Origin of the sequence: Lentimicrobium sp. L6, assembly GCF_013166655.1 — a bacterium.
Lineage (GTDB): Bacteria > Bacteroidota > Bacteroidia > Bacteroidales > UBA12170 > UBA12170.
On record NZ_JABKCA010000046.1, the window covers coordinates 1 to 45,999 of the forward strand.

Annotated in this window: 39 protein-coding genes and 1 riboswitch; of the genes, 24 read left to right on the top strand and 15 right to left on the bottom strand. The window is 33.9% G+C overall.

What is annotated here, in order from left to right:
• Positions 1-106: 106 nt before the first annotated feature.
• From HNS38_RS12280 to HNS38_RS12300, 5 genes are all read right to left on the bottom strand, one after another.
• Entirely contained in the window at positions 107-556 is a 450-nt protein-coding gene (locus tag HNS38_RS12280) for a YdeI family protein (protein ID WP_253939377.1), read from the bottom strand.
• Positions 557-717: 161 nt separating this feature from the next.
• The gene (locus HNS38_RS12285; RefSeq protein ID WP_172279801.1) at positions 718-1,272 is read right to left on the bottom strand and encodes a hypothetical protein; all 555 of its coding nucleotides are present in this window, start codon (positions 1,270-1,272) and stop codon (positions 718-720) included.
• 202 nt (positions 1,273-1,474) lie between these two features.
• Positions 1,475-2,260, bottom strand: coding sequence for a prolyl oligopeptidase family serine peptidase (locus HNS38_RS12290; RefSeq protein WP_172279803.1), 786 nt, complete (start codon positions 2,258-2,260; stop codon positions 1,475-1,477).
• Between the two features lie 62 nt (positions 2,261-2,322).
• Positions 2,323-3,264, bottom strand: a complete 942-nt coding sequence (gene pip, locus HNS38_RS12295) for a prolyl aminopeptidase (RefSeq protein WP_172279805.1) — start codon at positions 3,262-3,264, stop codon at positions 2,323-2,325.
• Between the two features lie 297 nt (positions 3,265-3,561).
• Positions 3,562-4,377, bottom strand: coding sequence for a hypothetical protein (locus HNS38_RS12300; protein ID WP_172279807.1), 816 nt, complete (start codon positions 4,375-4,377; stop codon positions 3,562-3,564).
• 277 nt (positions 4,378-4,654) lie between these two features.
• Between HNS38_RS12300 and HNS38_RS12305 the strand changes: the two genes are divergently transcribed.
• The 16 genes from HNS38_RS12305 (at position 4,655) to HNS38_RS12380 (ending at position 22,421) form a co-directional block, all read left to right on the top strand.
• Positions 4,655-6,142 (top strand): DUF5723 family protein, encoded by a 1,488-nt coding sequence (locus HNS38_RS12305; protein WP_172279809.1) that lies wholly within the window; start codon positions 4,655-4,657, stop codon positions 6,140-6,142.
• Positions 6,143-6,317: 175 nt separating this feature from the next.
• A complete protein-coding gene (locus tag HNS38_RS12310) occupies positions 6,318-6,869 on the top strand; it encodes a DUF4251 domain-containing protein (protein ID WP_172279811.1) in 552 nt (183 codons plus the stop codon).
• 157 nt (positions 6,870-7,026) lie between these two features.
• Positions 7,027-7,226: riboswitch (cobalamin riboswitch) on the top strand.
• Between the two features lie 103 nt (positions 7,227-7,329).
• Positions 7,330-8,598, top strand: coding sequence for a T9SS type A sorting domain-containing protein (locus HNS38_RS12315; protein WP_172279813.1), 1,269 nt, complete (start codon positions 7,330-7,332; stop codon positions 8,596-8,598).
• 187 nt (positions 8,599-8,785) lie between these two features.
• Positions 8,786-9,088, top strand: a complete 303-nt coding sequence (locus HNS38_RS12320) for a hypothetical protein (RefSeq protein WP_172279815.1) — start codon at positions 8,786-8,788, stop codon at positions 9,086-9,088.
• Between the two features lie 8 nt (positions 9,089-9,096).
• Positions 9,097-9,462 carry a response regulator gene (locus HNS38_RS12325; RefSeq protein WP_172279817.1) on the top strand — a complete coding sequence of 122 codons (366 nt, stop codon included), beginning with the start codon at positions 9,097-9,099 and terminating at the stop codon, positions 9,460-9,462.
• A 16-nt stretch (positions 9,463-9,478) separates the two neighbouring features.
• Positions 9,479-11,653, top strand: a complete 2,175-nt coding sequence (locus HNS38_RS12330; RefSeq protein ID WP_172279819.1) for a chemotaxis protein CheA — start codon at positions 9,479-9,481, stop codon at positions 11,651-11,653.
• A 4-nt stretch (positions 11,654-11,657) separates the two neighbouring features.
• Positions 11,658-12,101, top strand: a complete 444-nt coding sequence (locus tag HNS38_RS12335) for a chemotaxis protein CheW (RefSeq protein ID WP_172279821.1) — start codon at positions 11,658-11,660, stop codon at positions 12,099-12,101.
• A gap of 27 nt (positions 12,102-12,128) precedes the next feature.
• Positions 12,129-13,787, top strand: a complete 1,659-nt coding sequence (locus HNS38_RS12340; protein WP_172279823.1) for a methyl-accepting chemotaxis protein — start codon at positions 12,129-12,131, stop codon at positions 13,785-13,787.
• 42 nt (positions 13,788-13,829) lie between these two features.
• A complete protein-coding gene (locus HNS38_RS12345; protein ID WP_172279896.1) occupies positions 13,830-14,651 on the top strand; it encodes a protein-glutamate O-methyltransferase CheR in 822 nt (273 codons plus the stop codon).
• Between the two features lies 1 nt (position 14,652).
• On the top strand, positions 14,653-15,504 hold the full coding sequence (locus HNS38_RS12350; protein ID WP_172279825.1) for a sensor histidine kinase KdpD: 852 nt from the start codon (positions 14,653-14,655) through the stop codon (positions 15,502-15,504).
• Positions 15,504-15,974 carry a chemotaxis protein CheD gene (locus HNS38_RS12355; protein ID WP_172279827.1) on the top strand — a complete coding sequence of 157 codons (471 nt, stop codon included), beginning with the start codon at positions 15,504-15,506 and terminating at the stop codon, positions 15,972-15,974. Before HNS38_RS12350 ends, HNS38_RS12355 begins: the two co-directional genes overlap by 1 nt.
• Before the next feature lies 1 nt (position 15,975).
• The gene (locus tag HNS38_RS12360) at positions 15,976-17,043 is read left to right on the top strand and encodes a chemotaxis response regulator protein-glutamate methylesterase (protein WP_172279829.1); all 1,068 of its coding nucleotides are present in this window, start codon (positions 15,976-15,978) and stop codon (positions 17,041-17,043) included.
• Complete coding sequence (locus HNS38_RS12365) at positions 17,043-18,572, top strand: response regulator (protein WP_172279831.1); 1,530 nt, start codon at positions 17,043-17,045, stop codon at positions 18,570-18,572. Before HNS38_RS12360 ends, HNS38_RS12365 begins: the two co-directional genes overlap by 1 nt.
• 205 nt (positions 18,573-18,777) lie before the next feature.
• Positions 18,778-20,778, top strand: coding sequence for a tetratricopeptide repeat protein (locus HNS38_RS12370; RefSeq protein WP_172279833.1), 2,001 nt, complete (start codon positions 18,778-18,780; stop codon positions 20,776-20,778).
• A 4-nt stretch (positions 20,779-20,782) separates the two neighbouring features.
• Complete coding sequence (locus tag HNS38_RS12375; RefSeq protein WP_172279835.1) at positions 20,783-21,406, top strand: nitroreductase family protein; 624 nt, start codon at positions 20,783-20,785, stop codon at positions 21,404-21,406.
• Between the two features lie 10 nt (positions 21,407-21,416).
• Positions 21,417-22,421 carry a M28 family peptidase gene (locus HNS38_RS12380; RefSeq protein ID WP_172279837.1) on the top strand — a complete coding sequence of 335 codons (1,005 nt, stop codon included), beginning with the start codon at positions 21,417-21,419 and terminating at the stop codon, positions 22,419-22,421.
• A 120-nt stretch (positions 22,422-22,541) separates the two neighbouring features.
• Here the strand turns inward: HNS38_RS12380 and HNS38_RS12385 are convergent, their stop codons facing one another.
• Positions 22,542-23,882 carry a PhoH family protein gene (locus tag HNS38_RS12385; RefSeq protein ID WP_172279839.1) on the bottom strand — a complete coding sequence of 447 codons (1,341 nt, stop codon included), beginning with the start codon at positions 23,880-23,882 and terminating at the stop codon, positions 22,542-22,544.
• 663 nt (positions 23,883-24,545) lie between these two features.
• On the opposite strand from HNS38_RS12385, the gene HNS38_RS12390 reads away from it, so the two are divergent.
• From HNS38_RS12390 to HNS38_RS12400, 3 genes are all read left to right on the top strand, one after another.
• Positions 24,546-24,908, top strand: coding sequence for a VF530 family DNA-binding protein (locus HNS38_RS12390; protein WP_172279841.1), 363 nt, complete (start codon positions 24,546-24,548; stop codon positions 24,906-24,908).
• A 252-nt stretch (positions 24,909-25,160) separates the two neighbouring features.
• Complete coding sequence (locus tag HNS38_RS12395) at positions 25,161-25,787, top strand: class I SAM-dependent methyltransferase (RefSeq protein WP_172279843.1); 627 nt, start codon at positions 25,161-25,163, stop codon at positions 25,785-25,787.
• A 93-nt stretch (positions 25,788-25,880) separates the two neighbouring features.
• Complete coding sequence (locus HNS38_RS12400; protein ID WP_216663712.1) at positions 25,881-26,594, top strand: pseudouridine synthase; 714 nt, start codon at positions 25,881-25,883, stop codon at positions 26,592-26,594.
• Between the two features lie 94 nt (positions 26,595-26,688).
• Here HNS38_RS12400 and HNS38_RS12405 read toward each other — a convergent pair whose 3' ends face one another.
• From HNS38_RS12405 to HNS38_RS12435, 7 genes are all read right to left on the bottom strand, one after another.
• Positions 26,689-29,487, bottom strand: a complete 2,799-nt coding sequence (locus tag HNS38_RS12405) for a T9SS-dependent choice-of-anchor J family protein (protein ID WP_172279845.1) — start codon at positions 29,485-29,487, stop codon at positions 26,689-26,691.
• Between the two features lie 376 nt (positions 29,488-29,863).
• Positions 29,864-30,403 (bottom strand): peroxiredoxin, encoded by a 540-nt coding sequence (locus HNS38_RS12410; protein WP_172279847.1) that lies wholly within the window; start codon positions 30,401-30,403, stop codon positions 29,864-29,866.
• 21 nt (positions 30,404-30,424) lie between these two features.
• Positions 30,425-31,852: a TlpA family protein disulfide reductase gene (locus tag HNS38_RS12415; protein ID WP_172279849.1), complete on the bottom strand. Its 1,428-nt coding sequence runs from the start codon at positions 31,850-31,852 to the stop codon at positions 30,425-30,427.
• Positions 31,853-31,865: 13 nt separating this feature from the next.
• Positions 31,866-32,477: a DUF1684 domain-containing protein gene (locus HNS38_RS12420; protein ID WP_172279851.1), complete on the bottom strand. Its 612-nt coding sequence runs from the start codon at positions 32,475-32,477 to the stop codon at positions 31,866-31,868.
• A 92-nt stretch (positions 32,478-32,569) separates the two neighbouring features.
• Positions 32,570-33,127: a PepSY-associated TM helix domain-containing protein gene (locus HNS38_RS12425; protein ID WP_172279853.1), complete on the bottom strand. Its 558-nt coding sequence runs from the start codon at positions 33,125-33,127 to the stop codon at positions 32,570-32,572.
• A 78-nt stretch (positions 33,128-33,205) separates the two neighbouring features.
• Positions 33,206-33,817, bottom strand: coding sequence for a hypothetical protein (locus HNS38_RS12430; RefSeq protein WP_172279855.1), 612 nt, complete (start codon positions 33,815-33,817; stop codon positions 33,206-33,208).
• Between the two features lie 173 nt (positions 33,818-33,990).
• Entirely contained in the window at positions 33,991-34,629 is a 639-nt protein-coding gene (locus HNS38_RS12435; protein WP_172279857.1) for an HAD family hydrolase, read from the bottom strand.
• A 186-nt stretch (positions 34,630-34,815) separates the two neighbouring features.
• Here HNS38_RS12435 and HNS38_RS12440 point away from each other — a divergent pair, with 186 nt between their 5' ends.
• Positions 34,816-38,583 carry a DEAD/DEAH box helicase gene (locus tag HNS38_RS12440; protein WP_172279860.1) on the top strand — a complete coding sequence of 1,256 codons (3,768 nt, stop codon included), beginning with the start codon at positions 34,816-34,818 and terminating at the stop codon, positions 38,581-38,583.
• Between the two features lie 63 nt (positions 38,584-38,646).
• Here the strand turns inward: HNS38_RS12440 and HNS38_RS12445 are convergent, their stop codons facing one another.
• Entirely contained in the window at positions 38,647-39,429 is a 783-nt protein-coding gene (locus HNS38_RS12445; protein ID WP_172279862.1) for an aminotransferase class IV, read from the bottom strand.
• Positions 39,430-39,701: 272 nt separating this feature from the next.
• On the opposite strand from HNS38_RS12445, the gene hydE reads away from it, so the two are divergent.
• The 4 genes from hydE (at position 39,702) to HNS38_RS12465 (ending at position 45,240) form a co-directional block, all read left to right on the top strand.
• Positions 39,702-40,790: a [FeFe] hydrogenase H-cluster radical SAM maturase HydE gene (gene hydE, locus HNS38_RS12450; RefSeq protein WP_172279882.1), complete on the top strand. Its 1,089-nt coding sequence runs from the start codon at positions 39,702-39,704 to the stop codon at positions 40,788-40,790.
• Positions 40,791-40,909: 119 nt separating this feature from the next.
• A complete protein-coding gene (gene ispD / locus HNS38_RS12455; protein WP_172279884.1) occupies positions 40,910-41,590 on the top strand; it encodes a 2-C-methyl-D-erythritol 4-phosphate cytidylyltransferase in 681 nt (226 codons plus the stop codon).
• 86 nt (positions 41,591-41,676) lie between these two features.
• Positions 41,677-43,575: a sigma-54-dependent Fis family transcriptional regulator gene (locus tag HNS38_RS12460; protein ID WP_172279886.1), complete on the top strand. Its 1,899-nt coding sequence runs from the start codon at positions 41,677-41,679 to the stop codon at positions 43,573-43,575.
• A 501-nt stretch (positions 43,576-44,076) separates the two neighbouring features.
• Positions 44,077-45,240 carry an iron-containing alcohol dehydrogenase gene (locus tag HNS38_RS12465; protein ID WP_172279888.1) on the top strand — a complete coding sequence of 388 codons (1,164 nt, stop codon included), beginning with the start codon at positions 44,077-44,079 and terminating at the stop codon, positions 45,238-45,240.
• 67 nt (positions 45,241-45,307) lie between these two features.
• On the opposite strand, the gene HNS38_RS12470 is transcribed toward HNS38_RS12465, so the two are convergent.
• The gene (locus HNS38_RS12470) at positions 45,308-45,721 is read right to left on the bottom strand and encodes a hypothetical protein (protein ID WP_172279890.1); all 414 of its coding nucleotides are present in this window, start codon (positions 45,719-45,721) and stop codon (positions 45,308-45,310) included.
• Between the last annotated feature and the right edge of the window lie 278 nt (positions 45,722-45,999).

Sequence of the window (45,999 nt, forward strand, 5' to 3'; positions counted from 1 at the left end):
TTGACAAATATTTTTGCGTAAAAATCAATTCCCCCAGAATTTCAACTTGACCCGAAGTTATTCAATCGTTTATCAAATTCATCAGGCCTTTTCTGACACTGTCAATTTATGCAATTCTGATTCGCTTATATGGTTCTGAAAGAATCTGATAATTCTTCCAAACCATCTTATCTACTTTTAACTTTTTTATGATGTCTTCCGGAAATACGAATTCCTGTTGAATTATTTCTAAAACCTTATTCCTAACGGAGTCGTGAATCAAATGGTTTTCAAAAAGCCATTTTAAACGTTCAACATTTGGTTGTGAGAAAGACGAATACTTTCGTCTTTTACAAAATCTTTGAATAGTAGTCTCATCATTTAGTGATTTAACCGTGCTGTCAATCCATCCAAAGCAAAGCACTTCTTCAACCGCATCATTATACAAAATTCGTATCTTGCCTGTCTTCTTTAATGGATATTCCAACCAAATATCATCTTCGACCTCAAAATTTGTTTTGAGCCAATTTCTCCATTCTTTTCTGTCAATAAAGTATTTTGTTGATATATCGTTCATTTATTTAATTGCTGCCAAGGGCTGTTTTCATCTAAAAACCAACGAAAATCCGAAATTCTGACCAAATATAAGGCCTTTTATTTTGTCATTCATTAATTCTCTTTCGTATCTAGCTTATCCAAAACACGACGCGTACCAAAACCTACTACTATGCATTTTTTTTATTTTGTCATAGCATACACTTGACATGGTTTTCCTGTCGAAGTATTTTTAATATCGATCTTAATTTTGATCTTGGTTATTAATTCTGCAATAGACTGGTTCATAAAAATATTTTCAACAACAAAGCAGCCATTAGCCTCACATTTCTTATCGAATTTTATATGCTCATTGCCATGATTTCCAATGCCACAAGCATCTATTAAAATAAATCTTGGCTTTAAAGACAAAATAAAATCAAGAACCTTTTCTGATAGAAAGGTATTTACTTCACCGTATTCTTTTGTGCCATATCCAAATTTATTCAAGACATTTGTATAGAGAATAAAAGCTTTACCTTCCATATCCATTTTTTCCAATTCATTTATTTCAGGCATATGCTTAAAACACTTAATTAATTCCACTTCTAATTCATATACAGATTCACTGGGTGAGGCTGTATAACAATCAATATGTGTACCAATATGTCCTAAAGCATTTACAGAATCCGATTGTGTTTTCGCCCATAAATATGACGGATGCTCACTAGATAGTTCTAAACTTAATTTATGTATCAATACTTTTTCTTTTTAATTGCCCACAAAATTCAAATTCTTTTTGCGGGCGTATTAATATATCCAGTTGGCATTAGCGGAGTAAAATCTTCTTCAGCTGTACAAAATACCAACCATTATTACAATTCATTATTCCCTAGTTTTATTCTTTCAAAATGAATTAAACAAAAACAAAAATGCATGGAGAACACAGTATTATGATGCCTTACTGCTTTTTCTTCTGTCGAAACAACCACTCTATCATTAAAGGATCGCTATAAGCCGCAATCCATGAGAAATGCCCTACTTCAGGATAATAAGTAAGTCCGGGATGCGCACCAACATCTATCAAGGCCTGCAGCATATCCACAGAATACTGAGGATCAACCGAAGTATCCTCAGCTCCATGAAAAATCCAGATTGGAATATCTTTAATTAGAGGAGCGGTGGTCGGGTCTCCTCCGCCACAAACGGGAACTGCTGCAGCAAATAAATCAGGGTATCGAGCCATGGCATCAAAAGTACCTAAACCTCCCATTGATAATCCTGTAATATAGATGCGTCTTGTGTCTACGGAATAGTCTTTTATAAGTTGTTCGATGAGTTGAACAAGTAATTCCATAGGCTTGGTTGGGATATCTTGCATTTGGATGCTGCCACTTGTTTCATCAAAAAGAAAGTTGGCCCAGCTTTCACCTGAAGGACATTGAGGAGCCACCACAAATGAACTATGCATTTTCATTTGTTCACTAGTGGCAAAATTCTTCACTCCCCATTTTAATTGTGCCTCGTTATCGTTTCCCCGCTCACCAGATCCATGAAGAAAAACCACCAAAGGAAGCTCGCGCATGGTATTATAATCTGGAAATAGAAATCTATAATTCAGTGTATCTTGTCCACTAACAAACTTCTCTAAACTAAAAAGTGAAGGCTGAGCGTAGCCAGTAAAAGAGTTAAATAAAAGAATTTGTGCTACGATAAATACCCATATTATTAAGGAAGACGTTTTCATGCTTTCTGGTTTTGAAAATGTTCAATTTTATTAAAACTCACCTCATGTAAATAGCTTTAATATTAAGCTTTTTTAGTAGTTGTAGTAATTCTTTTCAATTCACTGATAAGGTTTTTTTTAGTTTCTATATCAGAAGAAGAATGCCCTGCATTAGTTATATTCAATTTGGAATTATTTAATTTGGAATGCAATCGAAATGCTTGTGTTGGTGGACAAATAAAATCGTATCGTCCTTGTACTATGGAAGTTTTAATATGGGCAATTTTATCAATATTATCCATGATATAATCTTCAGGAATGAAGCAGTTATTTTTAATATAATAAGCCTCGAGTATGGCCATAGATTTAAATGATAAGGTATTTAAGGAATCCTTAGGATCTGCTATTTTATTGATGGTATAAAAAGACATCTCATAATAAGCCCATTCGTAAGCATATTTATCACTCCTCTCTTTATTGTTCGATAGCATTTGTTCCAAATAGTAATTCACCGGATTTTCTCCTTCGGGTACTAATTTGGCAAACCGGTCCCAAACATCTGGAAAGAATTCCTTTATTCCCCCATTTATATAATGATCCAATGCATATTTATTGGCTAGCCATATTCCTCTCAACACCAAACCCAATACTCGTTCGGGAGAATGGATGGCATAAACCAATGCCAGTGTACTTCCCCAAGAACCACCAAAAACATAGACCTTATCAAAACCCAAATCATCCAGTATTGTATTTATATCTCCAATGAGGTCTTGTGTAGTATTGTTCTCAACGGAGCCAAATGGTTTACTTCTAGACGTTCCTCTCTGATCGAAAAAAATAACATTATACCTTTTTTTATTAAAGAATTTCTTGTCTTTATCTGAAAAACCAGCTCCAGGTCCACCGTGCAAAAAAAGCACAGGAATTCCTTTGGGATTTCCATATAACTCAAAATACAAGGAGTGATTATTAGAAATTTCTAGATAGCCTTGTTTGTATGCTTGATCATTTTTTTGTGTTGTCATAGTTTAAGATTATAATATTTGATTTTATTTGAGTGATTATATCCACCAAAAGTATTATATTTCTTGTAAGAGTCTATTAACTCTTAGTACCAGAAGTATCCACATCATCAATTCAGATACAACATGGAACTTTTGTAAATTTAATAAAATATTTTATGTGATAAAAAGGTAATAAAATACCTTTACGTATTCTCTAATATCAGTACTAATTCATAATCCTATTCTTTATTTGAATTTTATTTATTTTCAGAAACCAGAAAGAAAGTATAACAATCAATCTAATTATAATAAGTCAGACTACAAATCATCTATTAAAAGCTTAGCTGCGGCCACGGTCACAGAAACTTGATAATAAAAGCCTAAGTTTATTCCTGTTTTAATAGAACTGGTAAAATAATCTAAATATAATTCATCATTATTAAAGGGTAAACATAAATATTTGAGCTTGTTTTCGTCTTTTTTTAGTTTTTCACAAATAGTTAGAATAGCTTTTACCTCTTGACTTTTAACATCAACTAGCAACCTATAATCATATTGATATACCTGCTCAAATGTAGTTTTCATGAAAGGTAATAACTCATAACCATCTAAAACCTTATTTTTTTTTACTACTGAATATTCTTCAGTGAGAAAAGCATATTCAGTTTCATTTGTCTTTATTACACTTGATGTAAAACTAAAAACATTTGGTATCTTACTGCGAAGAAGACGGATTGAAGTATTAAAAAGGATACTTGATTTTGAGTATCTTAAATTTTGTACATCTTCAGCAAATTCATTCATAAGTTCCTCATTATTTATTGGCATACATAGGTACTGAACCTTATGTCTTTTATTATCTTTCCCTTTAATTATTATTAAGACTGCTTTTACTTTCTGAGTATTAACTTTTTTAAACAATTGGAATTCGCAAGAGTACTCATCATTATTTGCTATTTTGTTTGGATATATCTTATAACCATCTAACATTCCAAAGTTATTTTCTTCATTATACTTTTTTGTAAGAAACTCATATTCTTCATTTGTTGTTTTAATTGAACTTTCTTTTTTAACACTTTGGGCAAAAGAAATAATAGATATGAGCAATAAAATGATTGTATTTATATTCTTCATTAATGATAATGGCTTATGCTTGTTGGTTTTAAATGTTTGCTAAATTCGAATACAAAAGTGTATTTCAAATTTAACTCTATCCAGCAAAATTAACTATTCAGTTCAGTTACTCAAAATATATACTAATAAATATACATGTTAAATCTTACCAAATAATTCCACTTCATGCTCTCACAAACCAAAAAAATCACTAACTTTAATTGCTTTATTAATATTTAGAATACTAATTTTCAATTATTTCGGTTTTAAATGAAGTACAATTATTGGAAAGATTTTAATGCGAAAAGGACTTATCATCATATTAATCAGTTGGGTTTTCATAAACCAAGCTTCCACACAAGAAATGGCAGGCTTGGTTCATTCTAATCATGCTGGTACCGATGTGCTATTTTATAACCCAGCAGGCATGCATCATCAAAAAGATTGGCTTTCGATACATTTGATTACTGCCGATATTTTTCTTTCCAATGATTATCTATATTTGTCCAAAGAGGAATTCAAATTCTTTGACCTCATTTCCGGCAACTTAGATATACCAATGCATCCCACAGGATATAGTAATGGTGAAAGGCCATTTTACATCTACGATAAAACGGCGAAAACAAGACTCGATTTCGATATTAAAATACAAGGCCCTTCAGCCATGTATGTCAAAAACCAGCATGCCTTTGGTATATTTACAGCGGCTAAAAGCTTTATGCATATCAGAAATATTACTAAAGAACTCGGAAAAACCATTTACTATGGTTTTGGTTACGGGCCTCAACATGATGAAGCTTATAATATTAAGAGTTTTAATACCAGCTATATTGGATATGGAGAAGTTGGTATTAGTTATGCGTATCAACTCAATCAACTTTTATTTAACAATTGGAATTTTGGGATTAGTATAAAAAGATTATTTGGTGTGGGTGGAACCTATTTTCATGCCGCAAGCTCAGAATATAATGTGGTAAATGATACTACTCTCGATATTTATTCTCTAGATGCGAATCTGGGTTTTGCCTTCCCCTCTGATTATGATACGGATGAATTTCCATCAGGGGCTCTAATAAACGGGAAAGGCTGGGCTTTTGATTTAGGTGTAGAATATCAGGCGTTACTAGACAGGCAAGGCAAAACGCAAACGACAAGAACCTGTGGGCAAAGACATTACGATTATAAATACAGAATCGGGGTGAGTTTAATGGATATTGGATATATTAGTTTTAAAAATAATGCCCAGCTTCACGAATATGCAAATACAGACTATACCTGGGAAAACATAGATACTTCCAAATACGAAAATTGGAATGCATTTATTCAAGACATCAGCTATCGTTTTTATGGAGATCCGAATGCCACCTTAAAAGATACCAAATTTAAAATGTGGCTCCCCTCCTCTTTAAACATCAATGCAGATTATAATTTCGAAAATGGAATATATGCCAATGCTAGCTTTGTATATAATTTTCCTTTTAATGGTAATTATATGCGAAAACCAACCATAATTTCATTGACTCCGCGCTATGAGAAGCCTAATATAGAAGTAAGCTTACCCCTAAGTCTTTATCAATGGAAATATCCGAGAGTTGGCTTGGCAGTTCGCTTGTACTATTTCACCATTGGTAGTGATTATTTCACCTCCTTAATGGGTTGGCACGATTTCAATGGAATGGATTTATACTTTTCTATTAAAGTAAACATAGGCAAAGGAAGCTGCGAGAAAAGAAATAAAATTAATCCTTGTGGTGACGCATTTAATAAGTTCCCTTGGTCGAAATAAAATTATTGAGAGCTCTGAATTTGAAACTTAAGGGTTATTTTTTATTGTGTCTTTGAAATGGAATAAGTCAACAGTGAACAACTAAAAGTTAATAGTTGTAGAACTATTAGCTACTAGTTATTAACTTCAGACTGTAAACTAAAATTCCCTACTTTTATAAACTAAATAATCTATCATGAAAAAATTCATATCAATACTCATTATTTTGGCTTTTTGTTTTCAAGTAAATGCTCAAGAAACCAAATCAAAAAAAGAAATTAGAGCTGAGAAAAAAGCTCAAGAAAAAGCTGAACAAGATGAACATAGGTTGGTTCAGGAACAATGGGTTCTGGATACAACTTTTGTATTGGAAGCTCAAAGAGTAACAAATAAGATTGGGGAGGTTTTTCAATTAAACTCCACTATCAATTTTGTATATGTGAATAATGGGAAAGCTACTATCCAATTAGGTTTTGATCAGTTAGTGGGTTGGAATGGTGTAGGTGGTATGACCATAAGTGGAAGAATCACTAAATATGAAATAGAGGATGAAAAGAAAAACAAACCCATCTTCATCAGAATGAGCATACAAGGCTCCACAGGAATGCAAGACCTCACCATTTGGATCAGCAGCAATGGAAACGGAGAAGCCACCATAGTAGATATGAGAGGGAATAGAATTCAATTCTCTGGTGATATTGTTTCTGTAGATAAAACTCGCACTTTTAAAGGCATGGAACTTTACTAAATGAATCGTTAACAGTGAGAGCTAGCAGCAAATAATTGTTGCAAATAAGTGATAGGTTTATATAAACTATTATCTATTAATGAATAACTATCATTTTCGTTATCCTTACCTAAATAAAATTTTAATTTTAACAATATCCTTCCAAATATTTATATAATTTCGCAGCCATGTTGACGGTTCTCTCCAAAGATTTCTGAGGAGGGTGAAAAGGGAATCCTGTTTAATTCAGGAGCTGTTCCCGCAGCTGTAAGTCTATAACATTTGAGACTCTTAATGCCATTGTATCTTTTATAGATATGAGAAGGCCACTCAAAATAAAGACAAGCCAGAAGACCTGCCCAAAACACGAATTTCAAAGCTTTCGGGATAAAAGCTGTAGATCGATGGACCTTCCATTTTTCTTCAATCGTTCCTGTGAGTTTTGAGGAATAAATTTTATTTATCCTTAAAACAATTTAAAATGAAAAAAAATTACTTTTTGGCTCTATTATTACAAGCATTTGTAATATTAGGAATAGGGCAATCTGTCAACCAAATCGTGGTGGGCAATGGCGGAATTTATAATAATGACGCCGACCATGTGATGGTCACTGGTATAAACCCAGAAACCTATACCTCCACCCTTATTGGTGAAGTGGTAAAAGAATCCATGCAAGATTTAATAGTGGTTGGTGATTATGCCTATGTGGCTGCGGAAGACAGCTTGGCAAAGTTTAACCTGATTACCAATACTAAAGAAATAGCTATCTATCATGGTTATTTAAGTAGATTATATTATGCCAATGATATGATTTATGTGAGTTTAAGAAGTGATGCAACAGGTGTTCCTGCTGATGGTAAATATTTAAAAGCCTTCGACATGAATTTGAACCTAGTATATGAAGCTGAAGGAATTAGTACTGATGCTGCAGGAATGCTGATGTATGAAGATTCCTTATACGTTGCAGTTTCTGGTGACTGGGCAGCTACTGAAGGGAAATTGGCAGTAACAAATAGTGATTTAAGCTTTGTAAGAGAAATAAACTTAGGTACTGATGCCGTAGGAATTATTGATTTATTTGAAGGAGAAAACGTTATTTATAGCGTTAATAAATCACCTTATGGTGCCACAACAGGTTCTATTTCTACCTATAACATTGCTACAACTACTTGGAACACTCAATCACTTAATCATGTGGTTGGTAAAGGTGTTAGAAAAGTCGGAGACCTCCTCTATTTGGGTTTAGATTATGGTATTGGTTCATATGATTTATCAACATCAACGGTTGTTAATAATCAAATTATTGCAGACCCAGGTTCAGCCAGTTACATCAATATTGCTGCTGCTGTTTTTGATGAAATCAATGAACGTTTTTATGTGACTATTACCGACTATTTTTCCCTAGGTGAGGGAAGGGTTTATGATATTGATGGGACTGTTTTAGGAAACTTTGAAGCCTCTGTTTCAGCTGAAGCAATGGCAATTCATTATGCCAACAACACAGGGCTTTCCACTCTAAAAAACAATAGCTTAAACATTTATCCTAACCCTTGTCAAAACTTCATTCATATCGGAGCATATCAACAATTGAATTGGATAGAGATTTATAACCAAACAGGTCAATTGATCAAAAGAATACATAATCCTCAATCTTCTTTTATTGAAGTTAACGAGCTTAAAGCAGGAATTTATTTTATAAAAACTCAATCACAAAGTGGCATTCATGCAGCTAGGTTTTTGAAAAAATAAGAGAATCGAATAAAAAATCAAGGCTTTATTTAGCATGATTTCATAAGAAAAGAAAATACACGATTAATAGGCTTCCACAATCATTTTGTGGAAGCCTTTTTTTTAAGAATAATTTTACAATTATTGGACATTCTAATTATTTTTCATATATTTACCTAAGAGATTTTATAGAAATTTAGAACTCGAAATGAACAATTATAAGCTAGAATACCAAAAAGATGAGAATAACCAAATGAATCAACTTACCTTTAGTGGTGAGCTATCCTTCGGTCATATTCAATATATTAAAGATGAAACAGACGAATATACCCGTGTAAACAAGCCCCTTCAACTGATCATTAAAGATGTGGAAATGCTTGATTTAAGCTTTATTCAGTTTATTATTGCCTTAAAAAACCATCATCCAGAAAATAAAATCACATTAAATATTAATGATGAAATACTAGATCTCATCAAAGTATCTGGATTTTACGAAATATTAATATCATAAAATAAGAGATGAAGAAGACCATAATAATCGTTGATGATTCAAACAGTATCAGGAATTTAGTGGAGTTTACTCTAAATAACGCTGGATTTCACGTGATTTCTGCTACCAATGGCAAGGAAGCATTAGAACTATTTAATGGACAAACAGTGCACCTTTTACTCACTGACCTTCATATGCCCATCATGAGCGGAATGGAATTAATAGCAGAGGTAAGAAAACTTGAGGAATACAAGTATGTACCCATCCTCTTTTTAACCACTGAAACTCAAGTAAGTATTAAAAAAGAAGCCAAGGATCTTGGAGCAACGGGGTGGATAGTGAAACCATTTAATGGAGACAAATTAATTACTACTATTAGAAAAGTAATCAGATAATTAGAAACCTATGGAAATGGACGAACTCATACAAGGATTTCTAGATGAAGCTAATGAACTCATAGTCAACATTGAGGATTCTCTTTTCAATTTAGAAAAGCAACCTGATGACCAAGAAGCTATAGCCTCTGTTTTTAGGGTCATGCATACCTTAAAAGGTAGTGGTGCTATGTTTGGCTTTTCATCTGTATCTTCTTTTACCCATCATCTAGAAAGTATATATGAGCAAATTCGTTCCCACAAAATCAAGCTTTCTAAAGAAATTCTCAACCTTACCTTCGAATCTATCGATCTTATTAAAAAGCTTTTAGAAACGACTGAAGCACCTACCGCAAGTGTAAAATTAGAATATGACCGACTTATCACTGAATTCGAGATTATTTGTAATAATCATCCTGCTCAAGAAGCGCCAATTAAGGCTTTAGAAAAAATTGAAATCGATCAGACTCCAACATATTATATCTGTTTTGAACCTAACGAAGGTATTATGCAAAACGGAACAAACCCTTTATACCTTATTGATGAACTGATTTCTTTAGGGAACGGAAAGGTATTTACCCACATTGAGAATATTCCCAATTACAGAAATTTATTGGTGAAAAACTGCTATGTAAGTTGGGAAATTATCTTGAATACAAAAGATGAGCTGAGCGATATTTTAGATGTTTTTATTTTTGTTGAGGATGAAAGCAAAATAGAAATACAAAAAATTAGTGATATCAATTTATTAAGACACCTTGAGTTTGTCGAACAACTACCCAAATACATAGGAAGTAGCGAAGGAAGTGCCATATTAGAATTACAAGAATTTGCTTCACAACTAGAAATTTCTCAAGCAAATAACACAGCCTCCAATGCTAAACACATAGCTCCCATTATAGAAGAATCATTAGAATTAAAACTTGAGGAGGACAAAAAAGAAGAAATTACTAACCTAGCCAAAGACATAGACCAAAAAAATGAACAAGTAAAAATAGAGGAGCCTAAAACAGCTGAAACCGTTGTTAATCTAACCACAACCACTGAAACTTCAACAAAAAGCAAAGGTAGTTCTAGTATCCGAGTAAGCAGTGATAAAGTAGAAACATTAATCAATTTGGTGAGTGAAATGGTAACCATTCAAGCACGCTTGAGCCTTTTGTCAAAAGAAGCACAAAATCCAGAGATTATAGAAGTGGCCGAAACCTTAGAGAAACTTACTCGTCAACTTCGTGATAATGCCTTTGAGATCAGCCTAATTCCTATTTCTAGTTTAGTCACCAGATTTCAACGCCTCATTCGTGATTTATCCAAAGAACTAAATAAAGAGATTGAATTTATTGCCGAAGGAACCGATACGGAATTAGACAAAACTATTATCGAGAGCCTAGCGGATCCATTGATGCATATTTTTAGAAATGCAATAGATCATGGCATAGAAAGTACCGAAGACAGGTTGAAATCTGGTAAAACGGCAAAAGGCACCCTCAAATTCAAAGCATATTATTCGGGCACCAGTGTTTATATTGATATTATAGATGATGGGCAAGGAATAAACACCGAGAAAGTAAAAGCTAAGGCTCTATCACAAGGACTAATAAATGAGAAGCAAAACCTCAGCACAAAACAAATTAACGAACTCATTCTTTTACCTGGGTTCTCCACCGCAGACAATGTCACCGATATTTCTGGGCGAGGAGTAGGCATGGATGTGGTGAAGAAAAATATCAATAAAATACAGGGTGAAATTGAAATCAATTCAGTGCTAGGACAAGGAACAACATTTTCATTAAAACTTCCACTCACGCTTTCTATCATCGATGGGCTATTGGTAAGAATAGATAAAATAGAATATATCATTCCAATCTTGGTGATTAAGAAAGTATCACCAATGAGACACCAAAATGTTTCCAGTGCATTTAATAATACCATCATAATTGATGGGGAACAACTACCTTTCTTAAACTTAAGGGAAGAGTTTAATATACAAACCAAAGCACCCGATTTAGTAGAAGTTGTAGTAGTGAACTATGGGAGTAGGCAAGTTGGAATTATCATTGATAGAGTGATACGAGAATCACAAGTGGTGGTAAAATCCATTGGCAAACACTTTAAAGACCAAGAAATAATTTCTGGTGCCAGTATTATGGGTGATGGAAGTGTGGCTTTGGTTTTAGATACAAACAAGATAATAGATAAATACTCAAGATAATTTTATGAAAAAGCTTTCGTCATATCTAACCTTTCAACTGGGAAAAGAGAAGTTTGCTGCAAATATTGCAAATGTACTCCATATACTTGGCGTTCCTCAAATTACTGAACTACCCAATTCCCCTGCTCATATTAAAGGTGCTATCAATTTACGTGGAAAGGTACTTACTGTAATTGATCCTCACATGAAATTTGAAATTGAAAGTCAAGAAATCACCAAAAACTCATGTATTGTAGTCTTAGAAATGGAATATGAATCGGATAGACTGGAGATAGGAGCCTTAGTAGATTCCGTTGACAAAGTGATTGAAATAACTGAAAATGAGTTATTGCCTCCTCCTGATTTAGGAACAAAATTTAAATCAGAATATATTGAAAATGTCATCAATATAAATGATGAATTCATTATGGTACTCAATATAAAAAATGTCTTTACTTCAGAATATTAATATTAAAAAAATAGAAAACTACATCATATGAAAAATCTAAACGTTTCAACCAAGTTGATCATCCTTATCATTACCATGGGAATTATGGGAACATTTGTTGGAATTTTTGGCATTAACAAAATCCAACAAACTAATGTCAAACTCGAACAAACCTATAAAAACGCTTTGATCCCATTTCAGTATCTGAAAAACATTTCAGATGTGTATGCTATTGAAGTACCCAAAACAGTGGATAAAATATATGCTGGCGAACTGAGCTGGTTGTCAGGAAAAGAAAAAATTGAATTAGCCTTAGAAAATGCAAATCTTCAATGGGCAGAATTTAAGAAGCTCCCTAAGCAAGAAAGAGAAAATATGATGGTTTCAGAACTAGAGCTTCAATTTATTAGTGCTCAGGCAAATCTCGAAAACCTCAGACAAGTCTTGATTTCTAGAAATTCTGATGCCCTGAAAAATTACAATACCAGTAGCTTGAATTTGGTCATCACACCTATTAGCAGAAAAATTCAAGAACTCAGTAAGTTTCAAATTGAAAAAGCAGGTGTGATTTACGAGAAGAGTCTCGAGAATTTCAGGACAGCTGTCATTACCTTTATCATTATCCTATCCATAGGTGTGGTAGTAAGTATGCTAATGGCTATCTACATATTAAAAGGAATCAATAATTCTTTAAAAACAGCAAACGATACCATCGATAAATTATCCAAAGGTGATTTAAGTGTGGTCATTGAAGAGCAAGGCGATTATGACTTTGGAAGGTTGATAAATAATCTACGTCATTTATCTGAAAGACTAAAAGATGTTTTGGTCACTGCTCAAACAGCCAGTGCCAATATCGCCATCACAAGTCACGAGATGAGTAGCAACAGTCAACAAGTAAGTCAAGGCGCCACAGAACAAGCCGCATCAGTAGAAGAAATGGCCGCTAGCATGGAAGAAATTTCTAGTAATATTCAACAGAATACTGACAATGCACAAAAAACTCAAAAAATATCATCTAAAGCAGCAGTAGAAATTGAGGAGGGGAGCCAAAATATCAATATCACTGTAGATAGCATGCAAACTATTGCTGAGAAGATCAGCATCATCGGTGAAATTGCCTTCCAAACTAATATTTTAGCATTAAATGCAGCTGTGGAAGCCGCACGGGCAGGTGAACATGGAAAAGGATTTGGAGTAGTTGCTGCCGAAGTGGGTAAACTAGCCGAAAGAAGTAAAATTGCTGCAGCAGAAATAGACGAGCTTAGTAAATCGGGTGTAGATATTGCCTTAAAATCGAAAACCATGCTTTCCAAATTTGTTCCAAGCATTGAGGAAACTTCAAAACTTGTAGAAGAGATTAGTAATGCCAGTGTAGAACAAAATGCAGGTGTGGAACAAATCAATGATGCCATTCAAATGCTAAACCAAGTGACGCAACAAAATGCAGCCTCAAGTGAAGAAATGGCAACTGTTTCAGAACAACTAAGTGCTCAAGCCGAACAACTTAAGAAAACTATTTCTTTCTTTAAATTAGGAGATGCAGTTGATATTCCTTCTGAGCAATATAATCAGCAACGTCCAACCAAATTTATTGAACCCAGTCGTCAAACTTATAGTCCACCAAATAACACCTATAAATCAGAAGGATTTGATCTAGACCTGTCTAAAGGGGATAAAATGGATGATGACTTCGAAACATTTTAAACTGTGAACTACCAAACCAAATCAACGGCATATAAAGCTCAAATGAGCCTGCTTGAGTTCAGGAAAATTAGTGAATTTATCCAAAATAACTTTGGCATCAAACTCCCCGATCAAAAAAGGATCATGGTTCAGGGACGTTTGCATAAACGGCTGGCTACATTAGAAATGACCAGCTTCGGGCAATATGTTCAATATCTATTTTCAGAGGAAGGCATGCGAAAAGAAATCCCTGTAATGGTTGATTTGATCTCTACCAACAAAACCAATTTCTTCAGAGAAGCTGTCCATTTCAATGTACTTACAGATGTGGTATTAGAGGAATTTACCAAATCTAAATCATATAGCACATTTAGAGTATGGAGTGCTGGTTGCAGTAGTGGTGAGGAAGTCTACACTTTAGCCATAGTCATTAATGAGTATTTACAAAATCACAAAGGTTATAATTACCGCCTGTTTGGAACTGATATTAGCCGTAGAATGCTTGAAAAAGGCAACAAAGCCATATACGATACTAGAGATGTGGAAACCATCCCCTTCCATCTGAAAAAAAAGTACTTACTCAAACATAAAAACAAACAGATTCAAAAGATTAGAATAACACCAGAGCTTAGGCATAAAGCGGATTTTGCCTATTTGAATTTCATGGATCAAGAATATAATGTAAATCAGATGTTTGATGTGGTTTTTTGTAGAAATGTTTTGATATATTTCGAGAAAAAAGTACAAGAAGAAGTCATCAGAAAAATACTAAAAAACACAAAACCAGGAGGATACCTCTTCCTTGGACATTCAGAGTCTATTAATGATATGGACCTACCTTTAGAAAAAATATCTCCAACTGTGTTTAAGAAAAAAAAGCAATAATATGGATACAGAACAACATAACGAACAAATATCTAGACTTAAAGAGGAAAATGATTATTTGATGAAACAATTAGAAAAGACCAATGAGAAGCTCAAAGAATCTGATGCTTTCAAAAGTCATTTCATCTCCAATATCACCAATGAAATCATTAATCCATTTGCATCCATATTAGGTATATCAAAAAATATAAGCCTTCTCGACGAAAAAAGATTAAGCCAGATACATAGCATGTCAAACCTTATTTATAATGAAGCTTTTGACCTTGATTTTCAATTGCAAAATATTTTTTCCGCTGCTAAAATAGAATCTGGCGAAATGAATATGGAATTATCCTCAATAAATCCAACGGAGATAGTAGAAGAAATAATAGAATCCTTAAGATTTAAATCGGAAAAGAAAAATCAATACATAGAACTTGAAATCGATAACCATCTAGCATACAACCTAGTCACTGATAAAGACAAATTTCAAATCATAATTAAAAACTTAATTTCCAATGCCATTATATTTGGTTATGAAAAAACCAAAATTAGTGTAACTATGAAACAAGTTGAAGAAAAGTTAATGGTACAAATTTCCAATATAGGCGACCAAATGGATGAAGAGGAATTGAATCTCATTTTCGATAGGTTCACTAAATTAGACAAAACCATCAACAGCATAAATCAAGGGCATGGCTTAGGCCTTAGTGTGACTAAAGCGTATCTTGAATTTTTAGAGGGCGAAATAGAAGTCTATAGCAATGAAACCGAAGGTAATGTGTTTAAAATATTTATCAGTGCTATTGCTAACGACGAAGATACTTTGATTAGAGAGGACGATTTATTTATTGATGATTCAGAACTTTTTTAATGGGAGATCAGTCAAAAATATTCATCTATCCAGGAAAGCTTTTCGCATCGAAAAGCCCCATCCTCCTATCCACTATTTTGGGGTCTTGTGTAGCAGTTTGCTTATACGATGACGTGAAAAAAATAGGTGGAATGAATCATTATATGCTGCCTCTTTGGAATGGAGAAGGCTTAGCATCTCCCAAATATGGGAATGTAGCTATAGAAGCATTAATTACAAAAATGTTATTCTTTGGATGCAAAAAAAGAAATATAAAAGCCAAGGTTTTTGGTGGAGCAAGCGTTATCAAAACCAACCACGATTTATATAATATTGGAGAGAGAAACATACAATTAGCAGAACATATTCTAGAAAAAGAAAATATAAAGATAGTAGCCAAGTCTGTAGGGGGATTTCATGGGCGGAAAATATTAATGAGTACCGATAATTTTCAGGTAAGACAGAAATACATCGAAAAGAAAAACTTTTAAGATGAACTATTCAAAAACCATAAAAGTATTGATAGTAGACGATTCTATAAGCATTAGAAATCTATTGGAATCCTACCTCTCTCATGACCCTAAAATTGAAGTCATTGGCAAAGCAGCAGATCCATATCAAGCTGCAGAAATGATTAAAAAACAAATTCCAGATGTCATTACATTAGATATTGAAATGCCGAGAATGGATGGACTTACTTTTTTAAAAAAAATCATGACTCAACACCCAATTCCCGTTATTATAGTATCCAGCTTAACAAGTAAAGGTGCTAAAGCAACTATTAAGGCTTTAGAATATGGAGCTGTAGAAATTCTTCAGAAACCTATTCAATATGGGAATACCAAAGAGGAAACCATTCATTATTTAACTACTAAAATTAAAGTAGCCCATTTTGCCAGAGTAAAATCTCGTAAATCAAAATCTTACGATGTGCTTCCTAAACTTTCTGCGGATGCCATATTGAAGAAAAAATCCTTCTATATCAACCAATCTACTACTGATAAAGTGGTGGCTATAGGAGCCAGTACAGGAGGAACGGAAGCCATATTAGAAGTTATAAAAACACTAGACACCAATACAACAGGTATTGTTATTGTTCAACATATTCCAGCACATTTTACTAAAGCATTTGCAAACAGACTTAACGAAATTTGTCCTTTATTTGTAAAAGAAGCGGAGAATGGCGATTTTATCAGAAATGGTTTAGTTTTAATTTCTCCAGGCGATAAACACATGGTAGTAGAACACATGGCTGGTAGAAATAAAGTGAGGTTAATGGATGGCCCACCGGTAAATAGGCACAGGCCATCGGTGGATGTATTATTTCGTTCCATGGCTAACAAAATAGGACATAAAGGATTGGGAGTTTTACTAACAGGCATGGGTGATGATGGGGCACAAGGTCTTTTAGAAATGAAAGAATCAGGAGCGCAAACCATTGCACAAGACGAAAAATCATGTGTGGTTTATGGTATGCCACGAGAAGCCGTAAAGCGGAATGCCCAATTATATAGCATGAACCTAGTATCTATAGCAGAATTTATAAAGAAATTCAGATAGTGAACACTAAGAAAAAAATATTAATTATTGAGGATGACCCTAATATCATTGCATTTTACAAAAGTGCATTGAAGGAAAAATACGCCTTGATGATAGCAAAGAATGGGAAAATCGGCCTCACTAAAGCCTGGGCCAATAGCTTCGACTTGATACTCCTCGACATTGAATTGGGAGACATTAGTGGCATCACCATTTGTGGGAAACTAAAAAAGCATCCAAGCACTAACTTAGTGCCTATTATTATTGTTTCTGCCATTGAAAAAGTGGAAAGCACTATTGAGTCATTTAATAGCGGAGCTTCCGATTTCATCAAAAAACCTTTCCATCCAGAAGAACTCATCAAGAGAATCGAAGTCCATTTAAAGATGAACGAGATGAATCTCAGGCTAAGAAACCAAGCAATGGCCACTCGTAAATCAAAAACGGAATTCTCTCAATTTATCTCCTCCTTGGCTCATGAGCTCAGAAGCCCATTGAACTCTATCATAGGTTTTTCAGAAATATTAAAGGACCCCAAATTAAACCAAGAAGACAAAAACAACTTCCTACGTTTCATTAATCAAGGAGGTCAAAACCTTTTAGGCTTACTCAACGATTTAATTGATTACTCTAAAATAGAAGCAGAAAATCTAAGTGTTCATTTTAGTAAGGTAGACCTAAATAAAGAACTGAAGGAAATGACTAATCATTTCATAGATGATATGCACAAGCATGGACACATTGATAAAGAACTAATATTCAATCCAATAAAAACAGAGGGCTCTGTTTTTATTTATACTGACATTGTTCGTTTTCTGCAAATCATTAAAAACTTTATCGAAAATGCCATTAAATATACAGCTGAGGATGGCTGTATAGAAATTGGTTTCAAATTAGAAAAGAATAATGAAATCAAAGTTTTTGTGACAGATGATGGCATAGGCATGAGCTCTGAGGAACTAGAAAGTCTATTTAGCATGGATAGCTATAGTGGAGGACTGATTCAAATTAAAAAGTCTGGAAAAGGTTTGGGAATGGCTGTTTCTTATAAACTTAGTGAACTTATTGGTGGTAGAATTGATGTTCAAAGTACAGAGGGTTTAGGTAGTACTTTTAGTATCATCCTTCCACTCAACTTTATGGATGAGGAAAAAATAAACCAGATACAACAAGTTCAAAGCTATGACTGGAGTAATAAACTCATCTTAATTGCTGAAGATGTTATGGTGAATTATCTGTTTTATGTGGCGCTATTAAAGAAAACCAATGTAAAACTCATTCATGCTAAAAATGGCTTGGAGGTTTTAGATTTATTAGAAGAATATTCTCCTGACCTCATTTTAATGGATATGGTGATGCCTAAAATGGATGGATTGGAAGCTACTTTACAAGTAAGAAAGTATTATCCTATTATTCCAATTATTGCACAGAGTTCCATTGCGAGTAGAGAGGACAAGGAAAACATTTATAAGGCCGGCTGTAATGATATTATTACTAAGCCTATTAAACCACAAATTTTATTGGATAAGATCAATCGGTTTTTTGAATAGAGATTGGTATAAATCAGTTCATTTCGGTTACTTTAATAATTATTCTATTTCTCTAAACGTGCCCTAAGGGGCTTGTAAAGTCTAATTTCAAATGGCCGAAGTTTAGGGAAGCTGACAGTATAATCACAATTTCGCTAAAAAAACATAAATTCTATTTATAATTCTGAAATTGAATTAATTTCGCCTATCAAAACTTTTTTCAATAATGAATATGCGAAAAATCATTATTTTTATTTCTTTCCTAATCATAGGAGCTACTAGCTTTGCCCAGGTGAATACCCAGCGGTTTTTAGCTATGGGGCGAACCGACCTATTCAACGATAATTATTCGGAATCCATAAAAAACTTAACTACGGCTATTAAAGCTGAACCTGACAAGTTTGAGCCCTACTTTTTTAGAGGGTTAGCTAAATATAGCTTGGGTGATTACGAAGGTGCCATTTCTGATTTCACTAAATCTATAGAAATTAATCCCTATTTCAGTTATAATTACCAATACAGAGGAATTTCAAAATCACAGCTCAACAAATTCCATGAAGCTCTAAAAGATTTTGCCCTAGCCATTCACCGTGGACCCAATAACTCCGATGTATTTGTGAATAGAGGAACCACCAAAATCCAGCTCGACATGTACGAGAATTCTCTACATGATTTTGATACCGCTATTATCCTGGATAAGAAAAATGAGTTGGCTTATATCAATAAATCATATGCCTTATATAAACTGGAGCAGCATGATGCAGCTTTAGACCAAATAAATAAAGCCATTCGCCTTAACTATTTAAACAAAACGGCCTACCAAAGACGTGGAATGCTCAAGTTTGAAATGGAGAAATATGAGGACGCCATATTCGATTTAGAACTGGCCATGAAATTAGATGATGAAGACCCCATACTCTATTTCTTTAGAGCCCTAGGTAGATATAACTTAGGTGATACTATAGGAACATATGCTGATTATGAAAAAGTTTTAGAATTGGATCCCAATAATGCCCTAACTTATTATAACCGATCTATTTTAAAAACGGAGCAAAAGGATTATAAAGGAGCTATTAAAGATTTGAATAAGGTGGTGCAGATCAATAAGAGTAATATTTATGGCTGGTATAATCGAGGTGTAGTGAAATACATGTCTGAGAATTACAAAAGTGCCGAACGTGACTTCACTAAAGCCATTGGCTTATTTCCAGACTTTGCTCAAGCTTATTTAAATCGTTCTGCAGCACGTCATGAGATGAATGATGAAAAAGGTGCTTATGCAGATATGGAATCAGCCAAAGAAATAAAAGAGCGTTTTAATAATATGCCTCCTGATAGTATTCCCCTCATGTATAAGGACAGTATAGAATTTACCAAGCTTATTGCTTTTGAGAGTGATTTTAATAATGCAAATGCAGAGGATGGTTATCTACAATTTAAGAATGTATACGTGGAATTGGAATCTAATTTTGTGATTTCTATGTTAGCAAGTGACGAAGATACTTATATCGAAGCCAAAAGAAAACAATATTATATCAAAGAGATCGTGGAGTATAATCAATCGAAACTAGCTGATCACAAATTGGCATTTGGTTTGACTAAAGAAATAAACGAATTAAGTCCAAAAAAATCAGCGGAGATTCTAGCGAGAATGGATTCTACGCTACAAGATAATCCCAATAATCCATTTAACTATCTCTATATAGGAATTCTAAATGAAAGACTTGGGAATTTTGAAGAAGCAGAACGTAGCTATCAATATGCGGTCAAATTGGATCCTACTTTTGGGTTTGCCTATTTAAACTTGGCCAATGTGGTGTATCTCAATATCATGAAAAATCATGAACGAAATATAGAGGCGAAACCCAATATTACTCGACAGGACATAGAAGATATAGAAGAAAAGGAAGAGGTTTATGATATTCCACAGCTAAAAGAAGCCATTAATTATTATAATCAAGCTTTGCAAATCTATCCCAATTTAGGTTTTCTTTATTATAATAGAGGCAACTTACAAAACAAGATGCAAAACTATATGGAAGCCATTGATGATTATAATAATGCCATTAAGCATCAACCTGATATGGCTGAGGCCTATTATAATAAAGGATTAACTTTGCTCCTTCTTAAGGACAATGAAAACGCCTGCCCTAACTTGAGTAAGGCTGGTGAATTGGGAATTAGTTCTTCCTATAATTTAATTAAAAGATATTGCACAAAAAATTAAGATCATGGATAAGTTATTTCAAATTATTAAAGAAAGTAAGAGAGTAAAAACCGTTGTAAGTTTGAATGAGTTAAGCCAACACCGTTGGAGCCCTCGTTCTTTTGATGAAAAAGAAGTAGAGATGGAAAAACTGATGAGTATGATGGAAGCAGGCAGATGGTCGGCTTCAGCATTTAATGAGCAACCTTGGAGATTCATCATTGGTTTCAAAGGTGATGATACTTTCAATAAGATGGTAGATACCATGGTGGAATTCAATCAAAACTGGGCGAAAAATGCTCCTGTACTTATTTTGAACATCTGTAAAAACAATTTCACACACAATAATACTATAAATGACATGGCTAAATACGATGTAGGACAAGCTGTTGCCTCCTATTGCTTAGAAGCCGTTCATCAAGGGTTGACAACTCATCAAATGTCGGGATTCGATGCGAAAAAAGCAGATGAAAGATTTAATTTGGGAGAAGCATTTAGTAGCTTGAGTATAACTGCCCTAGGCTATTTAGGAAAGCCAGATGCTTTACCTGAGGAACTCTTTAAAGTTGAATTACAAAACAGAATGAGAAACCAAATGGAGAAAGTGGTTTTTACTGACGAACTCAACAAAACTCCATTTACTCTTTAAAACTATTTTCATGAAATTTCATTATTCCAGCTTATTTATATCGCTATTCGCATTTGTCATATTAGCCTCCTCTTGTGATTCTTCATCGACTAGTCAGGAAAAGGAAAGTAAAAAAACGGAGGAGGTCAAGAATGTAGTGATTCCTATATTTAATGCTGATTCTGCGTATAAATTTGTAGCGGAGCAAGTGGCTTTTGGTCCACGAGTACCTAATACAAAAGAACATATTGCAGGTGGACTTTATTTGGAGAAAACCCTCAAACGTTTCACTCCTGATGTTTTGGTTCAAGAGTTTCAAGCCAGAGCTTATAATGGTACAGTGTTGAATGGGAAAAACTTCATAGCACAGTTCAATAAAGAAAAAAGCAAGAGAGTTTTATTGGCAGCCCATTGGGATAGTCGCCCCTATGCCGATCACGATCCAGATGAAGCCAATTATCACACGGCCATAGATGGAGCTAACGATGGAGCTAGTGGAGTTGGCGTTTTAATGGAATTGGCACGTCTAATGTCTAAGCAAGCCCCCGATGTGGGAGTTGATATCGTTTTCTTCGATTTGGAAGATTATGGAATGCCAAGATTTGCCGGTGATGGGGATAATGAATCTTGGGCTTTGGGATCTCAACATTGGGCCAATAATCCAATGCCAGTAGGCTATAATGCCAATTTCGGAATCTTATTGGATATGGTAGGCGCTCAAGGCATCATCTTTAAAATGGAACATTATAGCATGTATTATGCTCCACATATCGTGAAAAAAGTATGGAAACAAGCTAGCTTATTAGGCTATGATTCTATTTTTCTTTTTGAAGAAGGTGGTTATGTCATGGATGATCACATCCCCGTAAATCAAGTTATGGGAATCCCAATGATTGATATTATCCATTATCATGAATCCAGCGAATCCACATTTTTCCCTCACTGGCACACCGTAAACGACAATATGGATGCCATTGACAAAAGTAGCCTAAGAATTGTTGGTGAGACTGTAACTTCTGTGGTTTATTATGAATAAATGATAACATGTTAAATTTAAAAAACGCAAGTCATTGGACTCGCGTTTTTTTTGTGTGTTTAGGTCTTTTTGCTTTGTGAACAGCTATTTTATCTCAAACACAAAGAAACTCATAGTAGCTTACAACATCTCATTGGCCAAATTAGCCAAATCACTACGTTCCCCTTTTTCCAGTTGAACATGAGAATAGAGCGGATGTCCTTGGATTTTATCAATCAGATAAGATAAGCCATTACTTTGACTATCTAGATATGGTGTATCTATTTGGTAGATATCACCAGTGAAAACGATTTTTGTTCCCTCTCCTGCCCTAGTGATTACCGTTTTAACCTCATGGGGAGTTAAGTTCTGGGCTTCATCTACAATAAAGAATACATTAGAAATACTTCTACCTCGGATATAAGCCAAAGGAGAAATGACTATTTTCTCATTTTCCATGGCCGCTTTTATATTCTGATATTCTTTATCCCTTTCTGAATATTGATTTCTAATGAATTTCAAATTATCATAAAGGGGTTCCATATATGGTGTAATCTTCTCTTTGGCATCGCCCGGAAGAAAACCAATATCCTTATTACTTAATGGAACTATGGGACGACTTAGGAAGATTTGTTTGAAATCTCTTCTTTGCTCCAATGCTCCTGCCAATGCAAGAAGAGTTTTTCCAGTTCCGGCTATTCCTTGCAAACTCACTAATTTTACTTCCGGATTTAATAAGGCATGAAGCGCAAAAACCTGTTCCGCATTTCGTGGCATAATACGATGAATGGCCTGTTTGTCTATACGCTCTATTCTATCTAAAGTGGGATTATAATACCCCAATACTGAGCTCTTATTACTCTTAAGAATAAAGTACTGATGTGGCTTGATATTTTCAAAGTCTAAATCTTGCCGATCGCAGTATCCGTTTTGATAGATTAAATCGATAACTGCACTATCCACATTATCTACTCTAGCTTTTCCGGTATATAGATTATCTACATTCAGAATCTTTCCGGTTTGAAAATCTTCGGCAGAAATATTTAAAGCTTTTGCTTTTATCCTAAGGTTTATATCTTTAGTGACCATGATTACTGGCCTCTTTGGAAATTCATGCTGCAAAGAAATAGCTACATTCAAAATTTTATGGTCTGCCTTGTTGACTCCATAAACTTTTTCGGCATCCACATTTCCATTTGAAGACTTGGTTTCCATCACTACTTTAAATTTCCCTTTCTGGTCTCCTCCAATTTTTTGCCATTTTGTTAAAGTGCCTTTATCGGAAAGAGAATCCATAATGCGAATAAACTCTCGAGCTTGAAAATTCTTGGTATCATTTCCTTTTTTAAAATTGTCCAATTCCTCTAAAACAGTAATAGGAATAGCTACATCATTATCGTCAAAACTATTAATAGCATCGTGACTATAAAGAATTACGGAAGTATCTAATACGAATATTTTTTTGATTTTAGATTTGGCCATGGTTCTATTTTTAAGTGAATATTAGTTCGCTAGTGTGCTCTAACAACTAGCACCATTTAAAATTAAAAAAAATTTAATAGAGGGGATATAATAATTATTAGGACTTATTAACGGTAAAAAGTTCAAGTAATATCGATACTCATTATGCAAATATCATAATTACAGATATATAAAATTAGTGAAAACGGAACCTCATTTTTTTGTTTTACCAAAGTAATACTTTTTCTACAATTGTAAATGATTTCTTTTTTTGAATATTAATAAATTAAAAATGAATAATCTTTGGTAAACGTATTTATGAAAATCCTATATTTACTAATTATTAGTGAGTTATATCGTAGGGATTTAGTTCAACAATGTATAAAAAAACAACTGAAACACTAGTAAAATCAAAGCTTTTAGCCCACTTCAACTTTCTTGTATCTTGACAGGAATGTGCCGCACTTCCTGCTACTATTCCTAGCCTTTGATTAAAAGCATATGGAGACTGAATAGTAGACAAATGGGATTGAGCTTATTTTGCCTGTAATAATAAGCAAGTAAATAAGAGTTCTAATACAAGAATGGCTAGTTATGAATATCTAGATACCTTAATATTTATCCGGAATTCGGAATTCAAGCAATATCATATTATAAACAAATCTATTAAAACAATCACCAATAATGGATATAGAAAACGATCATAAGACGGAGTCAACTGATGCACAGAAGCAATCGAACGAGCTTTCATATGCAGAACTCAAACCAAAGACCAATGAAGATCTGAATGCTAAAAGACCAGCTAGACGAAAAAGGAGGCAAGCAACCGAAGAACAACTTGCCAACCCTCTACATGGGGTAAAACTGGCTCAGATATTAGAAAGTCTAGTAGAGAATTATGGCTGGGAATACCTGGCAGAGCATGTCAATATTCGCTGTTTCAAATTTAATCCTACCATGAAATCAAGCCTGGGTTTTTTAAGGAGAACGCCATGGGCTCGAGATCAAGTTAAGGAATTCTATGTAAAGATGTTGGAAGAGGATTAAACACGATGGTACGAAAGTATCATAGCTTTATTTTATAAATGAAATTCATTCTAACAATTACCCAATATGGCAGGAAGCCAGAAGTAGATTTACTACTAGCTTCTGACTCCCGACTTCGAACCATGAAACTTGTAGAAACTGAAACACCAAAGTAAATAATTTAAAAAACGAATGAGCCCTATTATTCCAAAGAAATATGCATCTTTGCTTTGACAGAATAGAATTTGTCAAAAACAATATCAAAACCAAAAAATGATTTGTACACTTTGCAGTTCTGAACTAATAAACAAAAAAGATGCATATTATTATCATTGTGATACTTGTAAAGCCTTGGTAAAAGACAAAAAGTATTACTTATCTTCCGACGAAGAAAAAGCAAGATACGAAACTCATAATAATGATGTAAATGATATTGGATATCAGAACTTCACCTTACCCATAACTAATTATGTAACGAAGAATTGCTCACCAAATCATAAGGGATTAGATTTCGGAAGTGGTACTGGCCCCGTGATTTCAAGTATGCTGAAGAAGCTAGGATTTGATATTGAGCAATATGATCCATTTTTCGCGCCCAATCCTAAGCCATTGATTCATCAATACGACTATATTTTGAGTTGTGAGGTATTTGAACATTTTCATCAGCCCAAATTAGAAATTGATAGACTTTTTTCTTTATTGAATAAGAATGGAATACTACTAATTATGACCATGTTGTATATTGAAAATATTGACTTTGGGGGATGGAATTACAGAAACGACGATACCCATGTTTTTATTTATAGAAAGGAAACTATAGAATATATTGCAGAGGAATGGAAGCTAGAAATCGATGTTCTGACTGATAGGCTTATTGTGCTAAGGAAGCTGAGAGAATGAAGATTAGAGTACAAAGTTAGGAGTAAAGAGCTGGAAGTTCAAAGTTAACAACTAGTACTTAAGCGTTGGAATAAATAAATAAATTTACTGCTTTTGAAATTAGAAATATTATACCAAGACGATTACCTAGTGGCTATCAATAAACCCAATGGTCTGCTGGTTCACCGTACCAAGATTGCAAATGACGCCACTGAATTTGCCTTACAAATATTGCGTAACCAATTAGGCAGAAAAGTATTTCCCGCTCATCGCATCGACCGTAAAACAAGTGGTATTTTATTATTCTCCTTGGATGAAAATACCGACAGCCTTATGCAACAACAATTTTCTGAAGGCAAAGTGGATAAAAGATATTTGGCCATCGTTAGAGGTTTTACACCAGATGAAGAATTAATAGATTATCCTCTGAAAAAAGAAAATGGCAAATTACAAGAAGCCATCACCAAATATAAAACTGTGGATCGTAGCGAACTTGAAATTCCATTTTCGAGGCATCCAACATCTCGTTATTCGCTTTTAAATGTGGAGCCTTTAAGTGGTAGAATGCATCAGATTAGAAAACATTTGGCTCATATTCATCATCCCATCATAGGCGACAGACCACATGGTTGCAATAAGCAGAATAAACTATTCAAAGAAAAGTGGAATATGATGAGCATGATGCTGCATGCGCGTTCGATTACATTTTTTCACCCTATCACTAATAAGAAAACCAATATTATTGCTCAACCTTCAGAAGAGTTCTTAAGGACCACTCAATTCCTTGGATTAAAAAATGATACTTTCAGAGATTTATCAAATCTATGAGCTAAGAATTTGAAATTCAGAAATAAAATCAAAAACAAGAAAACAAAAATCTGATTTATAGAAGACTAAATCGCTAGCCAATTGAAAGAAATTCCTATTTGGATAGCCACACTTTTTTTGTGATTTGCTGATGCTCTGTAATGAGTTTTATTACATAAATTCCGGAAGTCACATTATGATATTTATTAATCACTTCTTTTTCATAATCATAAGATGCTATCAACTTACCTTCAACAGTATATATAGAATATGAAAAGGTGTTGTTTTCAGAAAGTTCAAGTGTGTTTTTTATAGTTAATGCTCCTTTACTTGCAAATATCAGCCAGGTATTATCTGCTAATTTTTCTTCTATGCCAACACCCTCGGCAAACACAATTTCGAATCTGTTTTCAATTACGTTGTCAGTATTATAGAAGTTAAGTTTGGTATATTTCCTTAAATCATAATAAGAACTTGTTGTTTTGTCGTATAAATTAATTGGCTGGTCTTCCTCAAAAGAGTCTATACCATGAAATGTTAGCGAGTAGCTTTCTTGTTTTCCAAACCTGATAGACATGTCATACCTTCCTTCGATCATATTGACAGGTAAAGTATTGATGCTATAATCATTGTTCTGAAAAGAGAGCCATGCATCTGCAATCTTATCATTATTAGAGGTGAATTTTATAGCATCATAATGTCCATCATAATCTGATGTTGCTTTTTCATGAAACTTCAAAAACACTTTATCCGTCACCCCATAACTTGTTGAAGTTTCAACTACTAATTGGTTTAGTTGCTCCTTAACTTCTGGTTGATATTCATCATAAATCTTCCCTTTATTTGATTTATAATACAAATGTGAGCTATCAGCAACCCTTGAATCTGGCGTAAATGTGATATCTAAATTGGGCTCGTTTACGTGAATAAAGAAAGCTTGTCCGGCTGGGATAAACCTAGATGCTGTTCCAACTCCATTATTATAAAAGATATACTGACCATTCTCAACATCCCAATAATGTATGGCTTTATCTATTCCTAATGGTAAATTATCTTGAATCACTCCCCAATCCATTGATGCGGTATACGGATTTCCAACTAAATTATAACCTTCCCATCCAGCTCCACTTGTAAAATCTAAATTTTGAATAGTGACATCACCCGTATTCAGCTTTCCAGTTACATTGACAGTGTGACCAAAATTATCTAATAACATAAGAGCATAGCCTTTACCAGCTGATAGAATTTCGTCGGTAGTACTAATGTATGCCCAATTACCAACTGGTTCATCCCAATATTTTAAGTATTGATTCATTAAATCTCCTGATTGAAAATCAGAAACAGCAGGAGAAAACAAATGCCATATTCCATTATCTGGGATTCCACTAATCGTAGCCATATATCTCTCAACCTTTGCATCTCCAATTACTGTTCCTTCAGGAATAAAAGTTGCCGCTCCAGCCGCGTCCGATTCAATACTAAGAGTCGCTCCACTAGCAACAGTAACATCATTCGTGACTTTTAAAATATTGTCAGATGCAACAGTGAAATTAGCACCTGGTTGAATAGTTAGGGTGTTGAAAAAGTATGGGAAGCGGTAAAGAGCCCAGCTGGGTGAGTTCGCACTTCCTGAAGGAACGACTACATTGGCACCAGCATCTGGAACAAATGAAGTTCCTTTACTAGAGACGGTCCAATTTTGATAATTATCCCAGTCGGTATCATTTTGGCCATTCCAATAATAGTATTCATTATGAATACCAGGAGTAACATCATAATAATTTGTGGCGTAGGCCGTACTAATAATCCATTCGTCTAAAATCATTGAATTCTGGTCTTCTATAATATTCGCTTTCCTAACTGCATGTTTATTAATATATTCCCATTCCTTCCCTGTACCATCAGCTTTTATTACTCCATAGGTATCCAGCCTAGTATAAGCTGCTTTATTCCTTTTGTAAAGCAGTATAATGGCATCAGTGCCATTTAACCATGAAGGATCAATTCCACCATCTGATTGATTGGCAGTAAAGCCATAAGTTCTATAGAAATCAATGGCATTAGGTGCATAAATAAACTTTTCGCCTGGTTCGATGGACCCCACAAGGTTAATTCTTTGTGTATTTCTATAGAATCCTAAATAATAGCTTGTTAAATCAATGGTTTCATCACCTGCATTATAAAGCTCAACAAACCTACCTTCCGCCTCATTTACTGGGTAAGCCACTTCTGAAATCAACAACTTCCCTCCTCCTATTGTATTGGATTCGTCAATTGATACATTATCAATATACCAAGAATCGCCATCATCATTAGTCATAACAAAAGCAATATAAACACTTTGTCCATCAAATGCACTTAAGTCTATTTCTCTTAATGAATATGCAGTTGAAAATGAAGATTCTCCATAACTAGCAATGATGTTAAAATCAGAATGCAAGCTTTGAGAATTGGTGGAAATCCTTATACTATAATCACTTCCATATTCAGTAGTATAATCTTGCTTTTCAAAGAAAGATAAGGTTGAAATCGACCCAAGGGTAATTAATGGACTTACTAGCCAATCTTCAAGTATTGTTCCACCTATATTTTCCCAATATACCATGGCTCCATTTTTGTCATAACCACCATTCTTATTAATATCCCAATCATAATTTATACCTGCCCCATTAATACCTCTATATGTGATCCAGTCGGTTGGCGGGAAAGTTCCATTGTCGAAATATTCTAAAAAAGGTAGAATATAACTGTTTTTTTGCTTTGTCTGCTTATTGGCTGAATCATTTTGCATCGATATATCTGAAGATTCAGACTGAGTTTTATCATTGTCTATTTTCTGTCCAATAACATTTTGTGCATTTAAGGAGGTGAAAAAAAGTATGAAAACTAATAAATCAAATATTCGCTTAATCATAGATAGTTTGTTTTACATTCAACGCATAAATTTACATCTTAATGCAACTCTCCATCCGAACTGTTTATATATTAGACGCTTAGACTCACAACTCCATATTATGGACATTGTGCGGTTTTTGGAATATTTTGATAGAATGGCTACCTGAAGGACTTTGTCCTATTTTTGGAAAAAACAAGAGATATAAACAACCTGCTGATTTTATAATTTTAATTACCAAAACAGATTGTTTTTTCTAATATTTACCGTAGAAAAAGACTTGATTTGCTCATTAGTACTTGAACTAGATACTTATATCATTATCCTAGAAAACTAATAACTTATTAATTGATGTATGAAGGTTATTGGTTAAAATCCGATATGATTTTGGTTAAACCTAATTACCATTTTTCTTAAGTTCCTGAAATATCAATTCTTTCATCTCATTAAACTCATCGAGCTTAAAAAGACGTGTTAAAGCTATAATTTCGCCCTTTTTATTGATGATGATGTTTCTGGTAACTCCTGCTCCTTCTTGGGCATATTGATGAAATATGGAACCATCCTCATCATATCCTAAAGGATAAGTAATTTTCATATCCTTACCGAATTTGTTTACTGTTTCTGGACTTTCTTTAAAATCCATCCCTATGACCATAAAATCATCATTTTTTAATTTTTGCCAAATGTCTTTCTCTATAAATGGCATTTCCTTACGACAAACACTACACCAACTGGCTGTGAATTGCAGCATGATTACTTTATCTCTATTTTCAGATAATTTAAATGTAGTCCCATCACTTAGTGTAGTTTCAAAATTGGGAGCCATATCCCCTACCTTTACTATGTATTGATGCTCGTAAACTTTTTGTGCTTGTGAACTGAAAACAAAAAGGGATACAATAATTAGAAGGATGGTTTGTGTTGATCTAGTCATTACTTTCTGGTTTAGAATCCTCTAATCTTTTTCTTCTCGCATTTTCTTATGATTTTCGATAAATTCGGGTAATTGTTCACTAACCAATCGTTTTGCAATAATCTTCTTGTTTTTATCTAAAACCACAATAACTGGCGTTGTAAAAATATTATAGAGTTCATGATAATCTGTGGTATAGGATCTAGGTCCATTCACATTAATAAAATTCATCTTCTTCTCACGTATATACTTTTTCATATCTGCTAAATTTGAATCTGCGCAAACAGTATATACTTCAACATCCAATTTCTCAGCGTATTCATTATAGAATTCTACCAATTTTGGAGATTCCTTTTTACAATGCCCACATTGTGGATCCCAGAAATAAATAATGGTATACTCATTTTTAATATCGAAAAGACTCTGGGGTTGTAGATTGGTATCTTGCATTATCATATTCTTTGCCAAATTACCAATTAAAACCACTCTCCTTTTATCGGATTCTTCAACAATGTTTTTAATCACATCTTCGTGCAACCAAGGTGCTTTGCCTTTAGAAAAGTAATTATCGGAAAGATAAACTAAAATAGCATCATGCCCCATTATTTGACTCTCGTCAAACTTTACTGTTAAGTGCCAAAGTGTAAACTTATACAAATCGCCTGTTTCGTTCATTTGAGACAAAAGATGATCGATTTCATAAATAATACTATCTGCATCTTTACTTACCACTTTATCAAAATAAGTATCTAATTTTTTATGAAAGACTGGTGTTCTGATTAATCTATCATCACCTAAATCAACTGCATCCCAATAATGAGCTTTATAATAACGGAAAGGATAAGAAGAATCTTTACTTCCATCGGGTAATGTTAATAAAGTGTCAGGAAAAGAAGCTTCTTTAATCAAACCAAAAAACTTAGCCAAAAAAGTTTGAGGATGATCCTTTATCAGGTTCTCTTTATAATCATTCATTTCGGTGTTAATCACCTGAATTTGGTCACGAATTATCTGAGTGGAATCAGAACCTTTTTCCAATGCTCTTAGACGAGCATTTAATGGTTGTAATTTTTCGTATAGTTGAGACGAGTATTTCAAGTAGTCATAAAACAATACATTTTCAGCACTGTTGGTCACTTCCATATTTGCGATATAGTCTGGTCCATTGCTCTCCAACTTTAGGTCTCTACTATCAGAAACTAAGAACTCTAAAATGCTTTTCTTAGACTGATCGACCACAATATATAGTCCACCATCAAGTTTTTCATCTTTCTGAAAAACAAAACTTCCTTTGCCTTTTACATAGGCAGTATCGGCCAAATAGGTTTTATCGCCATAATAATTGGCAAGATAGAGAACAGAATCAGCTTTTTCTTTAAGTTTTACTTCAAATTTATATTTGTAATTGACTTGGGATAAACCCAAAAAAGAGATACTTATCAATGCAATTAATAAACTTATGTGTTTCATACTATTCGTCATTTTAGTGTACATCAGGATATTTTTTCTCCCCTGCATTTATAGCAATTGGTAATGAATTCTCGCGGGGAGGAATTACACAACTCCATCGGTGATTATAAGCACAATAAGGATTATAAGCCTTATTAAAATCGACAATAAAAGTCTTGGTTTCAGGGATTTTAAAATCGATATAGCGGCCTCCTCCATAAGTTAATACCGTAGAATTATCATCAGTAAATGGCAAGAATAGAAAATCTTTATACAAGCTATCTTTTTGATGATTAATATTTTGATATGCTTTTAATCGAAACTTTTTCCCATCAAGCTCAAATACTACATTCCCAAATACTTTATAATCTGGTAATCTATCAGTGGATGTTTTTAGCTTAATAATCGCTCCAGTATCTTCATATTCTAGATGAGCTTCCACCATGTATTTTTCATCTATTTCAAAATATTCAAGACCAATAAAATGGTCAATCTGATCACTACTTAAAGGGCTTTTATCAATGACTCTAAAAGTACTATCCTTTGAAAGGCGATCTTTAATAATCTCATCTTTATAAGCTTGTCGGTTAGGCTGACAAGAAATAGAAGAGATTAATACAAGCATACTAAAAATGAGATTTTTCATGAGGTAAAAGTAAGAAATCTATTGAAAATAGAAATGCTCATTTTTTGTTAAACAAATAAAAAAGCCGTTTGAGTTCAAACGGCTTTTTTACTCTATCTAAAGAAGAATAGAAAAACGAGCGGAATAATGATTCCCAAGGCCAAATAAACACCTCCTCTTCCTTTTATTCCTTTCTTTCCTTTATTCATGATTATTCCTGAAATAGCAAGAATAATAAGTGCTCCAGCAAAAATATCGGAGAACCATTTCCACCAACTTCCTGGATTATAGTGTAAATAATTCATATAAAAGAAAATAGGCCTTCTTTTTAGTGTTTCAACGCTAGCATCTCCTGTTTCAGTATTTAATAATACTGAACCATTTTTAATAAATATTTTCAGCAATCCAGGACGCATATAATAATACTTCTTAAACTTTGCATCCTGATCAACCAAATCTAATAACTGATAAACTTGTTCATCATTCACATCATTGTACACTTCCGGATTACTGATTTCGTAATAAGAATTTTCAATTTGGTAATTGGGATTCCAATCCTTTATATGGTTAATGGCAATACCACTTAATGCATAAATAATGGTCATACCAAAAAAGAAAAATCCAAAATCACGATGGATAAATCTATTCCATTTTCTCCAATTAAATTTCATATATATAAATTTAAAAAGCTTGCCTTCACCTCATAAAATATGAATGTCGACAAGCTTATTTATTCCTTGTTAATTTTACTATTTTGCTTCTTTATAAGACTTAGCAAGAATAGAGTAGAAAGATAAATACCCTTTTTCAGAATCTTTAACTTGTGCTCTTAGGTCAGCAATTTGAGCTAATTCAGTAGCACAACTACCTTCTACCTCTTGGTGGCTATCGCCTTCATGATCTGCATGAGCATCTCCTTCACCTTCGTGTCCACCTTTATGCTTCATTTCTTCTTGAGCAGGATTTTCAGCTAAAACATCAGCTTCTAATTTGTCAAGTTCAGCCATGTCAACTTTGTATTCTTCAAGAATACCAACAACTACATAATCGCTACCTTCCATTTCTAAGTTGAAATTTCCGCTTTCGTCTGTTGCGGTTACTTTTAATCTAAAATCTGGATCATCACCAGTGATAAACATTTTAGTTCCACCGTGTTTACAAGTATGGACTACAGTTCCTGTAACTTCTACAATTTGGTCGCCTAAACCTTCAGCAGTTGCATCAAAGTTGTTAATATCTAAAGCTTTTGGTGCCATCTCAGCTGTTTTTTCAGCTTGTTCTCCTTCATTAGCTGGTGCTGGGCAATCACAAGATACCCCAATTAGAGCCATCACAACTAAACTAAATAATAATTTTTTCATTGATTGTTTTTTTGATTTAAATTCAAATGCATAGTTACATATTATCCATTTTAGAATCAATATGAATACTTCCAAAAAGAATAATTAACATCTCTTTAACGAAGCCCATAACACCCTTACTATCTATGTGTTACACATGTTATTTATTATAAATAAAAATACTTTTGGAATCATTAAACTAAAATAGAGTTTAAGTCAGTATAAACTTCCATTTTTGACTTCTTTAAACGATTAAAATCTTGATGTCCATTGGCTATTAGCACAATATCCAAATTTAATTTATCCGCCACTTCTTTATCATGTAGTGTATCTCCAAACATGATTGTCTCCTTCGTTGAAATCTGGTATTCCCGCATCATTTGAATACCCCTATCAATTTTTCCAGCAGCCAGGTGATTATCAATACCATAAACGGCTTCGAAAAAGTGACCGATTTTATAGTCTTTCATGGCTTTGACCAATGCCTGATGCTCCATAGCTGATAAAATATATTGCCGCTTTCCTTGACGTTGAAAATGCATTAAAGCAGGAATTGCATCCACATGAAGTTCACAATCGGGTAGCTCTTCAAAATACAAATCCATAAAATCATGGCCAATAATATTGAAAGGATCTTTACTAAAGTTTATACCTATTTTTTCATAATAATCTTGAACAGGAAAAGTGAAGACTTCTTGGTATCTTTTTTTAGTCAGTAAAGGAATGTTTCGGGATCTAAGAAGTTGATTCATACACTTAATACACATATCCACATCGTTGAGCAATGTTCCATTCCAGTCCCATATGACGGTATTATATCGATTGAATTTCATGTCTGCAAGATAAGAAGAGATCCTAGAATGAAGAATGATTACTCTATTATTATTGAATAAAACTTCGGCTGAATCAATGACCCTCTATAAAAAAACATATTGTTGCGATAGTAAAAAAATATTTTAATATCATAGAAGAGAGAAAAAACAAATACTTTTACCGGTTGGAATTATTAAATGTGAAGAATGAATATTAGATTAGGAAATACTAAAGATTATATTGATAAATATGTAAATTCTCATGCCACTTCAGTAGTTGTAAAACGAGGAAAGCAGATGTATCGTTCCGGCAAAGTAGATTTTGAGGACTATTCCGAAAGAACTGATGGATGGAGCTTCTCTGTTCATGGTACCATGAAATATCGAATTATCATTTTAGGAGTGGATAATCTAAATATAGAAACTTCATGTACCTGTCCATTCGATTGGGGCAATTTATGCAAACACAGTATTGCAGCCCTCTATTTTGTGTCCGACAATATTGGAAATCAACCAACTCTTCTTGAATCAAAAAATAGCTTTTCACATTCCATAATAGCTTCTTCAAATCAAGTTGGAATTCGAGAAGATTATGAAATCACTGACTATAACACTATTACTGCTCAATTTATAAAAGATAATTTACCCACTGCACTATACGAGCAATTAATTTATTATCACTACAATAACATCTATTCTTCTTTAAAAACAGACCATAATTCTATTGTTTTTATAGCGCCCAACAACAAACCAATTATCACTTTTTATTTATCTGAAGGAAAAGTTTTTATTTCAAGTACTAAAAAAACATACAACAAACATTTATCTATAGAGGAAGCTCAATGTTTGTATTCCATTGCGAAATCAAATAGTCCCGATATTTTAGAGTATGTCTTCAGTGGAAAACTTTTAGAAAAAGAGAAGGAAACCTTAAACTCCTATGGTTTGTTTGAAAATATCAAATTTGAAGATTATTTCTATTATATTTTTGACAAAACGCATGGAATAACTTGCCACGAAAAAAAGGTATTGAGTGGTATTATTCCAATTATTGATACGCTTACGAATCAACACCTAAGTTTAATTGATAAAATAAACAATGACATTGAATTCATAAATCACCTAAATACAAATAGCGAAGAGAGGAGAATTGGTTTTGTTATCAAAGAAAAATGGGATTCCTATTATAACTACATGGATAAATCTGATGAATCGCAGGATTTTCACAAAGGATTTGAAATTGTACCTATCATTGGGAAAACCAATAAGCAAGGAACCATTTTATCAACACATATTAAAGAATATCTTCCCGAGCTGAGCGAAACCAATCTGATAAAAAAAGATGCGAAAGCAGAAAAGATACTAGGTATTTTAAATCAATATGAAAATACAAATAATGAAGAAACAAAGTTTCTATTACTAAAAGAGACTTATAACTTATTAATTGGTCAAACCTTTGTATATGGTTCCGATACTCCATCTTTTGAGGTAAAGAAAAAACACTTAATAGATATTAACCTTTCACAAGAGCCACTGGACATTAAATTTGAAGTAGAGAAAGAGCAATCGTTTCTGCTTTTGAAAATGAAATATAAAATTGGGAATGTGGTATTTGATAGAACAAAAAGTGAAGAAAATGTTTTAGACAATTGTATTCACCAAATTAATGGGCATCTTCATTTTGTAAAGAATTATAAGGCCGCCCAATATATTTCTCAGTTTCCAGAAAATTTAAAGATGGTTACCGATCATCAAGAGCAATTCTTTAAAAAGGTAATAGAACCGATTTCTAAGAACTTCGAAATTCATTACAGTGATCAAACATATATAAAAGAATCTGTAGAATTAGATTTTCATAGAAGGCAATTATTTCTATCCGAAAAAAACGAACACATTCTATTTACGCTTTATGTGGTTTATGACAATGATTTTTCAACCTCTTTAAATACTACAGGCCATATTCTCTCAAAAAACGGAAACACCATTACAGAATACAAAAGGAATTTCGAACTTGAGGATGATTTTATTGAAGTATTGGCTCAGTTACATCCCAAATTTGAGTTACAAAAAAACCGCAAGCTGTTTTATCTTCATCACAGCGATTTTACTGAAAACATGTGGTTTTATAAATTTTTCGATCATCTTCAAAATAACAATATCGAAGTTTATGGTCTCAAAGATTTGAAAAACTTTAAATACTCTCCATACAAAGGAAAAATCAGCACCTCCGTTTCTTCAGGTCAAGATTGGTTTGATGTAAATATCAATATTCGATTTGGTGATAAGCAAGCCAGCTTAAGCGATATTAAGAAGGCAGTGATCAATAAGCAGCGGTTTATACAATTATCTGATGGTTCTGTTGGAGTATTACCTTCCGAATGGTTTCATAAGTTAGAGAAGTATTTTAGGAATGGTATTGTGAAGAAGGATAAGCTAGAAATCTCCAAGCTTCACTTTTCGGTGGTTGACGAGCTTTTTGAAAATATTGATGATGAAAAGGTCATACTTGAAATAGCTGAGAAAAGAAGACGTTTACAAAGCTTCACTGAAATTTCAAAAACAGATATTCCAAAAGAGATTACGGCTGATTTGCGCCATTATCAAAAAGAAGGTTTAAACTGGTTAAACTTCCTTGATGAGATGCAATGGGGAGGAATTTTAGCGGATGATATGGGATTAGGAAAGACCTTACAAATATTAACTTTTCTGCAATATCAAAGCAATAAGAAAAAGTCTACGAGTTTAATCATAGTCCCCACCACCCTACTCTTCAATTGGGAAAACGAAATACAAAAGTTCGCCCCCCAATTAGAAGCTACCTATTACTATGGAACAAACAGAAACAAAGACACAGCTCATTTCAAAGATTTCGACCTTGTTTTCACCACTTATGGAATTCTATTACGCGACATTGAAAGCCTGAGCCAATTTAAGTTCAACTATGTAGTGCTAGATGAATCACAAGCCATCAAAAACCCTGCTTCCAGAAGATATAAAGCAGCCAATCTGATCAATGCCCGAAATAGGATAGCACTCACCGGAACACCTATAGAAAATGGTACCTTCGATTTATTTGCTCAGATGAATTTTGTAAACAAAGGATTCTTTGGAAGTCCTGCAAATTTTAAAGATAATTATTCCAATCCTATTGATAAAGAAGCAAACGAACTGATTGCTGGAGAATTACACAGAATAACTCATCCATTTATACTCAGAAGAACAAAAGAGAAAGTGGCGCAAGAACTACCGGATAAAACTGAAGATATAATCTATTGTGAAATGGAAGCCGGACAGAGAAAAGTCTATGATGCTTACCGAAATGAGTTTAAAAACCAATTACTCCATAAAATTGAAGATGAAGGCATCAATAAATCGAAAATGATGGTTTTAGAAGCCTTAACTCGCCTGCGCCAAATATGTGACTCTCCTTCTCTACTTAATTCTAACGATATAATAGAAACCCAATCCATAAAAATCAAAGAAATCATCCGTCATATCACCAACAAAACGGGGGATCACAAGATTTTAATATTCTCGCAATTTGTAAAAATGCTGGCTCTTATAAAAGATGAATTGGATAAAATTAATATCGATTATGAATATCTCGATGGGAAAAGCAGTGTAAAGCAAAGGGAAAATTCGGTGAATAATTTTCAAGACAATAACGATTTAAGGGTATTCCTCATCAGTTTAAAAGCAGGAGGAACAGGACTTAATCTTACTGCAGCAGATTACGTATACATTATAGATCCTTGGTGGAATCCCGCTGTCGAAAATCAAGCCATCGACCGTTGTTACCGTATTGGCCAAGACAAAAAAGTATTCGCTTATCGTATGATTTGTAAAAACACTGTGGAAGAAAAAATCATCAACCTACAGAATAAAAAGAAGAAAATAGCTGGCGATATTATACAAACTGATGAAAACATCATGAAGACTTTAGATACTAAAGATATTCAGGAATTGTTTTCTTAGGCTACATTGTTTGTGGTTTGTGGTTTGTGGTTTGTGACTGAACTGCTCACTGTTAACTTTTAACTATTGATTATTAACTAAAACCTCATGAAACAAAGAGTGAACTCTACCAAGTAATTCATCTTTCTCATCAAACTGAACATTACCAATGGAACGAATGGGAAGAACTCCTGGGGAGGTCCCGCAAATAAATGCGGCTTGATATTTTGATAATTCTCTATAATCTATGGAATCGAAAACAATAGGGATTGCATGTTTTTCACAAATCTCTAATACCTTCAATCTGGTGATTCCTCCCAAAACCAAATGGTCTGGAGCGGTGTATAGTTTATGATCCTTAATGAAAAAGAGATTGGAGCGACTACCCTCGGTGATTTGGTTTTTCTTGTTGACTAATATGGACTCAAAAACCTCCTCCAACTTTATCTGCTCGTTGGCTTTTTTTCTTAGACTGGCCTGATTTACTTTTAAGCTGGGATTTTCTCTTTCTTCGAATAATAAACTACAACAGACTCCTCTATTATAATCTTCCTTGGATGGATAATGACTCTCTATGGGAAATACAGCCCTTTTATCTTCTTGAATGATGATTTTTATATTGATGTCCCCTAAAGCATTTTCTTTTATTAGTAGTTCTATCTCACGCTCCAATAATGACGTATTTAGAGGAGGGTAATTTAAAGCATAACAGCTTTTCACCAATCGTTGGATATGATGATGGAGAAATATGGCTTTTGAGTTGATCAGCCTGATGACTTCATAGGCATATTTAGTAGGAAATATAGATTCTATTTCTTGAGCTGATAGACTAGTTATTTCACCAATTAAAACTCCTATATTTCTCATAACACCTGATATTTTTGGGAATAGCAAATATAAGCTTTAAAATAAGATCGTTTTACTCAATAATTAAGATGGGATCTAAAAAGTCTAGGAACTAAAAGTATCAATTTCAATTTTTATCAGAACAATCCAACCCGAAAAACCATCATATCATTCAAATATTTTTTTGTCTAAAATAGAATCCGAAAAAACTAGAGAACATTTGACAGTTCTTTAACATTCACAGAGGCCTCCAGAAATAAAAAAATGTATCTTTGTTCGCTAAATAACAGCCATTGAAAACACTAGAAAACATACTGAATCAGAGCACTTTCACTAAGGAAGACCTGGTATATTTATTGGGCTTAAAAGGCGAAGAAAGAAGTCTTTTAAGAAAGAAGTCTGCTGAAATTAAAAATGAGACTGTCGGGAATAAAGTCTATTTCAGAGGGTTGATAGAATATTCCAATAAATGTAAAAAAGACTGTTATTATTGTGGTGTTCGTGCTTCAAATTCTCATCCCTCCCGATATCAATTGGAGGATGCCGAAGTATTAGAAGCCGCCAAATTTGCCCACGATAATAAATTTGCTTCTTTGGTGATACAGTCGGGGGAGAGAAGCGATAAAGCATTTATTGCCAAGATTGAATACCTACTTCAGGAAATTATGAAAATGTCCAATAATGAATTGGGAATTACTCTTTCTTGTGGTGAGCAAAGCCTAGAAACTTATAAAAGATGGAAAGCCGCTGGAGCCAGAAGATATTTACTTCGTATAGAAACCAGTAATAGAGAACACTATTCCAAATTACACCCCAATGATAGCCTCCATGATTTTGATGAAAGAATAGCGGCATTGAAAAGACTCAGACAAGTAGGATATCAAGTAGGAACGGGAGTAATGATCGGACTCCCCTTTCAAACCCTAGAAGACCTAGCCAATGATTTGCTTTTCTTTAAAGAACTGGATATCGATATGGCTGGAATGGGTCCATTTATAGAGCATAAAGAAACCCCACTATACCCTCATCGCAATGAATTAATGACTTTGCAGCAACGTTTCGACCTCTCCTTAAATATGGTAGCTTTGCTTCGTATTATGATGAAAGACATTAATATTGCAGCCACTACCGCCATGCAAGCCATTGACCCACAAGGGCGTGAAAAAGCTTTATTCATTGGTTCAAATGTGATTATGCCCAATCTCACTCCAGTGAAATACCGTGAAGATTATCTTCTCTATCAAGACAAACCTTGTATTGATGAGGAGGCCGATGAATGTCAGAACTGCTTAGAAGCCAGAATTCATGTGGCTGGTGGCGATATTGGTTATAATGAATGGGGCGATAGCTTGCATTTTGCAAAAAGAACAAAAGGAGAATAATTGGGTATAAAAGAATAGAGCATTAGAAATACATAGGTTTTAATTCAAATAACATTCGTCATTATAAAAAATATGGACGGAAGTTAGAAGTTAGAAGACAGAAGAAAAAACTCAACAGGATGAAAAATTACGCTTTAATTTTAGCCGGTGGTTCTGGGAATAGAATGCAAGAAGAAACCCCTAAAGCATTTCTTGAAATCAATCAGAAATATTTAATTGAATATTCCATCCTTAAATTCTCTGAACACCCTCAAATTGACAAGATTATATTGGTGGTTCCAAAAGATTATTTAAAAATAACGGAGGAGCTTGTTAAAAATAAAAAATATCAAAAAGTAAGTGCAGTAAAACAAGGTGGAACGAGTAGGTTTGAGAGTAGTAGAATAGCAGTTAACACAGTAGAGGAAGACCAATCCAAAGTACTTATTCACGATGCTGCCAGACCTTTCATTACTCACAAAATCATTAGCCAATGCCTAGAATCATTAGAACAATTTGATGCTCTGAATCTATTGAGTCCAATTAGCGACACGCTCATCCAACTCCAAGACAATCAGATCATAGGAAATGTAGACAGAGCCCTTTACAGACAAGCTCAAACGCCACAATCCTTTCAGCTAAATACCATTAAAAAAACACATGAAGCCGCTCTTTCCGATGATATTGAAACCATTACCGATGATTTTAATTTAGTGTTGAAATACCAAACAGGGACTTGCTCTTGGGTGGAAGGAAATAGAATGAACTTCAAAATCACTTATCCTGAAGACTTGGAGCTGGCTCGTTTACTACTTCACTAAACCTTCCTTTAAAAATTTGATAACTTAGCCTCCCCTATCACTTTTATTAAATCGATATATTTGTACTCCTATTAACCACATGAACAATGAATCCCAACCATCAAAAAGATATTATTTCTCGCTCTCATCAACGAAGTAAGGCATTTGGAGTAGAAAAGGAAAGAGTCTATTCTAAAAAGATATTACCTCATCATCAACTGCAGAGGATTCTAGAAAATTCAAATAGTCTCTTACAGCTTTCCATGCCTTTTATCGAGAATATTTATAAGATTCTAGCCCAATCTGGATTTATCATTGTCTTGACTGATCATGAAGGCTGTATTCTTTACATCAAAGGAGAAGAAGAAACCGTAAAAGCCGCCCATGAAATCAATATGATACAAGGCGCCTATATGGATGAGAAAAGCATAGGAACCAATGCTATGGGAACAGCCATAAGTGAAGATATGGCGGTTCAGATTACAGCCAAAGAGCATTTTGTTTCTGCCTACCATAAATGGACTTGTTCAGCCGCTCCCATACATAATTGCAAAGGAGAGATTATTGGAACACTGAACCTTACTGCTGATAAAGTTCATGTGCATCCACATACTTTGGGTTTGGTTATTTCTGCGGTTCAAGCTATAGAGCATCATTTGAAAAATATAGATATCCAGAAACAATTAGTGAATTCTCAAAACTATGCTTTTGCATTAATGAACCACCTTTCTTTTGGTGTGTTTGCCATAGATGAAGAGGATAATATCCTTTGGGCAAATGATACTGCTTGTAGGATTATCAATATCAAAAGAAGTTTAATTATTCACAAACCCTTTATTGAATTATTAAAAAAATGGAATGTGATCAAACATAGCCTCCTCCAAGGGAAGCAATATTTTGATCAAGAAGAACAATTTAATTTGCCAGACATTCAAGACCGCTTCTTCTTCAATTGTTATAAAATGAAGTCGGAAGCTCATGATAGACCCGGATTCTTAGTCACCTTTCATGCCATCAATCGCTTTATCCAATTAGCAAATAAAGTGAGTGGATTAAAAGCTAAATATAGTTTCGATGATATCATCTGCAAAAGTCAGAAGATGAAGGAAATTGTAGAATACGCAAAAGTAGTTTCTAATAATCCTTCTACCATTTTAATCACTGGGGAAAGTGGTACTGGAAAAGAAGTCTTTGCACAAAGCATACATCAAGCAAGCGAGAGAAGAGAATCAAATTTTGTGGCCATCAATTGCGGAGCCATCCCCTCCGAATTAATAGAAAGCGAACTCTATGGTTATGAGGATGGTGCTTTTACTGGCGCAAAAAAAGGTGGAAAGCAAGGCAAGTTTGAGTTGGCAAATGGAGGAACCATCTTTCTAGATGAAATTGGCGAAATGCCTATGGACATGCAAGTTAAACTACTCAGGACCATACAAGAAGGCTATATCGTAAAAGTGGGCGGTAATCAACCTATCGATATCAATACGCGAATTATCGCTGCCACCAATAAGGATTTGAAAGTAGAAATTGATAAGGGGAACTTTAGACTAGACTTATTTTATCGACTCAATGTGATAGAAATAAATATTCCTTCACTGAAAGATAGAAGAGATGATATTATTCCTCTTACGCGCTATTTCTTGCAGTTAAAAGCGCAAAAACTGGCCAAAAGTTTACCCCAAATTCCAGACAGCACTTATGAGGAAATGCTGAATTATCAATGGCCTGGAAATATTCGAGAATTGGAGAATTTTGTGGAAAAGGCTGTTATTCTAAATGGCCAAGTGGGTATCGAGAAACGAATAGAAAACAATACCTCAGGTCCACTTACTCCTTCAATCCCCCATTCTACAAGAATAAAAACGCTTCAAGAAGTAGAAAAAGATAGTATTAAAGCGGCCATCAATCAATTGGATGGTAATATGACACAAGTAGCTAAAGCTTTAAATATTGGACGAAATACTTTGTATATGAAGATGAAGAAGTATCAGATTTCTCAGGATTAGTTTGATAGCTATTTCATCCGCGGATTGCACTGATTAACGCGGATTATAAATTCATTTTTAGATATAAGAACAATAGCATCCTAATAATTATTATAGATTCCTCGCTTCGCATCGGAATGACCAATTTATTGTCAACGAAATAGGAAGAAGGGCTTTGCTTTTGTCATTGAAAAAAGCAAAGCCCTTCTTCCATCCTAAAATAGTATACACACTGTATTTCTGAACACAATGCAATGAAGTGAAGAATCTTTTGTAAAATGAAACATGTATCAGATAGTATGGAGTAAGAAAAAAGTCATAATATCCTCACACCTCACTGTTCTATTATATGACACCGTTCTATATTATGACAGTATTTCGAGTTGCAATTGTAATTATTCAGTACATCTCAATTTTCTACAATATCAAACAATCCCCATATCACTCTGAATATCTATCACTTATATTTCGTGGCACGAGTCTTGAAAAAGGAAGCTTGAAAACATTTAAAAAACAAGCTATATGAATAGGTTCACCTTACCAAGAGATATTTACTACGGAAAAGGATCTCTAGAAGTACTAAAAACAATTAAAGGAAAAAAAGCAAGCATCGTAATTGGAGGAGCCTCTATCAAGAGATTCGGATATTTACAGAAACTTGAAGACTATCTAGCAGAAGCCGGAATAGAAACTCAGTTGATCGAGGGAGTGGAGTGCGATCCATCAGTGGAAACAGTGATGAAAGGTGCCAAAATGATGCAAGAATTCCAGCCTGATTGGATTGTTTCTATTGGAGGGGGCTCTCCTATTGATGCCGCAAAAGCCATGTGGGTTTTCTATGAACATCCAGAAGCCGATTTCAAAGAAATTGCCAAGCCTTTCAATATTCCTGAACTTAGAAATAAAGCCAAGTTCATTGCCATCCCAACTACCAGTGGAACTGCAACAGAAGTAACTGCTTTCTCAGTTATCACAGATTATTCAGAAGGAATTAAATATCCTTTAGCTGATTTCGAAATCACTCCAGATATCGCTATCCTTTGCCCTGAAATTGCCTATCATATGCCAAAGCAATTAACAGCTTTTACTGGAATTGATGCTTTAACTCATGCCACTGAAGCTTATGTAGCTTCTAATGCCTCTGACTTTTCAGATCCTTTGGCTCTAAAATCTATTAAAATGATTTTTGATAACTTGATGGATTCCTATAATGGAAAAGAAGAAGCCAGAGATAAAATGCATACCGCACAATGTTTAGCAGGAATGGCTTTCTCCAATGCTCTATTGGGAATTTGCCACAGTATGGCTCATAAATCTGGTGCTATTTTCCATGTTCCTCATGGCTGTGCCAATGCTATTTATCTTCCTTATGTATTAGAATACAACAGAACATCAGTTGAAGCTAAATATGCTGAAATTGCAAGATTCATTGGATTAAAAGGAAATACAGATAAAGAATTAGTGGATGAATATATCCTTCAAATTCAGAAAATGAACGAGCAATTGGAAATACCTAAAACTTTAAAAGAGTTTGGTGTGGAAGAAAAAGACTTTACCGATAACTTAGAAAGAATTTCTGAGAATGCAGTTTTAGATGCCTGCACTGGATGTAATCCAAAAGAAACCACCAAAGAAGACTTCATGAAATTATATTCATCAGCCTTTTATGGAGAAGTGAAATTTTAATTTAATTGCCATTGAATTAGAGTATTTGAAATGGAGGCTGTGTAAATTACAGCCTCCTATTTTTTTATTACTCTTTCTCCAATGCCTCTTCGTAATCGACATCAGTGAATATATAATCATATTGGTAATCATAATCATTTAACTGACCACCAGACCACGATTCTGAATAAAACATGTTTCTTGAAATATCTTGATTCGCCACCCTAAAATGTGTTATAGAAACAGTGTCGTTAAAAACAACTTGTAATGAATCAGCATAAAAAACTGGAGGGGGAACCACACCAGATCTATCTGAGCGATGCTCCTTGTTATAGCCACCTACATCTAGAATAATAGGCTCTCTTAATTTTCCTTTGTTATACAAATAAATATCAATTGAATGGCTTGAATTATTTCTTATAAAGTAGTCTCCGCTATAACTAGGATCCTGACATGAAGCAACTAATATTACTATAATAATTAATGCAATTATATTTTTCATATTTAACAGATTTATAAATTAAAGAAAAAATTCAAATAAACATCAATATGTTTATCAGTCATATTTGAAGGCTTATGGGCTTTGAGTTTTGTTCTTAAACTTGTTAAGCCATAGGAGAATTTAATAATATTAGACTCCAAGTAGGCTGCATTTTTACTCTTTCTCCAAAGCCTCTTCGTAATCCTCATCAGTGAATATATAATCAAACTCATTATGATATTCCGACAATTGACTAATCCAAGAACTAGACAAAAACATATTTCTATTTACATCTTCAC

Excerpts from the sequence above, each read along its gene's own strand:
- HNS38_RS12425 (WP_172279853.1), bottom strand. The coding sequence starts at position 33,127 with ATGAAATTTAATTGGAGAAAATGGAATAGATTTATCCATCGTGATTTT.
- HNS38_RS12370 (WP_172279833.1), top strand. The coding sequence starts at position 18,778 with ATGAATATGCGAAAAATCATTATTTTTATTTCTTTCCTAATCATAGGA.
- HNS38_RS12380 (WP_172279837.1), top strand. The coding sequence starts at position 21,417 with ATGAAATTTCATTATTCCAGCTTATTTATATCGCTATTCGCATTTGTC.
- HNS38_RS12340 (WP_172279823.1), top strand. The coding sequence starts at position 12,129 with ATGAAAAATCTAAACGTTTCAACCAAGTTGATCATCCTTATCATTACC.
- HNS38_RS12435 (WP_172279857.1), bottom strand. The coding sequence starts at position 34,629 with ATGAAATTCAATCGATATAATACCGTCATATGGGACTGGAATGGAACA.
- HNS38_RS12330 (WP_172279819.1), top strand. The coding sequence starts at position 9,479 with ATGGACGAACTCATACAAGGATTTCTAGATGAAGCTAATGAACTCATA.
- HNS38_RS12345 (WP_172279896.1), top strand. The coding sequence starts at position 13,830 with ATGAGCCTGCTTGAGTTCAGGAAAATTAGTGAATTTATCCAAAATAAC.
- HNS38_RS12290 (WP_172279803.1), bottom strand. The coding sequence starts at position 2,260 with ATGAAAACGTCTTCCTTAATAATATGGGTATTTATCGTAGCACAAATT.
- HNS38_RS12460 (WP_172279886.1), top strand. The coding sequence starts at position 41,677 with ATGAATCCCAACCATCAAAAAGATATTATTTCTCGCTCTCATCAACGA.
- HNS38_RS12280 (WP_253939377.1), bottom strand. The coding sequence starts at position 556 with ATGAACGATATATCAACAAAATACTTTATTGACAGAAAAGAATGGAGA.
- HNS38_RS12360 (WP_172279829.1), top strand. The coding sequence starts at position 15,976 with ATGAACTATTCAAAAACCATAAAAGTATTGATAGTAGACGATTCTATA.
- HNS38_RS12465 (WP_172279888.1), top strand. The coding sequence starts at position 44,077 with ATGAATAGGTTCACCTTACCAAGAGATATTTACTACGGAAAAGGATCT.
- HNS38_RS12325 (WP_172279817.1), top strand. The coding sequence starts at position 9,097 with ATGAAGAAGACCATAATAATCGTTGATGATTCAAACAGTATCAGGAAT.
- pip (WP_172279805.1), bottom strand. The coding sequence starts at position 3,264 with ATGACAACACAAAAAAATGATCAAGCATACAAACAAGGCTATCTAGAA.
- HNS38_RS12335 (WP_172279821.1), top strand. The coding sequence starts at position 11,658 with ATGAAAAAGCTTTCGTCATATCTAACCTTTCAACTGGGAAAAGAGAAG.
- HNS38_RS12305 (WP_172279809.1), top strand. The coding sequence starts at position 4,655 with ATGCGAAAAGGACTTATCATCATATTAATCAGTTGGGTTTTCATAAAC.
- HNS38_RS12470 (WP_172279890.1), bottom strand. The coding sequence starts at position 45,721 with ATGAAAAATATAATTGCATTAATTATTATAGTAATATTAGTTGCTTCA.
- HNS38_RS12315 (WP_172279813.1), top strand. The coding sequence starts at position 7,330 with ATGAAAAAAAATTACTTTTTGGCTCTATTATTACAAGCATTTGTAATA.
- HNS38_RS12420 (WP_172279851.1), bottom strand. The coding sequence starts at position 32,477 with ATGAAAAATCTCATTTTTAGTATGCTTGTATTAATCTCTTCTATTTCT.
- HNS38_RS12445 (WP_172279862.1), bottom strand. The coding sequence starts at position 39,429 with ATGAGAAATATAGGAGTTTTAATTGGTGAAATAACTAGTCTATCAGCT.
- HNS38_RS12320 (WP_172279815.1), top strand. The coding sequence starts at position 8,786 with ATGAACAATTATAAGCTAGAATACCAAAAAGATGAGAATAACCAAATG.
- HNS38_RS12440 (WP_172279860.1), top strand. The coding sequence starts at position 34,816 with ATGAATATTAGATTAGGAAATACTAAAGATTATATTGATAAATATGTA.
- HNS38_RS12355 (WP_172279827.1), top strand. The coding sequence starts at position 15,504 with ATGGGAGATCAGTCAAAAATATTCATCTATCCAGGAAAGCTTTTCGCA.
- HNS38_RS12375 (WP_172279835.1), top strand. The coding sequence starts at position 20,783 with ATGGATAAGTTATTTCAAATTATTAAAGAAAGTAAGAGAGTAAAAACC.
- HNS38_RS12390 (WP_172279841.1), top strand. The coding sequence starts at position 24,546 with ATGGATATAGAAAACGATCATAAGACGGAGTCAACTGATGCACAGAAG.
- HNS38_RS12310 (WP_172279811.1), top strand. The coding sequence starts at position 6,318 with ATGAAAAAATTCATATCAATACTCATTATTTTGGCTTTTTGTTTTCAA.
- HNS38_RS12350 (WP_172279825.1), top strand. The coding sequence starts at position 14,653 with ATGGATACAGAACAACATAACGAACAAATATCTAGACTTAAAGAGGAA.
- HNS38_RS12385 (WP_172279839.1), bottom strand. The coding sequence starts at position 23,882 with ATGGCCAAATCTAAAATCAAAAAAATATTCGTATTAGATACTTCCGTA.
- HNS38_RS12300 (WP_172279807.1), bottom strand. The coding sequence starts at position 4,377 with ATGAAGAATATAAATACAATCATTTTATTGCTCATATCTATTATTTCT.
- ispD (WP_172279884.1), top strand. The coding sequence starts at position 40,910 with ATGAAAAATTACGCTTTAATTTTAGCCGGTGGTTCTGGGAATAGAATG.
- HNS38_RS12405 (WP_172279845.1), bottom strand. The coding sequence starts at position 29,487 with ATGATTAAGCGAATATTTGATTTATTAGTTTTCATACTTTTTTTCACC.
- HNS38_RS12410 (WP_172279847.1), bottom strand. The coding sequence starts at position 30,403 with ATGACTAGATCAACACAAACCATCCTTCTAATTATTGTATCCCTTTTT.
- HNS38_RS12395 (WP_172279843.1), top strand. The coding sequence starts at position 25,161 with ATGATTTGTACACTTTGCAGTTCTGAACTAATAAACAAAAAAGATGCA.
- HNS38_RS12415 (WP_172279849.1), bottom strand. The coding sequence starts at position 31,852 with ATGAAACACATAAGTTTATTAATTGCATTGATAAGTATCTCTTTTTTG.
- HNS38_RS12430 (WP_172279855.1), bottom strand. The coding sequence starts at position 33,817 with ATGAAAAAATTATTATTTAGTTTAGTTGTGATGGCTCTAATTGGGGTA.